The following is a 57,150-nucleotide window of genomic DNA, read 5'->3' as shown; positions in this document are numbered from 1 at the left end:
GGACATGGAGGCCAGACATGATCAGATGATGATGATGGAAGACGAACCGTGGGGAGCGGTAACCGGCCCTGGCGGCGGTGAGTTCGGGCGCGACTAGTATTCGGTGAGCAGGAGCGGACAGGCCCTTCCGCTCCTGCCTGCCGCTCCACGTCAGCCTCGCGCGCGTTTGCGAAGACTCTACGAGCTTACAATTCCGCTTCGAATGCGATGTGGACCGCCGTGGAGTTGTTGGCTTGCGCCTTGCCGGAAACCCCAGTCGTGAAGCCAGTGCCGCTAAAAGCGACCTCGCCGCCCATCGGCGTCAGGCGGTTTGCGAACACGCCCGACACGGTGTTGAGCGCGCTTTGCGTGAAGGAAAGGGCTCCCGAATAGGAAAATGCCGGAGTTGCAAGCATCTCGACCTGAAATGTGAATCCCACAGCCGCCTGTGTCGTCGAGCCTGCATACCCGAAGCCAAACGTCGCGTAGGCGCTGCTCGAGCTGTCCATTCGGAGATAGTGCCTGAAGCATCGGTGCAATTCCTCAACGCGCGGGCGCGGCACCCACGCCGTCGCCGCACTGCCGCGCTCGAGTTTCCAGCGCCAATCGAGGGTCACGGTCTGGGCCGCTGTCGCGCTGGTCCAGATCACGACGATCAGATTGTTGCAGGAGGACGAGATCGCGGCAGGGAGCGAGAAATCAGTCAGCACATTCGCACTGAGCGCAAGACTTCCGGTCGCCGCCACGGTGAGGTTCGATCCCAGGAAGAAATTGCCTGCCGTATAGGTGCCACTGGTCCAGGAGCTGACAACGTCGGACGTGACCGCATCCTCCGTGCCAGTCCACTCCAGGATGGCCCAGCGCACAGTTGCTGCGGACGATATCCGCACTTTACCCGACAAAGCCACGTTGCCGCCGCGATGGACCTTGCCGTCCCGCGCTTCGAGAATGGTGGCAGCCCCCACGCGCTGTGCCGTGGCATGGCTCTGCGTCAGGCGAAACAGATGTGGCACGCCGTCGGCAACATCCGTGAGCGTGGAAACCGTCACAGGATTGGTCTGCGTCAACACGTAGTGCCGATCCCAGGCGTAAGTGTCGTCGGCGATGCCCGTCGAGGCGGCTCGCTGATTGATCGCCCCATCTCCGTTCGCAATCAGGTTGGGATTGACGCTCCCGCTCGCGGGACTGACGAGCGGTTCACCCGTGGCCCTCTGATACGCAAGGCAGCGCCAGTTTCCCGACCCGTCGGAAGCGAAGATCGCCGTATCGGCGGCAGCCGTCACGATGTTCGTCGCAGCCGGGAGAACCAGAGACGTAGCGTTGTGCGTGAGCGTCAGTGCGCCCGCGAACACGACGAACCGCAGCTCGTCTGCGACGGTTCCAAGGCTCGTAATCGTCGTCGTACCCGTGATGCGCACACGCTGCGCCGTCGCCGCTCCGATGTTGCAGGTGGCCGCCGAAGCGACGTCGACCTGCGCCACCTTGGCACGCACGGCGCCACTCGATCTGCTAATCACGAGGGCTTCATGCCAGGCGCTTCCATCCGCACTCACCTTGACGTGAAAATCGTCGTCGCCCGCGAGTCCGAACTCCGCGCGGCCGGAAAATCCGGTTTGAAACACCACGCTCCCTGTATCGCCCGCAGCAGCCTTGTTGATCTTGAGCTGATGCCCAGCGCCTTCGTGATCGAACAGCGTAGCGGGGCTGGCAACCGACAGGCGGTTGGTCGCGTCGGCAACCGCGTTGACACCCACGAGCGAGACCGGATTGACGCTTCCGCCGCCGCCTCCACCGCCCGACGACACGGGAATCCAGCTCCCCCCGTTAAAAACGTAGAGGGCGTCTTCGGCGGCTACCCAGGCCCGCCATCCCGCGACGGGCTCGTAGAAGGCCCAAGCGCCGTCCTGATAGGCTGCAACATCTCGCGCATGCCCGGACCATCCCCCCGAAGGACTTGGCCCGACGATGTGCCGCGCCCCCTCGCTCGGAGAGCCGGGCGGCGTGTTTAGATCCATGTCCTGGACGGCAAGGTGAACCAGAGCATCGAGCGCTCTCAAGGCCTCATTGTGAGTGACATGCTTCTGGGACTGCGCAGCCAGAATGTAGGGCAGCTTCAAAAGATGTGTTTCGTCCATGGGTTCGGGTGCTCGCTCGCGGGATCTCAGCCCACTATCGCGGAGCATCCGCATGCGTGGATAAGTACGAACGCCCGGTGATTTCCGGCCGTCGAAACATGCGTGCCCTTGCTTTTGCCCGACGGAACCGTTACACCGCCAGCAAGCACAGCAGAAATACACAATAGATTTCAATGAGTTGATCTATTCGTGGATGAGATCAGCCGCACGCGAGGCCTCGCACCATGACCGCGCCATCGATTACCCTTCACAAGGGCGATCTCGCCCCGAACGTCGTCTTCAAGGGCAGCGTTGCCATCGATACGGAGACACAAGGGCTCAATCCGCAGCGGGATCGCCTCTGCCTCATTCAGCTCTCGAGCGGCGACGGCACCGCGCATCTCGTGCAACCCGATCCCAAGAGCTACGACGCACCGCGTCTCAAGGCGCTGCTGACTGACCCGAGCGTGCTGAAGATCTTCCACTTCGCGCGCTTCGACCTCGCGGTGATCGAAAAATACCTAGGGATTACAGTGTCCCCGGTCTACTGCACGAAAATCGCATCCAAGCTGGTGCGCACGTATACCGACCGCCACGGCTTGAAGGATATTACGGCCGAGCTGCTGGGTGTTGAGCTTTCGAAGCAGCAGCAAAGCTCGGATTGGGCCGCTTCCACGCTCACTCAGCAGCAGCTGGCCTACGCGGCCTCCGACGTTTTGTATCTGCACGCGCTGAAAGCCAAGCTCGATGCCATGCTGGAACGGGAGGGCCGTGGCCATTTCGCGAAGGCCGCCTTTGAATTCCTGCCGGTCAGGGCCAGATTGGATCTCGCGGGGTTCGGCGAGGACGACATCTTCGCTCACTGAGAGCGGAGCGCGGAAAATGTTCCGCCGTCTTATGCTTCTACAGTCCCAATCTCACCCCAATTCCCGGCGATTGTCCCTCCGCCTTCGCACGTGCAACACTGCCCCAAGCCCCCGGAGCCGAGCACGAATTTGCCGGCCTGCCGACGGCTTGGACCCTGATCGTTCGTCATACGGACGCTCGCTTCGAAAAACGATGACGCCGCCACGAGGGCGGGGACCCCGATGGTCATGACAGCTCACCCACACACCGATCCGTCTGCAGGTCGCAAGACCGGCGACGGCGTCGTGTTGGAGGTCGACCGTACGCGGGAGTTCCGCAAAGCCAATCGCCGTACCAAGATGGTGCGCACATTGCGCATCGCTTGCCCCGTCATGGCTGCCGCGCTTCTCGGCGCCTATGTGCTGATGATCGCGCGCACTGCCGGTCTGGTTTCACCCGAGACGTTGCCGGAGTTCGCTGTTCGGAAGATCATGCCGGAAGATCTGTCCATGAAGAATCCTCGGTACGAGGGCTTCAACAAGGATGGCGGCAGATACGTCTTCACGGCCAAGACCGCACAGCAGAACCTCACAACGCCGAACGTCATCAAGCTCAACGGCATCGTCGGCGAGATCTATCAGGCCGACAAAACGCGGACGGACGTCACCGCAGTCCGCGGCGTCTTTAACAATGAGAAGAACCTCCTCGACTTGTACGAGGAGATCAATGTCGACTCTCAGAGCGGCCTCAAGGCCCGCCTGACGCAGGCCACGATACAAACGAAGGAAGACCTGCTGACGTCCACCGAACCGGTGATCGTGGAATTCCCGAACGGTTCGGTTCGCTCCAACAAAATGACGCTGCGCCAGAAGGCGCGAGAAGCGACTTTTACGGAAGAAGTCGTCGTCCAACTGACGCCCCCGCCTGACGACAAACCGAAAGAGCCTGCGGCCGAAGAGGCTGCGCAGAAGAGTGCCGGCAGCGCGCTGTTCACTCCGTCCAATGGTCCGATCAACATCGACTCGAGCCGCCTCGACCTGAACGACGGCAGCAAGACCGCTCTCTTCACGGGAAGCGTGCGCGCGCGCCAGGGCGACCAGCATCTGACGACTCCCGAGCTTGAAGTCTTCTACGAGGGGGAAGGCATGATGGGCGGCTCGGGCGGAGCGGCGGAAAAAACCGCGGACTCCGGTGCCGCTGCCTCGTCGCCCTCCGGCAAGGTTCGGCGGATTGTGGCTAAGAAACCCGTCGTCATGAAGCGTGACAACGGCGATGTCGTCACCAGCGACACCGCAGATTTCGACGCACAGGCCCAGACCGGCGTCCTTCTGGGTGAGGTCATCATGACGTCCGGCACGGATCGCCGCGCCGCGAGCCAGCGCGTCGACATCGACGAAGCCAACGGAACGATTGTGCTGGCGGGCGATGTCGTCGTGACCCAAGGCGAAAACGAACTGCGCGGCGGTCGTCTCGCAATCGATCGCGACAGAGGCACCGCCCAGCTCACATCACCGCCGCATGCGGGCGGGGGTCCTGGACGCATCAACGCCCGCCTCACCCGTGGCGCCGATGCCAAGACGCCGGGTGCAAAGGAGAACAAACCCAACGCCCCGCAACAGGAAGGACTGGGCGGGCTCGCGTCGTTCAAGACGAACCCCAAGGCTCCCGTCGACGTGACGTCGGATTCCCTCGATGTCGATGACAAACGCAAAGTCGCAGTTTTCCGCGGCGACGTGGAAGCACAGCAGGACACCTTCAAGATCAGATGCGCCGAACTCTCCGCCTTCTATAAAGGCGAAGCGGGTCTGGCGGATGCCGCCAATCTCTCGGCCGCCCCCAAGACCGGCGAGAAAAAAACAACCGAGCTGACCCGTATCGAAGCCCGCAAGGACGTATACGTAACGTCCAAGGACGGCCAGACCGCCACAGGCGATTGGGCCGACTTCGACGCCAAGACGAACAAGGTCACGATGGGCGGAAACGTCGTGCTCGCCAAAAACAAGAATATGGTGCGCGGCACGCGCCTCCTGATCGACCTCACGACGGGCGAGAGCAAGATCGACACCGCGCCGCAGAACACCGCATCCAATCCGTCGGGAGGAGGCTGGGTGACGAAGACGCCTGCCGAACCGGCTCCTGAGAGCAAGGGCCGCGCAAGCGCCGTCTTCTTCCCCCAGGATATGAAACAGGACGGCGAGACGGGCGCACCTCAAGACAAAAACAAGCCCTCGAAACCCGCCAACGAAAGCGTCGATGGGTGGTCGGCAACGTCCTCACCCGACGGAGCTAGCAGTCCGGCGAATTGACATCGATGATCGAAAACGGCTCGAATGCCCCCTTGAGGCTGTCGAGCCCCCCTTGTTGTCCCCTGAACGGCAGATCGCCCGCATGAAGTTGTGGCCCATCAAATCAGCCCCCGCCGCGCAAGACGCAGACGACTACGGCTATGCGGACGGAGGCGTCTCCCCCGGCCATCAGGGCTGGCTCATCGCTGAGAACGTCCAGAAAAGCTACAAGAAGCGCATGGTGGTCCGCGGCGTGAGCCTGGCTGTTGGCCGCGGCGAATCCGTCGGTTTGCTCGGCCCGAACGGCGCCGGCAAAACCACGGTGTTCTACATGATCACCGGCCTCGTCCCATCCGATGCCGGGCGCATCACGATCGACGGGCAGGACGTCACCCGGCTGCCCATGTACCGGCGCGCGCGTCTCGGTATCGGCTACCTTCCCCAGGAAGCTTCCATCTTTCGCGGGCTCACCGTCGAGCAGAACATCATGGCCGTGCTCGAGCTGGTGGAGCCTGACCGCAAGAAACGCCGTGAGCAGCTCGATAGCTTGCTCGAAGAGTTCCACATCACGCGCCTTCGGAAGTCGCCCTCTATGGCGCTTTCGGGCGGCGAGCGCCGCCGGTGTGAAATTGCCCGCGCCCTGGCCTCGCGGCCCTCGTTTATTCTGCTCGACGAGCCCTTCGCCGGTATCGATCCCATCGCCGTCGGCGATATTCAGCAGCTCGTGCGCCATCTGACCGACCGGGGCATCGGGGTCCTCATCACCGACCACAATGTACGTGAAACACTGAGCCTGATCGATCGCGCCTACATCATCTACGATGGTCAGGTTTTGACACAAGGTAAGCCTGCAGAAATCATAGCCAACGAAGATGTCCGGCGCGTCTATCTGGGGGACATGTTCGTTAACACTCGTTGAGCTAGCCTGGGTGCCCCGATCCGTTTGGGACAACGAGCAATGATCCAGGACCGGCCCGTGGCCTTGCCCCCCGCACGGCCAAGATGCATGAGCATCCAAGGACGACCCTTCGCCGTTGCGACGCCTGACAAGGCGCCGGTGGACAAGGCGCGTCCGGGCCGCGAAAGTTAAGAGATGGCGCTAACCGCAAAGCTCGAGCTGAGACAGGGCCAGCAACTGGTGATGACACCCCAGTTGCAGCAGGCGATACGCTTGCTTCAGCTGTCGAATCTCGAGCTGAACCAGTTCGTCGAGACCGAGCTCGAGCGTAACCCGCTGCTCGAAATGGACGACGGCCCCGAACCGCCGACGAAGGCCGAGCACGAGGACCCCGTCGCCAGCGAACGCACCGAACAAGCGAGCGACGACGAGTGGCTGGATTTGGCCAAGCCCGTCGCCGAAGCCGACGGCGGTCTCGATGGGGACTACGATGGGAACTATTCGGACGGTCCGTCCGCGTCAGCCGGTCCTGATGGCGTCGACTCGGGCTGGGCAAGCCTGCGCCAGCGCACAAGCGTCAGTTCCGGCGACGAAATCAATCCCGAGGCCTATATTTCGAGCGAGCCGTCACTCAGAGACCACTTGAGCGAGCAGCTGCCGCTGGCTACGGCGGACCACGTGGAGCGCCTGATCGGTCAGCACCTGATCGACATGGTCGACGAAGCTGGCTACCTGCATGCCGACCTCGACCAGCTGGCGATGAAGCTCGGAGCGCCACTCGAGCTGGTCGAAAAAGTACTCGCCATTCTCCAGACCTTGGACCCGCCGGGTGTCTTTGCCCGCTCTCTCGCGGAATGCTTGGCCCTCCAGCTCAAGGATCAGAACCGCTACGATCCGCAGATCGCCGCTCTTCTCGACAATCTCGATCTCCTGGCCGCACACAACATGCCGGCCCTGCGCAAGGTCATCGGCGCGGATATGAGCGAGATCACCGACATGATCGACGAGATCAAGCGGCTCAACCCCAAGCCCGGCCTGAAGTTTGGCTCCGTACAGCTCCAGCCCGTGGTGCCCGACGTCCTCATCCGCGCCGCATCCCACGGAAGCTGGATCGTGGAGCTCAACAGCGACACGCTTCCGCGTGTGCTCGTCAATCGCACGTACTACGCGCACGTGAACAAGACGACGCGCACCGAGAAGGACCGCGGCTATCTCCTGGAATGCTTGCAGACCGCAAACTGGCTCGTGAAAAGCCTGGACCAGCGCGCGCGCACCATCCTGAAAGTTTCCGAAGAAATCATCCGGCAGCAGGACGCCTTCTTTACCCACGGTGTTCAGTACCTGCGTCCGCTAAACCTCAAGACCGTCGCCGACGCCATCTCGATGCATGAATCGACCGTCTCACGCGTGACGTCCAACAAATACATGGCGACTCCGCGCGGCATCTTCGAACTGAAGTACTTCTTCACCTCCGCGATCCAATCCGCGGGAGATGGCGAAGCTCACTCGTCGGAAGCCGTCCGTCATCGCATCCGGCAGATGATAGATGGCGAGAACGCAAGATCTATTCTCTCCGACGACAAGCTGGTCGAAAAGCTGAAGACCGAGGGCATCGACATCGCCCGGCGCACCGTCGCAAAGTACCGCGAGGCGATGCGCATTCCGTCCTCCGTCCAGCGCCGCCGCGAAAAACGTCTGGCCGAGCGCATAAACCGATAGCCAACCCGGACACCTCCATGGCGCGTTATGGGCTCTTGCCCTAGAGACCCTGCGGCTGGCTCCTTGGCTGCGGACGCACGACAAAGAACTGGAATAATTCAAAGAAATTCGGCTGGTACCGGAAGATGGGCGCCATGCAATGCCGCGCAATGGCTGAGGACACCCGGGATGGATGCCGAGACGACGGGTCCAAATCCTGGTATCGTGCCTACACCTCAGCGCTGGTACGGGACCTCAGGGTGGAAACCGTCTGGCGTCTCGATCGTTACAGAATTTGCCATTATTGGCATTTAGGAACCGCAGGTCACAACGACCTGAACATTCTTGTCAGTCCGGCTGCAAGCGGTTGGGCATGATTCGATGGGCGGGGAGATTGGGGTTGGCCTTCAACCAAAGGCCGCACAGCCTTTCAAGGCAAATCAAGTCGTTAGTCTTTGTTGCGAGTGATCTCGTGGCGGCGCGTCGTGCTGGACGGCACGTTTGCTGCATTACCTTAGGAATGAACCGAACGCCAATCGCAGGACGCACGACAATGCTTATTTGTAAGGCAGAACGTGCGGAACGCGGTTATGAGAAATGATGGATCGGCAGCCGAAAGGCCTCCGACCGCAGACCCGATGGGACCGGACACATGGATTTAGGCGACCTTCTGGCACCTGGTGGGATTTTTCCCGCGTTCGAAGCGGCGAACAAAAAACAGGCTCTGCTCGATCTCTCGACACATGCCGCGGAGATCACCAAGCTCGATCCCCGCATCATCTATGACGCGTTGTTGCAGCGCGAACGGCTCGGTTCAACCGGGCTCGGACGCGGCATTGCCGTGCCGCACGTCAAGATCGTCGGTCTTCCCGGCATCGTTTGCCTGTTTGCCAAGCTGGCCAAGCCGATCGATTTCGAAAGCCAGGATAGCGAGCCGGTCGACCTGATCTTCCTTTTGCTCGCTCCGGATCATGCTGGCGGCGATCATCTGAAGGCCCTGGCGCGCATCTCGCGCCTCGTGCGTGAGCCGGCCGCGCTTGAGCGGCTACGCTCCGCGACGGACATGACGGCACTGAAACGCGCGCTGACGCTGCCCATCACGTCGCACGCCGCCTGATCAACGAAATCGGCACCTATTCTCATGCCGGGCAGCCTCGCTGCCCGGCATTTTCGTTTAGCCCTGTGCCAGGAGAGCGGCAAGCCCGAGCAAGCCGACAGCGATCCGCCAGTAGGCGAATGGCGCAAAACCGTGCCGCCCGATGAAATCGAGGGCATATTTTACGACCGCAACCGCTGTGATGAACGCGACCACAAAGCCAACGCTGATCGGCAGAGCATCTGCTTCCTTCAGCAAGTGCCAGTTCAGATAAAGCTCGAGAGCGAACGCTCCCGCCATGGTTGGCATAGCCAGAAAGAACGAGAATTCCGCCGCCGTCCGTTTGTCGGCCCCCAGCAGAAGCCCGCCGACGATCGTCGAGCCAGACCGGGAAACGCCAGGAATAAGCGCAAGGCACTGAAAAAGCCCGATCCCCAAAGCCCGCGGCGGAGGAATGTCCGTCACATCATGATAGCGCGCTTCGAGGGGTGTCCGGTCGATGACGAGCAGGATGAGCCCGCCAACGATGAGCATCGCGCAAATCAGCATCGGCGTTTCAAACAACACGCCTTTGATGAAGCCGTGCAGCCCCGCACCGATGATTGCGGCAGGCAGGAAAGCGATGGCCAGCGCAAAGGCGAACCGCTGAATATGCGGATCGCTCGGAAGCGCACACACCATCGCCAGCAGGCGCCGGAAATAGACGACGACGATGGCGAGGATCGCGCCGAGCTGAATCAGCACCTCGAACGTTTTGCCGGGGCTGTCGAACCCTAGGAAATGTCCGGCGAGGAGGATATGTCCGGTCGACGAAACGGGCAAAAATTCCGTAAGTCCTTCCAAGAACCCGAGCAGAACGGCCTGCCAGATCGGCATATGAAGGGCTCTCCGGTTTTCAAAGGGGGATGACCTTGGAGGGGCGGGACTTAAGTCGCGCGCTCGGTAGCACGTTTGAGCGAACGGGGATACGGTTCACGAACAGCGGCCAGATGACGGCCGCCACCGGCAAACGGAAATGCCGCAGTTTGCTGACGCCAGACTGACAATACCTGGGGCCACCGCCCATTCCTTGGCACGGAACGAGAGATGCACACGCTGACGCAATTTCGGCTTTGCCCACGATCGCGCTCGATCCGCATTGCCCTCGCCGAAGTCGGCATTGAGGTCGAACTCGTCGAGGAACGCCCGTGGGAATGGCGGCCGGCATTCTTGGCGCTCAATCCTGCCGGCGAGTTGCCTGTGCTCACGCTTGATACAGGCCTCGTGCTCTGCGGCGCTTACGCAATCTCTGAGTATTTCGCCGGATTGCTCAGCGGCCACGAGAAGGAGGGACGCCCCGCTCCCCTGATCCACGGAAAGCTCGAAGAGCGCGCGGAGCAACGGCGGCTCGTGGACTGGTTCCACGGCAAATTCGACCGGGAAGTCACACGCGAACTGCTCTACGAGCGCATCTATGGCCACCTCATTCCCGACGCCCCCCATGCGCCGGATGCGGACGCCTTGCGCGCCATCCGCGCCAACATCCGCTATCACATTGCGTATGTGAACCATCTCGCCCACAATCGGCGCTGGCTCGCAGGAGATGAGATGAGCTTTGCCGATATGGCCGCTGCTGCCCATCTTTCCGCGGTAGACTACCTGGGTGAAATCCCGTGGGAGGAGCATACGGCCGCCAAGGCCTGGTACGCGCGCATGAAATCCCGCCCATCCTTCCGCTCGCTGTTGGCCGACCGCATGCCGGGCATCTCGCCGGCCCCGGTCTACGCCGATCTCGACTTCTGAACGGTCGCGGACATGAGCATCGAAACTTCAGAGCCCACAGGCGATACGCGCTCACGCGCCGCGATCAAAAACGCGCTTGGCGAGCAAGCCCGCGCGCTCGGTTTCCAGACCATGCGCATCACCCGCCCCGACACGATCCAAAAGGCCGGGGACCGGCTGCTGACGTTCCTCGCCGATGGTCGCCACGGCACGATGGAATGGATGGAAGCCAATGCCGACCGGCGCAGGGATCCGCGCCAACTTTGGTCCGAAGCCCGCTCTGTCGTCATGCTGGCCATGAGCTATGCGCCGGAAACCGATCCGATGGAGGCCCTCGCCCGGCCGCTGGAAGGCATCGTCTCCGCATATGCCAAGCGTGCCGACTACCACGACGTCATGAAGGTGAAGCTGAAGCAGCTCGCCACCGACCTCGAACGCGAGACCGGCGACCCCGTCAAGGTTTTCGTCGACACGGCCCCGCTGATGGAAAAGCCATTGGCTCAGGCCGCGGGTATCGGATGGCAAGGCAAGCACACCAACCTCGTCTCACGCGACGATGGCTCGTGGCTCTTCCTCGGCGCAATCCTGACCGCGACGGAACTCGACCCGGACCCGCCGGAGCGCGACCACTGCGGACGCTGCTCGCGCTGCCTCGATGCCTGCCCCACCAAGGCTTTTCCCGCCCCTTACCAGCTCGATGCCCGACGCTGCATTGCCTACCTGACGATCGAGCACAAAGGCCATATCGCTGAGGAATTTCGTGCCCCGATCGGCAACCGCATTTTTGGCTGCGACGATTGCCTAGCGGTCTGCCCGTGGAACAAGTTCGCACGCTCGGCCCACGAAACCCGCCTACATGTACGGGCGGAGCTGGACAACCCTCCGCTCGCCGATCTCCTGCCTCTCGACGACAGCGCCTTCCGCGCCCGCTTCCGAGGCACGCCCGTCAAGCGCACAGGGCGCGACCGGTTCGTGCGCAACTGCCTCATCGCGGCCGGAAATTCGGCTGACCGCGCCTTGCTTCCCTTCGTCGCCCCGCTCTTGAGCGATCCGTCCGCACTCGTTAGAGCGATGGCGGTCTGGGCTTTCCGCCGGCTGGCGGACCCGGACGCCATCGGAACTGCGCGCGCCGAGCACTACGGCTGCGAGCAGGACGAGGCCGTGAAAAAGGAATGGGACGCCGGAACCACGACATGAGCAAGCTCTTCTGCTTCGGCCTCGGCTACAGCGCCGAAGCACTCACACGCAAGCTCGCCCCCCGTGGCTGGCAGATTTCCGGCACGGCACGCACACCCGAGGGCGTCGCCCACATTGCCTCGCTCGGCTACGACGCCATCCATTTCGATGGCCATTCTCCCGGGGCGGCGATTTCAGACGCCCTCGCCACGACCACGCACGTGCTCGTCTCCGCCGGTCCGGACGAACAAGGCGATCCAACCCTCCGCCTGCACGGGCAGGACCTGGCGAGCGCCCCAAAAATTGAGTGGATCGGCTATCTGTCGACCATCGGCGTCTATGGGAACACAAACGGCCAATGGATTGACGAGACGGACGAGCCGCACCCGGGCTCCGAGCGCGCCAAGCGCCGGCTCGTCGCCGAAAGCGCGTGGCTCGATTTCGCACGCGCCCATGGCAAGCGGGTGCAGATTTTCCGCCTCGGTGGCATCTATGGACCGGGCCGCAGCGCGATCGAAGATATCCGCGAGGGCATCGCGCGCCGCATCATCAAGCCCGGCCAGGTCTTCAACCGCATCCATGTCGACGATATCGCGGGCGTGCTCGAAGCCGCCGCCCGCGGACGCGGATCAGAAGCGATCTACAACGTCACCGACAACGAGCCAGCCCCTCCCCAGGATGTCGTCGCCTACGCTGCCCATCTGATGGGATTGCCACCGCCGCCTGAAGTGCCCTTTGAAACGGCACCTCTGTCCCCAATGGGCCGCAGCTTTTATTCGGAGAACCGGCGCATCCGCAACCGCCGCCTTCACGACGACCTCGGCGTCACCCTCGCCTACCCCAGCTACCGCGAAGGCCTGGCCGCCATCCTGGCCGCATCACAAAACTGAACAGTCTGTCAGCATTCATCCTCTTTCCCGCCGAAATCGCGGAGGATGATGCCGAAGTTGGCGCATGAGGACGGGGCTGATCTCCGCCTCAGCCCTTCGGCATTCTTTTGATTCTTTTCGATGCAGGTCGATCCATGACAGTTCGAATATGCGCTCCGCTGCTGGCGGTGATCGTGGGCGTGTGTTTGACGGCATCCGGCACCGCACGGGCAAATGACGGCGCAGCGCACGCACTCGCAGAGAAGTTTGCGGGCGGCGCCGAAAAGGACGAGGCGGCAAAGCGCAAAGCAGATGAAGCCAAGCGCAAAGCGGCCGAGGGAAAGCGCCGCGCTGGCGAAGAAGCCGAAATGTTGGCACGCGCCCGCACCGAAGCAGCCGAGCGCAAGGCGGCAGCCGACAAAGCCCGCGCGGAAGAGGAAGCCGCAGAAGCCCAACGCGTAGCGGAGGAGCGCGCAGCCGCAGCCAAACGCGCGGAGGATGCGCGTCGCCTCGCCGAAGAGCAGCGGATTGCGCGCGAGAAGTTCATTGCCGAGCAGCTTCACGCAGAAGAGGAGCGCCAGCGGCTCGCTGCCGAGCAACGTATCGCGGACGAGAAGCGCTCTGAGGAAGAACGCCTCGCGGCAGAGAAGCGCGCGGAAGAAGAGCGCCACCTCGCCGAGGAACGCCGCGCAGCCGAAGAAAAACGCATCGCGGAAGAGAAGCGGGCCGAAGAGGACCGCCGCATTGCGGAGGAGAAGCGCCGAGCCGATGAAGAACGCCTAACCGCAGAGAAACGCGCCGAAGAAGAGCGTGTGGCTGCGGAACAGCGGGCTGAAACAGAACGGCGCATCGCCGAGGAAAAACGCCGTGCCGACGAAGAACGCATCGCCGCAGAACGGCGCGCCGATGAAGAACGTCGCCTCGCCGATGAGCGCCGCGCAGCCGAAGAGAAGCGCGTCGCCGAAGAAAAGCGCGTTGAGGATGAACGCCACCTCGCAGAGGAAAAACACGCCGAGGACGAAAAGCTCAAAGCGATGGCCGCCGAGCGCGAGGCAGAACATCGCCGCCTGACCGAGCGGCTGATGAAGCTCGACGAAAAGCGCAGTGCCGAAAAATCCGTCGCGCCGAACGGCCCCATGGCCCTCGGTGGACCGGCCACTACGGCCGCCCCCGCGATCGCCAAACCGCTCACCACGCGCGTGACCGTTCTTCTTGTCATGGAGAGCGGCACCAACGGTATCCGTCGTTACGGCAAGAAGACCGCCGATCCCGTGCTCTGCTCAGGCGCCACCTGCTGGATCAGCGCGGGCACCGAGCGCAGCGCGACGGCGCTCACGCGCGGCCAGGCGTTGGGACCGGCGAATACGTTGGGCCGGCGCGCCGCAGCTTGCAATCAGCACCTCGCCTGCGCGTTCCGCAACATCGACTTGAAAGATGCTGCAGCCATCGTCCAACCGATCGATCTTCGCATCATGCGCCATGACCGCCGTGAGCCTGTACGTATCGAAGCCGACGCCACGTGCCGGTTTTCGAACAGCCTACTCGCGTGCAGCAAGAGTTTCGCGTCCAGGTCCTGGCGCGCATGGGTGATTCCGGAAGACGTCGCCGCCGCGGCAGGCACGGAAGCCCTCGACGCGGCACTTGAAGGAGGACTGAAAGAGCGGCCCTCCGCAGTCCTGCATACGTCAGGGCTTTGACCTCGCATGTCCACCGCGGAACGCGCGGTAAAGCATTGCTAACCATCACCGCCAAGTTAAGCCCGAGGTCGCGCGGACTTGGCCCCGGATCATGCCCCCTTTTACGGGTTTGAGACGAACCTTGCCCATGGTTGATGCCACAGTTTTCGAGTGTGCGGCTGAGCCATGGCAATCCTTTCTCACGAATCTCCGGACGACGTTTCAATCAAGACCACGAGCGGGTCGGTGTTCTCTCGCGCGCTGGCCTTCGCTGGAAATTTCGTGGATCGCGCCTTCAGCGACAAGCGCCGCAGCATCTCGCGACCGAAACTCCTGTTCGCGACCTGCGCCTTAGATGCCATCGTTCTTATTGCAACCGGCGCCGTGGCCTATAGCCTTTTCGACCATGCGCACGCCACGTTGCCGGGCATCGCGGTCTGGACTTTTATGATCGCCATTGCGACCACACTGGAGCTCCGCCGCAACTGGTCGTACTCGACCCAGGCCCTGCGTCGTCCCGCGGAGCAATTCGGCAAAGTCGTAAAAAGCGCAGCGGCGGTCTTCTGCATCGCGGCTGGCGCAGGCTATTTGATTGGCATGCCGCCGTTCACACCCCTTGCCGGCATCGCGTGGTTCGCGTCTGCGGTTCTTCTGATCACCGCTGCTCGCTTTGGTCTCGCAAAGATCCTGGAGGATCTTACCGAGGCCGGGCGCCTCGTACGCCGGACAGTCATTGTCGGCGGCGGGCCCGACGCCGAGCACCTGATCAAGACCCTGGAGAGCGACAACCGCAAGGAGCTAGCCATCCTCGGCGTCTTCGACGATCGCTCGGATGAGCGTTCGGCCGACAGCGTCTCTGGCTATCCGAAACTCGGCAACTTCGAGCAGCTCCCTGCGTTCTCCCGCAACGCCGGCGTCGATCTCATCATCGTCACCGTACCGATGAGCGCCGAAAATCGTCTGATGCAGATCCTTCAGATCCTGTTCACGCTGCCGGTCGACATCCGCATCTCGGCGTTGAGCTCCAAGCTCCGCCTCAGCTCCGGCGCCTACTCCTACATCGGCCGCGTGCCGATGCTCGCCCTGATGGACCGGCCGCTCACCGACTGGGATCGCGTCATCAAGAACATCGAAGACCGCGTGCTCGGCACGCTGCTGTTCTTGCTTGCGGCCCCGGTCATGGCGCTCGTGGCACTCGCCATTCGCCTCGACAGCAAAGGTCCAATCCTCTTCAAGCAGCGCCGCTACGGCTTCAACAATGAGCTGATCGAGGTGCTGAAGTTCCGCTCCATGTACACCGACATGGCCGATGCGTCTGCGTCGAAGCTCGTGACGAAGGACGACCCGCGCGTCACTCCCGTTGGCCGCTTCATCCGCAAGACGAGTCTCGACGAACTACCGCAGCTCCTCAACGTCATCAAGGGCGAGATGTCTCTTGTCGGTCCGCGTCCGCACGCGACCGAGGCCAAGGCCAGCTCCGATCTCTATCAGACCGTCGTCGGCGAATATTTCGCCCGCCATCGCATGAAGCCTGGCGTGACCGGTTGGGCCCAGATCAATGGCTGGCGCGGCGAGACCGACACCCACGAGAAGATCCACCGTCGCGTCGAGGCTGATCTCTACTACATCGACAACTGGTCGCTGCTGTTTGACCTCTACATCATCGCAGCGACGCCGTTCGCCCTGCTGACCGGCAAGAACGCGTACTAAATCCGTGACAGCTCTGCTCACATCGCGACAGGCCTACCAGAACGAGCTCGGCGGCGCGCGCTGGATCGTGTCGGCAAGCCTTCTCGCGGCCATCGCCGTGGCGGCCGCGATGGGAACGAGCTCCATTGTCTTTTCCGAACCGGCCGTCGCGGACATACTGATGGCCGCGGTCATCGTCGGGGTCCCCTTGCTTGGGGTGACCCGCTTCGGACATATGTCGCTGTTCAATCTCGTAGCGTGGCTGATTTTCGTTTCGTTCGGGCTCGCCGGATGCTCGATGTCCACCAACTTCGGCACGGCGCTGACACATCAGGTCGTCACGCTGTTCCTCGCGCTCGGAGCCTTTGTCCTCGCCGGCTATGTCACGGCCGACCCTGAGCCCCGGTTTCGGCTGATTATGACCTTTTATGTCGTCGGCTGCTTGATCGCCACTGCGGCTGCATTCGTCGGCTACTTCCAGATCATTCCCTCGACCTACGACCTCTTCACGAACTACGGGCGCGCGCGCGGAACGTTCAAGGATCCCAACGTGCTGGGAGCGGCACTAGCTCCTGCCATTGTGTACGTCGCTTGGGTGACCTTGCGATCGCCACCTCGAAAGGCCCTCATCGCCGCCGCCGTCGCATTGCCGCTCTGCCTTGCCCTTCTGCTCACGTTTTCGCGCGGCGCCTGGGCTTCCGCGGCCTTCTCTCTCCTGATCGCCGGATGGCTCGCCCTGGTCACCACGCGCCGGGCGGAGGACTTTCGCCGCCTCGTTGTTGTGGCCGCTCTCGGAACGGTGGCGCTCGTCGCCACCCTCGGGGCCGCGCTCGAGACGGATGCCATCGGCGATCTTTTCGAGCAACGCGCGAGCCTCGATCAATCCTACGACGAAGGTCCGGACGGACGCTTTGGCGGTCAAGCAAAGGCGGTCCGATACATCCTCGACAATCCATTCGGAGTCGGCACGCACACGTTCCGCGACTCGCTGCATCCCGAGGAAGCGCACAACGTCTATCTCAGCCAATTCCTGAACGCGGGATGGATCGGCGGCACGTTCTACCTGATATCGGTCTTCGGCACACTTGCAGCCGGCGTCTACGCCATCCGCGCACGAACGGCGCTTCAGGGACCGCTGATCGTCGCCACCGCATCGTTCGCCGGTCTCGTCTTCGAAGGGTTCGTCATCGACACCGATCACTGGCGCCACTTCTTCGTCTTGATGGCTCTCATCTGGGGGCTTGTCGACGCCACCCGTCCCGAACCGGATCCGCGGAGGCGCGCCTATGATTGAAGCCCGCAGTGAGCCTTTGAATCCGATGAGCAGCTTGATGGAGCGTCTGCGCAACAGCCGCACGACGCACGCCGAGAGCTGGTCCGCCATGGGCGTGTTCGCCATTCGCGCGGTCAGCGCAGGACTGATCTTCCTGACGCAGGTCGTCCTTGCGCGCTGGATGGGCGCCGCCCAGTACGGCATTTTCGTCTCGGCCTGGACCTGCGTGCTCGTCCTCGGCGGACTGTGCAGTCTCGGCTTCACCACGGCGATGATGCGGCTCGCACCTCAGTACGATGCCAACCGCGACTATGCCTCGTTCCGCGGTCTGCTCCGCGGCGGGCGCGTGGTCGGCGTGCTGTCATCGCTCGTCATCGCAGCAATCGGGTTCGCCGTGCTGTCCCTGCGGGGAGAATGGGGAACACCGTACGCGGTGCCGATGGCGCTCGCATTGCTCTGTCTCCCGATTTTCGCCGTCTCGGACGTACAGGACGGACTCGGGCGCGGTCAGGGCTGGACGCTTGAAGCGATCACGGCAGCCTACATCGTCCGGCCCCTCGCGCTCGTCCTCCTTGTTCTCGTCGCGTGGATGACCGGAATATCCGCCGATGCAGTGACCGGCATGGTGATCGCGCTCGTAACGCTCTTCATGGCGGCAGTGCTGCAGACGCACTGGATCGGGCAACGCATCAGAACATCGATTCCGCAGAGCGAGCCAGCGTACCATTTCTCGAACTGGTTCAAGATCTCGCTCCCGCTCCTTGCCGGAAGCCTCTGCGATCTCGCGATCCTCAACGCCGATGTTCTACTACTCGCCACCTTCCGTCCCTCTGCGGAAACCGGGCTTTACTACGCGGCCTCGAAGACAGCCGCGCTGGCCTTGTTCATCCACTACGCGGTGGGGACGGCGTACGCCGGCAAGATCGCCGCTGCGCATTCACTTGGGGATAGCAAACAGGTCAAAGCACTAGTGAGCAACGCCGTCCGCTGGACGTTCATTCCATCGGCGGCCGTCACCCTCGGTATCCTCGCCGTCGGGTATCCCGTCCTCGCGACATTCGGCGAAGGCTTCACCGAAGCCTATCCGCTGATGTTCATTCTTGCCGTCGGCATCCTGGCCAAGGCAGCGACCGGACCAGCCGACACAATCCTCAACATGCTCGGACACCAGCGCGCCAGCGCCGTCTCGATTGGACTAGCGGCAATCATCTGCGTGACGCTGAACTTGATCCTGATCCCTCTCTGGGGCGCCACAGGCGCCGCAATCGGCACGTCGACAGCCATCGTCGCCGCTTCCGTCTTCAACTGGATCGCCGCACAGCGCCTCGAAGGCCTGAACCTTTTCGTCGGCGCCAATCTCAGAAGCGTGCCGGATCAGGCGGACCGCGTACCCACCAGCTGATCGATCAATCCGTAGAGAAGCTTGAGATCCTGCGGCCGTGACATGCGGTGCTCGCCGTCCGGCACTTCCGTGATGCGCACCCAATCGCCAGCCAGCACCGATTTGAGGTCGCGCGCATGCGCGATCGGTACATCGCGATCCTGCGCACCCTGCAGGACGAGCACGGGCCGGCCGGGGTTGAACGCGGTTCCCTTGAACAAGTGGTTGCGTCCATCCTCGATGAACCGCCGCGTGATGACATAGCCGTTGGGATCGTAATCCGAGGGACGGACCCAGCGCCCGGCCTCGACAATGTCGCGCCGTGCGCTCTCCGGGAACTGGCTCCACATCAGCTCCGTGAGGTCCCAGGCCGGTGCAATCAGAACGAGGCCGCGAATCCTCTCAGCCTGCTCCGGCGCGTCCTGCATCAGCCGGCGCAGCAGCAGGAGCGCAAGATGAGCGCCCGTGCTCGAGCCGACAAGAATTTGCGGCCCCTGTGTCAATCGCTCGAACACGGCCACGCTCTCGTCAAGCCAGTCGCTGAGGATCGCGTCTTCGAAGCGCCCCTCGGACCGCCCGTGCCCCGAATAGTCGAACCGGGTGAGCCCCAGACCGTGCTCAGCCGTCCAGGCGGCAAGCGCTTCGGCCTTGGTGGAGACCATGTCGGACTTGAGCCCGATCAACCACAGAATGCCCGGTTTGCCCGCATTGAAGGGCTGCGCGAGATACGCAATCTTGCGCGCCGACGACCCGCTGCCGACGGTGATGAATTGCGGATCGCGCTCGCCCATCCTATGAAGCCTCCCAGGCTTTGAAACTAAAGTGATCGGAGGCCGCGTTGGCCCAGAAGCGCCCCACCATACTTCAGATCATTCCAGAGCTCGACACTGGGGGCGCCGAACTGTCCACGGTCGAAATTGCGAGCGCCATCGTCCGCGCCGGAGGCCGCGCGCTGGTCCTCTCGGAAGGGGGGCGCCTGGCCCCACGCCTCGCGGCAGCGGGCGCGGAGTTCGTTCCCTTCGCCGCGGCCACAAAGAACCCATTCCACATTCTCTGGAATGCCCGGTTGATCCGCCGCATGATCGAGGACGAAGGCGTGGATCTCGTGCACGCCCGCAGCCGCGCCCCGGCCTGGAGCGCGATGCTCGCCGCGCGCCAGGCGGGCAAGCCGTTCGTCACCACCTATCACGGCGCCTATAACGAGAAGACCCGGATCAAGAAGGCGTACAACGCCATCATGGCGAAGGGCGACACGGTGATCGCCAATTCCAACTACACGAAACGCCTTATCGAAGAGCGCTACGGCACGCCGTCCGACGTTATCCGCGTCATCTACCGCGGCGTGGATGGATCGAAATTCGATCCCGCCGCTATTTCCGCCGACAGAAAGGTAGCGTTGGCAAAGGCGTGGCAGATCCCTCCCGGAGCGCGGATCGTGCTCCAGCCCGCACGTCTCACGGCATGGAAAGGTCAGAGCACGGTCATTGAAGCCGCCCGTGTGCTGGAAGCCCAAGGCCGGCTCGGCAACACCCTCATCGTGCTGGCGGGCGACGCACAAGGCCGCGACGCTTATCGCGAACGCCTCGAAAGCGAGATTGCGGCCGCGGGCCTCGGAGGCAAAGTCATTCTGCCCGGCCACGTCGATGACGTCCCCGCTGCCCTGGCCATTTCGGATCTTGCGATCGTCGCCTCCATCGAGCCCGAGGCCTTCGGACGTGTGGCCACGGAAGCGCAGGTCATGGGTTGCCCGGTGATCGCCACCGATATTGGTGCCCCGCCCGAAACAGTCGCCGCGCCGCCCAAGGTAGAGGCCACCCAAGCAACCGGATGGCTCGTCCCCCCAGGAGATGCCCCCCGCCTAGCCGCGGCCATGGCCGAAGCCTTGAGCCTGGCTCCGGCTGACCTCTCAGCCCTCCGGGAGCGGTCTCGGAACCGCGTTCTGGCTCACTTCAGCCTCGACGCCATGCGCCGGGAAACACTCGACGTGTATGACCGACATTTGGGCACAAAGCTCAAGGCGTCCTATGACGGAATTCCTTAACTCATCCCCATGGCTCTGCGGCGGATTGGCCCGACCCGGCTTGACTCGGACCGGGTTCTTCTGAATTCTCCGCCCCAATAGTAAGCAGCCCACTGCAATTCGGCGCGCTTTCTGGGTAAAACGTTGTTTTTCGCCGAAAGCTGACTTAGCTATGGCGAATTGACTGAAACGACTAAAGGAGATGGAACATCCGCAAACCTATGCGTGGCGCCCCCGAGCGCGAGTCGACCGGCCCGAAAATCAACGACGCGATCCGGGCGCGCGAAGTACGGCTCATTGATGAAACCGGGCAGAACGTTGGCGTCGTCAGCAAGTTCGATGCTATCGCCCGGGCTGAAGAGGCAGGACTTGATCTGGTCGAGGTTTCTCCCGACGCCGAGCCTCCCGTCTGTAAGATTCTCGACTTCGGCAAATACAAATACCAAGAGCAGAAGAAAGCCGCCGAAGCGCGCAAGCATCAGAAGATCGTCGAAATCAAAGAGATCAAGATGCGTCCGGGCATCGATGATCACGATTACGACGTAAAGATGCGCGCCATCAAACGCTTCTTCGAAGAAGGCGACAAGGTGAAGGTCACCCTTCGCTTCCGTGGCCGCGAAATGGCCCATCAGCAGCTGGGCATGGCTGTGCTGGTGCGCGTCAAGAACGACGTCGAGCCGATCGCGAAGGTCGAGTCCGAGCCGCGCTTCGAAGGCCGCCAGATGGTGATGGTACTGGCGCCCAAGTGAGCATTCTCTCGTCTGGTCGAGGTAGAACGGCGGTGAGTTTCACCGCCGTTTTTGTTTGCGGTATGCAGTCCCGGGGGCCCAAGCATCCGCTTCTGACCCCAAGCGGACATCGCGGCGCAGTCAACGAAACTTCTCAAAAAAAGGCGGAGCGAGACACCCCGCTCCGCCCACACGCCCAATCTCACTAGATTAATATGCCTGCTGCACCTTCGACTTGTGTTGGTCCTGGCGCATCATCTTGCGCGTCTTCTCCCAGCTCTCGCCGTCCAGGTTCTCGGCCGCTTCGCGGCTCTTGGCTTCGAGCTTGTCGAGCGCTGAGATCGATGCCGACGGGGCCGCCATGGCACCCGCGCCGAGCGCGCTCTTCTGCTTGTTCAAATAGAGGGCGTTCTCTTCGAGAACCTTGCGCGCGGCCGTGAGGTCGCCCTTATCGCGCAGATCCACAGCGCGCTCGCTGTTCTCGGTGGCAACCTGCTCCGTGACCTGGCTCATCACGCCCTTGTTGACGCTGCCTTCGGCTTCTTTCGTATCATCGGTAAAGCGCGCCATGACCAGCGTCTCCCCGTCCGACCGCAGGCCGTCGTCGAGCCTAAGGTACGAAACGCCGACCTTGGCGATCTCCGCTTCGGCGCCGCTGACGCCCTCGACCGGCGGCTCCAACTCCACCACGACGTAGCGCTCGTTGTCGTTCTGAAGCTGCGCGAGCTTGAGCGTCACCTTGCTCCCCGAGATGTCGGCATCGCGGCCCAGAACGCGCGTCGGCTTGAACCCTGCCTTGCACTCGATGGTGATCGTCACGTCCCTCACCGCAACCGAAAGCGCGTCGCCGAACTCGCGATCGAAGATCTCCGCGAGATCGCTTGGCCGCTCGACGAAAGCGTGGTTGCCGTCGCTGGAAGCAGCAAGCCTCTGCATCAGATCCTCGTTGTACTCGAGGCCGAGACCGATCGTGGAAACGGAAATACCTTTGCCCGCAAGCTCGCGGCCAAGCTCGGCGAGCTCACCCGGCGTGCTCGGACCGACGTTGGCTAGCCCGTCCGAGAGCAGCACCACACGGTTGACCTTCACGTCCGAGCGGAAGGCCTTGACCTGCTCTCCGCCTTCCTTGACGCCCGCATAGAGCGCGGTCGTGCCGGTTGCGTCGATCTTGCCAATCGCGCGCATCAGAGCGTCACGCTGCGCGCCGAACCGGCCCGCGGGGCGAACCACGTCGACTTCATGGTTGTACGTGACGAGCGAAAAAATGTCGTCGGAGCCAAGGCGTTCGAGCGCTGCTTCCGCACCCTTCTTGGCGGCCGCGAGCCGTTCGCCGCTCATGGAACCCGAGCGGTCGATGACGAGCGCCACGTTAATCGGCGTGCGCTTCTCGCGTTTTTCCGCCGCGAGTGCCTTGAGCGACAGCCGCAGATAGATCCGATCCCGGCTCTTGCGCTCGATGACCGCGTGGCCAAGGTCGGCACCGAGCTCGATCTCGGCGGCGCGCGCTTGAGGCTGCGGAAGAAGAACGCCGCACATCGCCGCCAGCCCCGTGAGAGAGGAAAGTCCGAAGAGAGAAGAAAACGTCCGCACGACTAACATAAGCAATCTCCTCAAAAATAAATGAGCACGCAGAATAATTGCGTCAGCAGGCGGAATAGAGCGGAACCGATGGCCGAACAGCGCAGCGCTGATGGCGGAAAAAAGAAAAGCCCGCGTGAGGCAAAGCCGCCACGCAGGCTTCCATCGTTCGGAGTTGGAGAGCCGTCAGTTCAGCGTGCGCTTTGCATCCGCACGTGCAATGTCCTGCGGAGGGACGCGGCCCAACTGGTGGAACAGAACTTCGAGGCGCATCCAGTCCTTGTCGGTGCGGCGCTCGTTCTGACCAAGCTCCTGCAGGATGCGCTGTGCGGTCGCGAGCAAAGCCTGATCGTCACTCCGCAACATGCCCGATCCGTTGTCCGGCTCGAGCTGCTCGACCAGGGACTGCAACCCACGCTCATAGGGGCCGCGGGGCAGCAGGCTCACGATGATCCAATTCTGTTCGATGTCCTCGGACGCACTGTTGAGCACCTGACGTTTCCAGCCATCGTTGGGCTGCAGCGCGTTTTCCTCACGCGCGAGGGCATTGTCGAGAATGCCACGCACCTGCTCGTCGCGACCGGCCAGCTCCTGCTCGAGCCCGCGATTGCTGCCGCGGAGAACCAGAAGGGCTTCCGCAGCGGCAGCCGCCGCGGAGTAGGCCGTGCCTTCCAGATCCAGAAACGCATCGGCGTTGACGCCAAGCGGTTCGATGAGTGCTGCGACGGCTCGCGCCCGCTCCTCGTCCTCGGACGGCTTCGGGTGCTTCTGCTCCCGCGTGTGGTCCGCGAGCGCCGGCCGCTGCTGAGTGAGCGACCCGCCGAAGCTCTCCTTGCTGCCGCCAAGCTGGCGCGGCGACCGATCGTCGAGGCGCGCAACGCGCGCGTCGCGGCCGACCTCACGGGCACGGATGCGCGCCAGCGTCTTGTAGAGATCCTTGTGAACGAAATAGCTCTCGGTGTTCTTGATCCGCTGTACGCGCGCGAACGTTGCGCCGGTATTCAGCACATTGAGCATGACCGGACGGATATCCTCGTCGATGTCCTCAAGCGCAACCTGAGACGTAAACCCGCGATCATCGTCCATCGGCACCAGCTCGCCGAGTACGGCCTCCGAGTTGGCACCCACCTCCGGACGCAGCGCGACAACAAGCTGATCTTCCATCTGGTCCATCATCATGCCGGCCTCGGCCTGATCCTTGTTGGTCTCCAGCTCGCGCTTGATCACCGTATTGAGAAATTCCAACAATTCCGAGCGCACGAGGTAGTGCCCGGGATTATCGCCCCGCCGTACTGCGCCGATTATCGCTCCCGCGTTCAGCACATCGCGCACCTGCACCGCCGTTTCAGGATCGAGTTCGTAGAGCTTCACTTCATTCGAATAGCCCTCGACGTTCTCGATGGGGTGCATGGCTTGACACACAAGACGAGCCTTGCGGAACGTATCAGGCAGCAGCGCCGTCTCGATCATCGCGTTCAGCTCTTGCGAGTTGCGGGCCTTCATGCTCGGCACATCCGACAGCGGCGAGCGCACGGCGTTGGCGCCGAACAGGCCTGTCATGAAGATCAGGCTGTCGATGCCGATGGCGATCGCCAGCGCCAGATAGGCGAGCCGGTTTCCGTCCTGGAACGCATTGAGCGAGACGACGAAGTTGTGGGCCTTGTCGTCGCGATTGAGATCGATCGCGGACAGGCGCTCGCCCATCGCATTGGAATCGACGCTCGGCAAGCCCGAATCCCGCAGGCACTTGCGCCCGAAACCGAGAAGCGGGTCGACGCCGCCCGTGGTCGGCACCTTGTCGCCACCCGCGCAGTTCGCTTCGAACGCCTTCAGGCCAGTGTTGAGCGCGAAGATCGCGGCCGCGGCTTCGACCGCCTGCTTGGGATCGCAGTCGATATTCCGCACGCGCTCCTTCGTGGCATCAGTGCTGATCATTGCATCATAGAGCTGCGTGCAATACTGATGCAGCGCGCCGAGCCGTTCGGCATCGGGTTGCTGACGGAAATCCGCGCGTGCTTTCTCAAACGCTGCCCGCACGCGTGCCGGATCGGTCTTCTGACCTTCCTGCCCGAGCTGAGAGGTTTCGGCCGCCGTGATGCGCTGCTCGGCCGTGACAGCCTCGCCCTTGAGCTTCGCCAATTCGCCATCTACGCCTGCAAGCTCGCGCTCGATCTGCGCAATTCGCGTGTCGACGGCATCCAGACGCTTCTGCGTATCGCGAACGCGTTCCTCGCCGATCTTGTAGTAGTCCTTGAGCTTGCCCATCTCGGCCATTCGCTCGCGATAGATGGGCCCCTTGCCGGCCTTGAGCGTTCCTTCGACGCCCTTGTCCTCCGCCATGGCTTCGACGCGCTTGGCGTCGATTTCCTTGGCCCGGTTGTCGAGCTCGGTTTTCTTGCCGGAGAGATCGGCGGCCAAACCGGGCCGGTCTGCCTTGAGGCGAGACAGCTCGTCGGTCAACGTTGTCTTCTTGCTGGCAAGCCCCGCCTGCCCGCTCGTCGCCGTGGCGATGCGTTCCTGCTGTTCCGCAATGGCCGAGCGATGCGCTTCCATCTGGCGCGTGAAATGCGCCTCGATCGCGGCTTCTGCGCCCTCGGACGCCTTGGAGAGATTGGCGAGTTGAGTTTCGTAGGCGTGCCAGCCGTCGCTCTGGAACAGCTTCTCGGCCTCCGACATGCGGCGGGTCGAAATCGTCTCGCCGATATCGGCAACCACGCCCGCAACCTGATTCTTGGTGCGGATCTCGGCCGCGCGCTCACGTTGATCCTTCGGGAAAATGACGTTGAAGCGGCTGTCGAACGAGAAGAACACGCTTGTTGCCATGCACGCGAGGAACATCACCCACAGCATGGCATTCTTGGCGATGATTCGAACCCCCTGCGCATAGGGCTGAACGATGTCGCTCTTCGAAAACATCATGATGGCGGAAACGGCGAGGAGAACCGCGCCGGCTGCCGCGAAGCTGTAGAGCAATTGATCGTTCGAAACGCCGGCGTGGATGATCGCAACGACCAGCGCGGCCAGCAGCAGCCCGCCGCCGAGAACCGACAAAGCAACCATGGGGGCGCTGACACTGCGCCCGCTCTTGCCGCGCACCTGGTTCATACCGGTGGCGAAGCTCTCACCGATCAGCCACGCCACGATCAGCATGACGCCGTGAATGCCGAACGTGAACATCGCCGAGAGCGCGGACTCGCCCGTGAAGTTCCGCATACCGTCCCAGGTGGTCCAGGCCCCCGCGAGCGAGAGCACGAGTGCCGAACCGCCGATCAACGCCAGGCGCCAGTTCGTCAGCATCGTTTGTTCTATGGCAGCCCAAAGCTTTGGCAGCAGCCGGACCAACACGCTGGCTACGGCCAACACGGCGAGACCAACCATGATCCACTTGGCGGCCTGCGGAAGCGACAATCCCTCGGAAATATTCGGAAGTGCTGGAAGTGATTGAACGACACCGTCTGCCGTTGCCTTGACGTCCCAGCCCATGATCCCAAGCCCTCCAACGCTCAGCGTGAGCGTGGGCGGCGCGACGTGCTCCGCCCCTTATGCACAATTCCTGCTATTCCCAGGCTTCATCACGGCGTTTGTACGGCGAGTGAAGCACATGAAGGCGATTTAATGTCGTGTTGCGCGGCACATGATCGCGAACTCATTTCGCGACAATGACGGCGAGAGCCGATTAGATCCGTCGCTGACGTATACAAATGGGCTAGCGCACCGCTTCGAACAAGGCCGCAAGGCCAAGCCCGCCGATTGCGCCAAGCGTTGCAACGCCGTAGCGGCCTTTTGCGTCCGGCGTACGCACGAGCGCTGAAAACAAACGCACGACAAGCACCGCACCCGACGCACCGAGCGGATGACCGCGCGCGATGGCGCCACCATCGGGATTGATCTTCGCCGGATCGATGTCCAAAAGCTCAGCCAGCGCAATCTCTTGTGCTGCAGAACTTTCACTGAGCTCGAACACGCCGATCTCATCGCGCTTGAACCCGTTGAGCCGGCCGTAGAGCTTGCGCACCGCTTCGATCGGCGCTTCGCCATCTTTCTCCGGCGCAACACCGAGCGATGCCGCCGACACCAGCCGCAGTGCCGGCGGCTTCCCACGCGCCTTCCAAACCTTCTCGCTGACGACGACAACAAACGCCGCGCCGTCGTGCAGGCTGCTTGTGTTGCCCGGCGTCAAGGTTCCATCAGGCGGCGCGAACGGCACCATGTCCTCGAGATCGTCGAGGTCCGGTTCCACCGCGCTCTGGTCTCGCGCTTCGTCGGCGTTGGCACGGATCGGCACGATCTCACCAACGAACCGGCGCGCCGACCGCGCCGCCTCGGCCTTGAGGTGCGAGCGCATGGCGATCGCGTCCTGCCGTGCGCGGCTGATCTTGAGACGACGCGGCAGAAGCTCGGACGCCTCGAATTGCGCCGGATCGTCGGCCGTGTCCACACCTGCTGGCTCAACACGCATAAAGTGCGGAATTTGATAGAGGCTCCTGGGCTTCGCAATGCGCCACGGCGCCGTCGAGATTGAATCTGCCCCGCCCGCCACCACGACGTCAGCGTCGCCTGCGGAAACGGCCCGGATTGCCGCAATGATGGCATCGAGGCCGGACGCGCACTGCCGGTCGATCGAGTAGGACGCGGCATTTTCCGGCAGCCCTGCAGCGAGCGAAATCAGACGAGCCGGGTTCCCCCCTTCGGAGGCATTGCCGACGATCAGTTCGTCGACCTCCGCCGGGCTGACGCCGGCGTCAGCGAGGGCAGCCAAAACGACCGGCGCGGAAAGCTCGGCGATACGCCGGTTGCGATGCAGCCCGCCGATGCGGCCGAGTGCCGTGCGTCGGGCAGCGATGATGTAGGAGGTGGAGAAAGTCATAGCCTCAAAAGCGGGTGGTTATGCGAAAGAGTACTCGCCCTACCCCCTTCGGGCTCGAAGGCCGGCCAGTAACACCAGAAAAATGGCAAAATGCGGGTGCCAAAATACTGGCGCAATACACGCCGGACCTGGAAATCCGGCCTCCCTTTACACATTTGATCACAATCAATTCAGCGAGCGGGAAAGCCTCCCGTGCGATTCCTCTAGGCAGCGGAATACGTCATGATATTCTGTTGCGAAATGAAGCCAAAATTATAGGCCGCCATGTCTGACGTAGCACGAGTGACGTTCCCCCCGCCTGACAAGAACAATGGGAAGCGCTTGGCCAAGGCCGTCGAGCGCGCCAGCGAAGAGTTCGCCGCCAAGAACCTGCGTTTCACCAAGCTGCGCCAGATGGTCTACGAGGAGATCGCGGCCACCTACGCTTCGATCGGCGCTTACGAAATCCTGGCCCGCCTCGCCGACAAGGGCACCCGCGTGGCCCCCATCTCGATCTACCGCGCCATCGATGCGTTGCTTGAAGCGGGCGTTATCCACCGCCTCGAAAGCAAGAACGCCTTCTTCGCCTGCCGGCGGATGGACCACCGCACCGGCCGCCGCCCGCTGTTTCTCTCGTGCGAGAAGTGCGGCGCCGTGGGCGAAGTCGACGGCCAGCACATCTTCGACCTGATCGGCGAGGCCGCGAATGGCGCGAAGTTCGTGCCCCGTGTAAAGTTCGTCGAGGTTCAGGGCCTCTGTCCCCGTTGCGCGGCGGACGAGAAAGAATAAGGCGCATCTCGCATGACTGAGCGTTCCGGGAGTGTCGGCGCTTCTCCGGAGGCGGCGCAGGGCGCGTATCTCCATGCCCATGACCATACCGGTGCCTGCTGCGGCGGGCATGGCCCAGCGACCGCGCGCGCACCGGATCCGAAAGCCCTCATCAGCGCGCGCGGCCTCAAGATCGTCCGGTCGGGCCGCACGATCCTCTCCGATATCGACCTCGACATTCACCCGCGTGAGATCCTGACGCTGATCGGACCCAACGGCGCCGGTAAGACGACGCTGGTCCGCACGCTGCTGGGCCTTGAGCGCCCGGACAGCGGCACCGTCACCCGCCGCCCCGGCCTTAAGATCGGTTACGTTCCCCAGCGCTTCGACATCGACCGCGCGCTCCCGATGACGGTCGAGCGCTTCCTGATGCTGGGCGACGGAGCCCGAAAGAACCGTATCAAGAGCGTGCTTGAGGAGGTCGGCGCGGCCCGCGTCGCCAATCAACAGCTCGCCGAGCTGTCCGGCGGCGAGTTGCAGCGCGTCGTGCTCGCCCGCGCGCTCCTCAATGATCCACAGCTCCTCGTGCTCGACGAGCCGGTGCGCGGCGTCGACTACGTCGGCGAAGCTGAGCTTTACGCCTTGATCGGCCGCCTGCGTGACAGCCGAGGTCTCGGCGTCATCCTCATTTCACACGACCTGCACGTCGTCATGGCCCAGAGCAATCGCGTGATCTGCCTCAACCGCCACGTCTGCTGCTCGGGCGTGCCGGAGACGGTGGCGCAGCATCCGGAGTACATGCGCCTCTTTGGACCCGAGCAGGCCCGCAACTTCGCCGTCTACCAGCATCACCACGATCACCGGCACAATCTCGCCGGCGAGCCGGCGCCGGTGCCCGCCAAGTCCCCGCCCGCTGGAGGCGGCTCGTGATCGATCTCGAACCGTTTCTCCTGCGCGCGCTGGCCGCCTCCCTCGCGCTCGCCATCGTGGCCGCGCCCTTGGGCTCGCTCGTCATCTGGAACCGCATGTCGTACTTCGGCGAGACGGTCTCCCAGGCGAGCCTCATCGGCATCGCGCTCGGTCTCTTTCTCGGCATCGACATCACGGCGCCCGTCATCCTCGTGACGCTGGTCATCGCGGGCCTTCTCATTCTGCTGTCACGCCAGAAGATCGTGCCGCTCGATGCCATCCTCGGCCTCATGCATCACGGCGCCCTCGCGCTCGGCGTCATTCTCACGCTCGGCCTGCGCGGCCCGGCCGTCGACCTCATGGGTTATCTCTTTGGCGACATCTACGCGGTGACCGCAACCGACCTCTACTGGATCTATGGCGGCGGCGCGTTGGTGCTGGTCGTTCTGGCTTGGCTCTGGCAGCCGATGCTGCGCATCGCCGTTCACGAGGAATTGGCATCCGCCGAGGGCGTCAACCGCGATGCCGTGAAGGCGATCTTCATCGTGCTGCTGTCGCTGACCATCGCCATCGCCATCAAGATCGTCGGCGCACTGCTCGTGATCGCCTTCCTGATCGTTCCTGCCGTTGCCGCTCGGCCCCTCTCGGCGACGCCCGAGCGCATGGCGATCCTGGCCGCCGCCATTGCCGCCGTGAGCGTCCTCCTCGGCATCGCCCTGTCCCTCAACTATGATGTCCCCGGCGGTCCGGCCATCGTCCTGTTCATGGCGGTGATTGCAGGGCTGTCGGTCACTCAGGCTGCGGTCGGACGCCGCTCCTGAAGCCGCCCTGCTTGTGTGATGATCGAGAAATTCGCCTTATTTGGCCGCCAGGTATCGAGCGAATTTCTCGATCTGAATAACACTAGCAAATCCTATGCTTGCTAGTGTCCCTTTGATTCCGAAGTTCGCTCGGTGCCTCGCAGCGAACTCTGGCGAACTTCGGAATCGGGACACTGGCCCAATGGTCCAACCTCGACTAAATGATTGGCGAAGCCGCCGGATGATGACCCAATGACGGACGCCTCAGATACCCAGATCTCTCCCCGCCGCTGGTCCGTGCCGGTCGACGTGGGCGGCGTGATCGTCGGCGGCTCGGCACCTGTCGTCGTCCAGTCGATGACCAACACCGACACCGCCGACATCGCCGCCACCGTCGCGCAAGTAGCCGCCCTCGCCCGCACCGGCAGCGAGCTGGTGCGCATCACCGTCGATCGCGACGAAGCGGCCAAGGCCGTCCCGCATATCCGCGATCAGCTTCTGAAACGCGGCGTACGCGTGCCCCTCGTTGGCGACTTCCACTACATCGGCCACAAACTGCTCGCCGAGAATCCCGCGTGCGCCGAAGCGCTCGACAAATATCGCATCAACCCCGGCAACGTCGGCTTCAAGGACAAGAAGGACCGCCAGTTCGCCGACATCATCGAAATCGCGCTGAAGCACGACAAGCCCGTGCGCATCGGCGTGAACTGGGGCTCTCTCGATCAGGAGCTGCTGACGCGACTGATGGACGAGAACGCGACTGCCGCGAAGCCCAAGTCCGCGCGCCAGGTCATGCACGAGGCCATCGTGCAGTCCGCGCTGCTCTCGGCCGAGCTCGCCGAAAAGATCGGCATGGGCTCCGACAAGATCATCCTCTCGGCCAAGGTGTCGGCCGTTCAGGATCTGATCGCCGTCTACCGCATGCTCGCCGAGCGCTGCCGCTACGCGCTCCACCTCGGTCTCACCGAAGCCGGCATGGGTTCGAAGGGCATCGTTGCCTCGACGGCCGCGCTCGGCATCGTGCTGCAGGAAGGCATCGGCGATACCATCCGAATTTCTCTCACGCCCGAGCCTGGCGGCGATCGCACGCTCGAGGTGAAGGTCGGACAGGAAATCCTGCAAACGATGGGGCTCAGGACATTCGTGCCCGTCGTCGCCGCTTGCCCCGGCTGCGGACGCACGACATCGACCGTGTTCCAGGAGCTCGCGCGCGACGTGGAGGACATGATCCGCGACCGCATGCCGGACTGGAAGATGCGCTATCCGGGCGTCGAGACACTGAGCTTCGCCGTCATGGGCTGCATCGTCAATGGCCCCGGTGAATCGAAACACGCCGACATCGGCATCTCACTGCCGGGCACCGGCGAAAGCCCGGCCGCACCCGTCTTCATCGACGGCAAGAAGGCGATGACGCTGCGCGGCCCCACCATCGCCGCCGATTTCAAGGCCATCGTCGAGGACTACATCGAGCGCCGCTTCGGCGCCGGTGCCAAGCGCGAAGCTGTATAGATTGAGCTAGCGATCCCGCCGCACGACAAACCGCGCCGCGTCCGCAAGCACCGCACCCCGTGCGCCAAACGGAGCCAGCGCATCCAACGCCGCCTGCTCGGCGCGTTTCAGTTCGGCACGCGCCTCCTCGAGACCCATCAGCGAGACGAGCGTGGCCTTTCCGGCCGCTGCATCTTTACTCACCGCCTTGCCGACAGTCGCTGCATCGCCCTCGGCATCCAACAGATCGTCAGCAATTTGAAACGCGCGTCCCAGCGCCAAGCCATACGTACGCAATGCGGCCCTCTCTTCGGCCGAACCACGGCCGAGGATGACTCCAGCCTCGCAGGCAAATCGGATCAGCGCCCCGGTCTTGAGACTCTGCAAATGCAGGATCTCCGCCGCTGAAAGCACGCGCCCTCCATTGAGTCGCTCCGCATCGAGGTCGAGGGCCTGACCGCCGACCATGCCCGCAGATCCTGCCGCTTTGGCCAGCCCGGCAATCAGCTCGACACGAACATCAGGTTGCTCATGCACGCTCGGCGAAGAGAGAATCTCGAACGCCAGCGTCAGCAACGCGTCGCCGGCCAGGATCGCCGTCCATTCATCGAACGCTTTCCAGACGGTTGGCTGTCCGCGCCGGGTTTGGTCGTTATCCATAGCGGGCAGATCGTCGTGAACGAGCGAATAGCAGTGGACGCATTCCAGAGCGGCCGCTGTATCCAACGCGTCTCGCTCGGAAAGTCCGAAAAGGGCCGCACTCTCCACCACAAGGAAAGGCCGGAACCTTTTTCCGCCCCCAAGCGTCGCATGACGAATGGCACCGAGAAGCCGCGGAGGGACTTCGTTGTCACGGCATTCAGACTGCTCGGATTTCCGTCCGACGAGCAGCCCCAAGCGAGCTTCTGTTAGCCCTGCGATCCGATCAAGCCTTTGCGCGAACGTCATAGACGAAGTACCTAGGATGTCTGAGGGAAACGATGAGTGGCGCGGGATATAGCATCCGTGGCGGATAAGGACACCCGTGACGATTTGGAGTTGCGCGGCGAACCGCTGCCGCTGCCCGACGGGCCCCGCTCCGAAGGAGGCCCCGCCACTGCACCTCCGGACGCAGAAATCGCAGAAGAGTCCGCCGCCGCACTCGAGTCACCGGATCACCCCTCCGCCAAGACCATAGAAGCTCCGGATGGAGAGACCTGCGCGACGTTAACGGTACCGGCCGAAACCGGCGAAACGTGGCATGCGGCGATTGCTGACGCGCTGTCACCGCCCTCCGGTGAACTCCATCCAGATGAAGCTGCAGCGCCGTCCGCTCCGGAACCCGTTGCCAAACTACCGGATCACGGACAGGCCGGGACAGCGCCGACACCTTCGGACGTCCAGCCGATCACCGAAGAGCCGGCACATTTGCCTGAGGCTCCATCCACGGCGGAAAGTGCTCCGGCAGCGCAAGCCGAGCCGCCATCGTTCACCGATGCCGCGCAGGATCTGTTTCGCCCTTCGGCAGGCGGGGGCCCAGAAGATCCGCACCTCATCACCATTGGCCGCCGGCTTGACCCATCGCTTCGCGTTCCGCGTCCGACGCCACCGGTCATCGCGCCGCGATATGAGCCGGACCCGGAACTCGCACCTCCCACTTGGAAAACGGGGTCTTGGACCGATCGCCTTCGCATCGTGGCGCGTTACGCCGCCTATGCAGCGGGTGGCTATCTGGCGTTGGTTCTCGTGCTGATTCTGCTGTTCCGCTTCATTAATCCGCCCGGGTCGATGCTGATGCTGACCAAGCTCCTCACCGGAAACGCGGTCCATCGCACGTGGGCACCCATCGAATCCATCTCGCCCGCGCTGATCCGGGCCGTCGTCGTGTCGGAAGACGACCGCTTTTGCGAGCACAGCGGCATTGACACAGCGGCCATGAAGGAAGCCATCGAACGTGCGTCCCGGGGAACGCCGCGCGGAGCAAGCACGATTTCGATGCAGGTGACCAAGAACCTGTTCCTGTGGAATGCCAAAAGCTACATCCGCAAGATCATCGAGATTCCGCTGACCCTCGTCATGGAAGTGGTCTGGCCGAAGCAGCGCATCCTCGAGGTCTATCTCAACATTGCCGAATGGGGACCGGGCATCTTCGGTGCCGAGGCGGCAGCACGGCACCATTTCCGCAAGTCCGCAGCCCAACTGAATGACCGCGAAGCCGCCCTCCTCGCCGCCGTGCTGCCGAACCCGGTCGCCCGTGACGCGGGCTCTCCGGGCCCGGGAACGTCGGCCAAGGCCCGCGTGATCCAGTCTCGCGTCAGGGCCTACGGCGCCGTAGCATCCTGCGTAGTGTCGTCTTCGGCCCCGCCGCCAGCCCCTGCTGTCGCCAAACCGACCCAGCGCAAGACGCCGCTCCGGACACCCCAAAAGAAAAAGCCCAAGGCCGACGACTGGGCACCGACCCTCAATTTCGGCCCTCAATAAGGGCCACGATCCAAGAGATTGGTCCCAAATGGGCCCGCACCCCGTGTTAACATCGTTTTCCGCCGCCGGAGGGCGCGACCCCGAAGCCGGAAAATGATCTGGCGCCCATCGGGGTTTGTGGGTATAAGGCCGCGATCTTTGGTTTTGGAGCCTGCGGCGCCCGATCGAGCGGTTGGACGTCGCGGTTTGTTTTGGCGCTACCGGTTACGAGCCGCCGAAACATTCCGCAAGACGGCATCCGCCAATTCGCATTCTGCAAGAACCCAAGCGGCGCCCGTCCAAGGCGCGCCATCTGACCGGAGTTTAACCCATGGCTGTTCCTAGGAAAAAGACCTCGCCCATGAAGAAGGGCCAGCGTCAATCCCACGATGCGCTCTCTGCGCCGACCTACGTCGAGGACAAGGAGAGCGGCGAGCGCCGCCGTCCGCACCACATCGATCTCAAGACCGGCAAGTATCGCGGTCGCCAGATCCTTCCGGCGAAGTCCGACGCCTGATCATCGGCACAATAGGTTTCAATGAAACGGCGGCATCCCTCGCGGGAGCCGCCGTTTTTCGTAAGGTCCATCGAAATCTCCCGGAGGATAGGGTACAAGGCTGGCGTCTTGGCCTCTAGGAGGGAAACATGTCGCTGAGAGCTATCCCGCTAACGTTCCTCGTTTTCGTTCTCTACAACGTCATCGTTCTTTTCTCCGGGTCTCCGGCGGCCGAGACGACCGACGGCGCAGCCGCCGCGCGCGAACTTCTCGGCACCGAGCTGTTCAGCCTTCCGATGATCAGCGGCGCGCGCTGGACCTTCACCTGGGGCGACCTGATCCTCATTGCTTCGCTCATCGTCCTGTTCATCGAGATCCTGAAGGCCACGTACACGTCGACGTCGTCGCTGGTCGATCATGGCCTCTCGATGCTGGTCTTCATCGCCGCACTGGTCGAGTTCATCGTCGTCCCGCAGGCCGCAACCTCGGTCTTCTTCCTTCTGCTGGTCGCCTTCTTGATCGATGTGATCGCCGGTTTCACGATCGGTATTCGCGTCGCCAAGCGCGACATTGGCTTCGGCAGCAGCGACCAGTAGAGTGTTACCAACAGACGGTCTTTGACGGGCGGCCAGATCGCCCATCATCACGATATGGCTCGCGAGAACAACGCAGACGGAGAGAACGCTTCAAGCGCGGTGATCGCCGCGCTTGAAGAAGATCGTCTATCGCTTGTCTTGCAGCCGATCGTAGACGCCGTGAGCGGAGCGACCGCCTTCTACGAAGGTCTGCTCCGCTTGCGGCGCAACGACGGATCGCTCGTTTCCGCTGGCGACCTGATCCTGCAGGCGGAAAAGCTCGGACTGGCTTCTCTCCTCGACAGGCGCTCGCTCGAGCTCGCGGGCACCCTCCTCACGCGGCATCCCAAGCTCCGCATGTCGCTCAACGCATCGAGCCTGACTGCGCACGACGACAACTGGATCGCAGCGTTGCGCAAGCTGACCGCTGACACACCCGGGCTCGCCGACCGCCTCACCGTGGAAATCACCGAAACGGCGATGATCCATGATTTCGAGCGCGTCGCCGCCTTCGTCGATGCGATACGCGCGCTTGGATGCAAGGCAGCTATCGATGATTTCGGCGCCGGCTATACGTCGTTTCGACACCTGAAGACGCTGAAGATCGACATGCTGAAGATCGATGGCGCCTTCATCACGGACTTGCCGAACGATCACCAGAGCCGCGTCATCGCCAAGACGATGCTGGAGATGGCACGCGCATTGGGCCTAGAGACGGTGGCCGAGTGGGTGGGCGACGAAGAGGCCGCGGTGTTCCTTCGCAAGGCTGGAGCGAACTACCTGCAAGGCTATCTCTACGGCGAACCAGCGCTCGCCGAAGAACACGAACGCAAAGGGCGTCTCTGAACGACGCCGCTATTCGCGATCTTTGGCCAGTTTCTCGATCCGCTGCTGCATGGCGGTGAGTTGTGCCTTGAGCTCGTCAATCTCACCCTTGGGCTCACCGGTTGCGGCCGCAGTCGGCTGCTCGCTCGCTTGCCCTTCGCTTCTCTTCACCTGCGGATTGGCCGCCCCGCCAAAGGACGTCCACATCGCCATGGCCTGCTCGAACATCGCCATGTTCTTGCGCGCCTGGTCCTGATAGGCCTCGAAGGCTGCGGCAGGGTTGGCGAAAGCGCTCGCGAACATCGACCGGAACTTCTCCTGCTCCTTGACGAGATTCTCGAGGCTGAACTGGAGATAGCTCGGCACCATGGTACCGATATTGTCGTCGTAGAAACGAATAAGCTGGCGCAGGAAGGGGATCGGCAGAAGCGTCTGCCCGCCCTCCCGGCTCTCCTGCTCAACGATGATCTGCGTCAGCACCGCATGGGTCAGGTCGTCACCGGACTTGGCGTCGTAGACGACAAAATCCTTGTCGTTGCGCACCATCTGAGCCAAGTCGTCGAGCGTAACGTACGTGCTCGTCTCGGTATTGTAGAGACGCCGGTTCGCATACTTCTTGATGACGACCGCCTCTTTTTTCTCGGGGCTTACGTCGGATTTGTTGAGCATGGGCTGAGCCATCAAACCTACACCTGTTTGCGCTGCGGCATCGTAGCACAGCCAGGAGACGAGCTACCAGACCTAACTGCATACCTGCCAAGCAAAGTATCGACACAAAGACCTAATTGCGGGCAGCGTTACGCTACTGCTATCGTACCGCTGACGACCGTCATTTGATGCATGTCAAAGGCGGTTCGTCACCCCAAGGCCAAGAAACGCCCCAGATTTCCCCTCGAGGAGGAAGAAATAAAATGAGTGCGGATAGCACAACTATTGTTATCGCCGGCGCTGCCAGAACGCCTGTCGGAGCATTCAACGGCTCGCTCTCCAGCCTTCAGGCACATGAACTCGGCAAGGTCGCCATCAGCGCAGCCCTCGAACGCGCAAAGACCCAGCCCGGCGACGTTTCCGAAGTCATTCTCGGACAGATTTTGACGGCAGGCCACGGCCAGAACCCGGCGCGGCAGGCAGCCATCGCAGCCGGCATTCCGGTCGATGCACCGGCTTGGGGCATGAACCAGATCTGCGGCTCGGGCCTTCGCGCCGTCGCCCTCGGTCTGCAGCAGATCCAGACCGGCTCCTCGTCCATCGTCGTCGCGGGCGGCCAGGAAAGCATGAGCCAGTCCAAGCACGCCGCGCATATGCGCGAAGGAACCAAGATGGGCGACGTGAAGTTCGTCGACACCATGGTCAAGGACGGCCTGTGGGACGCCTTCAACAACTACCACATGGGCACGACGGCCGAGAACGTCGCCAAGCAGTGGCAAATCACGCGCGAAGAGCAGGACAAGTTCGCCGTGGCTTCGCAGAACAAGGCTGAGGCGGCGCGCAAGGCCGGCAAGTTCAAGGACGAGATTGCCCCCGTCACCATCAAGGGCAAGAAGGGCGACACCGTCGTTGATACTGACGAGTACATCAAGGACGGCGTGACGCTCGACAGCATCGCGAAGCTGCGCCCCGCATTCGACCCGAAGGAAGGCTCCGTCACCGCGGCCAACGCATCTGGCATCAACGACGGCGCCGCCGCTGTTGTTCTCATGACGGCTGAAGAAGCGAAGAAGCGTGGCGTGAAGCCGCTCGCCCGTATCGTTTCGTGGGCGCACGCCGGCGTCGACCCGTCGATCATGGGCACCGGCCCCATTCCTGCTTCGAAAAAGGCGCTCGAAAAGGCCGGCTGGACCGTCAAGGATCTTGACCTCATCGAGGCCAACGAAGCCTTCGCGGCGCAGGCGATCAGCGTCAACAAGGGCCTCGCCTGGGACACCGACAAAGTAAACGTCAACGGCGGCGCGATCGCCATTGGCCATCCGATCGGTGCCTCAGGCGCGCGCATCCTCGTTACGCTGCTCTATGAAATGCAGCGCCGCGACGCGAAGAAGGGCCTCGCCACGCTCTGCATCGGTGGCGGCATGGGCGTCGCCATGTGCCTCGAGCGCGATTGACGAAACAGAATGCGGCCTTTCCCTACCCATAGGGAGAGGCCGCCTCCTATCCTGCTTCATTTTGGTGACTTCCCGCATCAAAGTCGGGAAGGCTAATCAGCCCCACCCGCAATCAATCAGAAATCTGCTCTAGGGAGATCTTCACTCATGACGCGCGTCGCTGTCGTAACCGGAGGCACGCGTGGCATTGGCCACGCCATCTCGATCGCACTCAAGAACAAGGGCTATCGCGTCGCCGCGAACTACGCCGGCAATGATGCCGCTGCTCAGCAGTTCCAGGTCGAAACCGGCATTCCCGTCTACAAGTGGAACGTCGGCAGCTACGACGAGTGCGCCAAGGGTATTGCCGAGATCACCAAGGCCCTCGGCCCCATCGACGTTGTCGTCAACAACGCAGGCATCACGCGCGATGCCATGCTGCACAAGATGACGCCCGAGCAGTGGCGCGAGGTCATCAACGTCGACCTCGACTCGGTCTTCAACATGAGCCGCCTCGTGATCGACTCCATGCGTTCGCGCAACTTCGGCCGCATCATCAACATCTCGTCGATCAACGGTCGCAAGGGCCAGATGGGCCAGACGAACTACTCCGCCGCCAAGGCCGGCATGCACGGCTTCACCAAGGCTCTCGCCTTCGAAGGCGCCACCAAGGGCATCACCGTCAACACCATCGCTCCAGGCTACATCAACACCGAGATGGTCGCCGCCGTGCCGAAGGAAGTCCTTGAAAGCAAGATTCTGCCGCAGATCCCCGTGGGCCGCCTCGGCACTGTCGAGGAAATTGCCCGTGCGGTGACGTTCCTCGCCGCCGACGACGCCGGCTTCATCACCGGCGCCTGCTTGGACGTCAACGGCGGCCACTACATCGCCGTCTGATCTCGCGAGTCAGTACCGAAATTGAAGGGCCGCGGAGATCTCTCTCCGCGGCCCTTTTGTTTCGAGTGCCGGCGGGATCCAGACACGCATGAAATGAAAAAGCCGACGGCATCTTTTCGACGCCGCCGGCCCAAACATCAAATTGCAACGTGTCGAACCTACCCGCGCAGGCGAGAACGCACGATGCGCGGGAATTCCTCCTCGGCCTCCCCGAACGGGGCCGGAGCCTGCGGAGCCGCACGGTTGTCCGGCACCTGCCAGCGATCACCGCCCTGCTGCGGAGCCGGTGCGCTGGTGTAACCCTGCGGTGCCGGAGGGGCTGTACGCGCCGGAGCCTGCGGAGCCGAAGTCGCTGCCCGCTGCGAAGCCGGAGCCCCACCGAACCACGCGTCAATGAGGTCGATCTCGTCGGCCGACAGGTTGAGCCCCTGCGAACGGCAGCGCGCAACGACGAAATTGCGGAAGCGGCTTGCAAACAGATTCGCCGATGCACCCTGCTCGAACCACGGATCGGCCTCGCTTACGACCTCGAGCACGAAACGCACGTCGTCGCGTCGCACTTCGAGACCCATCTCGCGAGCCCGCTGCACGATATTGATCAGCGTTTGCTGGCCAGAGAGATTGTTGGCTGTGATCTCTTCCGCCATCACCTCGAACAGCACGCGGTACTCGGGCGGCGACAATGGCGGCGCCTGGCAGGCCTCATGGATGCGCGCGATCGACTGCTGAATTTGCGACGCCTGATCGACGGACCGCTGGGGCTGCGCCGGTTGCACCGGCGGAGAAGCCGGACGCTGTGCGCCGAGCGCCTCCGGGCTCGGCGGGGCCGGGCGGGCACCGTAGCTTCCGCTCGACGGCTGCACAGCAGCCTCCTGTTGCGGCGCACGCGGCGGCGACGCGCCAAAGCTCTGCTGCGCGTAGCCAGTCTGCTGCCCATAGGCCGGCGGCTGGCCGTAGCTCGACTGCGGCTCGCTGCGGCTCTGTGGAACGCGCTCTTGACGCGCAATCTCGCGCGAAGGATCTGCAAACTCGCTGCGCGCCTCGCGCGGAAGCTGGTAGCGCGGCTCGTCGTAACGCGCGGGCAATCGCTCGGCGCGCTGATCGGCTTGCGGACGCTCCGAACGCTGAGGCTCGAAACGAACTTCCGGTTGGCTGTCACGTTCGTAGTCCGCACGTGTCTCAACACGCCGCGAGGGGGGCGTATCGAGACGCGGCTCTGGGCGAGCCTCTCCCATGTCCGCCCTGCGCGGAGCCGGCAGCTCTGTCCGCACATCGATCTCACGCGAAATCTGCCGCGTGGGTTCGTAGGCAAAATAGGGAGCCTGATCCGTGAGTTTGATGTCTTTCGGCAGAGCCTTGGCCAAAAGCTCGCGGAAACCACCCGCTCCACCCCAAGCCGAACCAACCGTCTTCTCGTGCCCAAGCACGCGGACGGCACGATCCGCCAGCGCTTCGAGCGGCACCGGCTGTCCAGCCGAACGGACAGCGCCCGCCACCTCGGCAACGATCGTCTTACGGATTGTCTCGAGCTCCGCCGCCGTTGGCTCGCGCAGCGCGCCACCAGACTTCGGCTCAGCATCGATGCGGCCATCGAGAAGCAGCGAAATGAGATCCGCCTCGCGAACCTCGCCGTCGCTGATCGCGGTATAGGGTTGAGCCGTATGGTCGTTCGCGAACACCACCGTGCGGCGCGCGTGAGCCCTCAAGCGGTGCAGCACCGGAGTGAAGTCCGCATCGCCCGACAGCAGGATGAATTCGTCGAAGCGCGTATCGTGATGCAGGACGTCGCGAACGTCCATCACCATGCGAATATCGGCGGAGTTCTTGAGCTGAGCCGTAAGCGGTGGGCAATCGACGACCTCGAAACCTGCGCGCAGGAAATGATGCCGCACAAAAGGGAACGAGTTCATATCCGTCGAGTTGTCGTGCGCATTCCGGCGCGGCACCGGATTGCCGTAGCAGCGGCTCATGACGATGCGGCGCGGCGCAGTCGTGAAATTGACGCCATTGGTCGGCGTAATCAGCCGTCCGCTTTCGATCTCACGAAGCCACAGCGAAGCATCCTTGGCGAACCGCTTGGCTGCCTCTTCGTTCTTTCGCTTCAGCGACAGGTAGATGTTGTCGTAGTCGACGAATACCGTACTTAGAACAGTCCCGGTGGACTCCACTTTCATTTTTTGCAACCCCCGCTGCGCGCACGCAATTCCGCGTTTGATTCGCACTCTTCACGAGTCGTATTGGAGCGGCAAGCGTAGGCCGGACGCGGTCCCCAGGAATTGCTTGAAGGCCAAAGAAAACAGCGAGATACGCCCAGCTAGCTCATACATTGAATGGTGGAAAACTTCCCTATTGGCGGCGGACGAGCCATTTTCAGTCTGCAGCAGTCTTGGCACTTGGCGTGAACCCTGGCGGCGCAAGCTCGAACCCCGCGAACTCGAACCCCGGCGCAACGGTGCATCCGACGAGCGTCCAGTCTCCGAGAGACCACGCCTGCTGCCAGTGCCCCGTCGCGACAATGCCCTGAGACCGTTCCCCATCGAGCACCGCCGGCCCAAGACATACCATCTGGACGTCTCCGTCCGGCGGAGCCGTGGCCAGCATCAGCGGTGCGCCAGCGTACCAGTGCCAGACTTCCACCGCGTCGACCCGATGCCAGCGCGAAACCTCTCCGGCCTTGAGCAGGAAATAGATGGCCGTGGAATGCGCGCGGCGCCCGTCGGATGCAGCGTCCCGGAACGTCTCGCGAAAATGTCCACCCTCCGGGTGAGGCACAAGGCCCAACTCGGCGATGATCCTGCCTGCGTCCATGGTCATGGCTTCAGAACCGGTTCTTGCGTTCGCGCAGATCGGCGAAGACCTTCCAGGCCGGAGCAGCGGGCAGTCCCACACGGTCTCGAAGGGCGCGTGTGTCGGCCCGCAGAAACACGTTGGTTTCGAGCTCCAAATCGACGCGCGTGGGCAGTGTCGCTTCGCCTTGCGCGCGCACTGTCTCGGCATCCAAGAGCCGCTCTTGAAGCCGCCCGTTCTCGGGCTCGATGGAAACACCGAACTTGCCGTTCGCGACCGTATACTCGTGCCCGCAATAGAGAAGTGTATCGCGCGGCAGATCGGCGATCTTGCGAAGGGACGTCCACATCATTTCCGCCGTTCCCTCGAGGATGCGCCCGCATCCCATCGCGAACAGCGTATCGCCGACAAACGCGACCTTGGCCCCGTCGAGCCAGTACGTGACATGCCCTATGGTATGTCCCGGCGTATCGAGTACCTTCACGGTGAGTGTACCGAGAGAAAGCGTATCGGGCTCGCCAACCGCTTGGTCCAGCCCGGGAATACGGGCCGCCTCATCGCGCGGACCAATCACTAGGCAGTGCGTTTCGGCCTTGAGCGCGGGAATCCCCGCCGTATGATCGGCATGATGATGGGTTGCGAGAATATGCGTCAGTCGCCAACCGCGTTCCTCGAGCGCTCGCTTGACGGCAGCGGCGTCCGGCGCGTCGATAGACAGCGTAACGTCCCCTTCCGCGTCGTGGACGAGAACGCCATAGTTGTCCTTGAGACAAGGGAATTGGTGGATTTCGGGTTGAGCCATCTGGGTCGTGACGCGGGTGTTCTGACCCGTTTCGAGCGAACGCTCACCGGATCCTGTAAAAAGCTAATCGCATGACCTTGCCATTGCAATGCCGGTCAGGCGAAAAGTGGTCGCAAATTCGGATCTGCGGAAACGCATGCATTTGGATGTCGTAACGCTAAGAGACTTCTATGCGACGCCGCTCGGCCAGATCGCACGGCGAATCCTTGCGCGCCGCATCCGTTCGCATTGGGGCCCCGCACCGGGCGAGGTTATCGCCAGCTTGGGCTTCGGCACCCCCTTCATCAACGCCTATCGCGGCGAGACTCGCAGCGTGAGTGCATTGATGCCCGCGAGCCAAGGCGCTCTGATCTGGCCGCCATCGTCTCCCATTCTCTCTGCCCTGGTCGACGAGGGGTCCCTTCCCTTGCGCGACAATTCCGTCGATCGCCTGCTTGTCATCCATTGCCTGGAGGTCGCCGAACAGGTGACGCCGCTCTTGCGTGAACTCTGGCGGGTGCTGAGACCGGAAGGACGCCTCATGGCCATCGTTCCGAACAGGCGCGGTCTCTGGACCCACGTCGACACGACTCCCTTCGGCTTCGGCAGGCCCTACAGCCGCTCGCAGCTGGACAGCCTGCTGCATCAATCCTTGTTCACGCCGCAGGCCTGGGACACGGCCCTGCACTTCCCGCCGTTCGACCGCGGCATCCTCGTGCGCTCGGCAACAGCCTGGGAGCGCGTCGGCGCGAGAGTGTCGCCCGCGCTCGGCGGTGTCCTGATGGTGGAAGCGCGCAAGGAGACGATGGCGCCCATCAAGGGCAAGCCGGTGCGCGCGAAGGCATTGCGCGACCTTGTCACCATCCGTTGAAGCGACAACGCACTAGAGTGCTTCCGGAAAAGTGGAAACCGGTTTTCCGATAAGAAGCATGACAAAACAAAGAACGAGGGTCGGTCCGCGATTCAACCAAAACCGGAGCGACCCTAGGCGCGCCGCTTGAGCCTGAACACGGCCTTCTCACCCAGCAGGTTCTGCAGCGACAGAGAATTCTTGATCGGCAGACGCTGACCCTTCGCGTTGAACGCCACCGCCGCCTCGACCTCTGCGTTGACGATCTCGACGAGGTCGACGAAATCCTTGATCGTGCAAAGGTGAGCGTCGGCCGTCGTGTACCAAGGCTCCGGCAGATTGGGCGTCATCGGCATCCGCCCCGAGAACAGAAGCTGGGCGCGAATGCGCCAGTGCCCGAAATTCGGGAACGAAACGATCGCGCGCCGCCCAATACGGAGCAGATTGGCCAGCACGGTTTTCGGATCGCGCGTCGCCTGAATAGTGAGCGAGAGGATCGCATAGTCGAACGACTGATCGGGATAGTCGGCGAGATCGCGGTCTGCGTCGCCCTGGATCACCGAAAGACCGCTCTTCACGCAAAGATTGACCTTCTCGCGCGACAGCTCGACGCCACGGCCGTCGACACCCTTGGTGTCGGCGAGGAGCTTGAGCAGCGCACCATCGCCGCAGCCCACGTCGAGCACACGCGATCCGGGCGCAACCATTTCGGCAATCAGAAGGTGGTCGGCGCGTTGCTGACCGGTGAAAGGAACGGCTTTCTGCATCAGATCGCCTCCACGTGCGGCAGGAGCCCGCGTTTGCCAGCCGCCGCGGTCAAGAAACCGCGCACGGTCGCATGAAATTCAGGCTCTTCCAGAAGGAAGGCGTCATGGCCCTTGTCGCTCTCGATCTCGACGAAGGACACGTTCGCGGCGACCGCATTGAGCGCCTTCACGATCGCCTTGCTATCGCGCGTGGGATAGAGCCAGTCGCTTGTGAAGGACACCACGCAGAATTGCGTGTTGGTGCCTGCAAAGGCATTCGCGAGCTTTCCGCCGTTGGCGCCCTCCAGATCGAAGTAGTCCATGGCCCGCGTGATGTAGAGATAGCTGTTGGCATCAAAGCGATCGACGAATGTCGAGCCCTGATGGCGCAGATAGCTCTCGATCTTGAAGTCGGCATCGAACGAGAACGAGCGCGCGGCGCGATCCTGCAGATTGCGGCCGAACTTGCCCTGCAACGCCTTCTCGGAAAGGTACGTGATGTGCGCCGCCATGCGCGCCACGGAAAGCCCATTCTTGGGCACAACGCCATGCTCATAGTAGTTGCCGCCGCGCCAGTCGGGATCAGCCATGACCGCTTGCCGGCCAACCTCGTGAAACGCGATGTTCTGCGCTGTGTGCCAAGGTGCGGTCGCGATCGGAATGGCCGTCGCAACGCGACCCTTCTGCCGCGCAGCCCATTCGAGCACCTGCATGCCGCCCATGGACCCACCGATCACGGAGAACAGTTCTCCGATCCCGAGGTGATCGACAAGGCGCACTTGCGCGTCGACGATGTCGCCGATGGTGATCACGGGAAAATCGAGACCGTAGGGCTTGCCGGTCTTCGGGTTCAGGGACGCAGGACCGGTCGAGCCCATGCATCCGCCGAGAATGTTCGGGCAAACCACGAAGAAATGGTTGGTGTCGACCGGCTTGCCCGGCCCCACCAGCAGATCCCACCAGCCAGGCTTGCCGGTGACAGGGTGGACGTTCGCCACATGCTGGTCGCCGGTGAGCGCGTGACAGATGAGGATGGCGTTCGACTTGTCGGCGTTGAGGGTGCCGTAGGTCTGATAGGCGATCGAGAGCGGCCCCAGAAGCTGGCCGGACTCGAGCCGCAGAGGCGCCTCCTCCGGAAACACGATGATCTGGCTGGAGGGACTGTGAACCTCCGGCAGCCTGTGATCAGCCATCGGATCGGCTTTGCGATCCGCACCTTCGGACAACGCGGACGACGTGCCCATGCGCTCGTGCTCCCGGCCCGCCTGTGCGGGCGTTCGAAACCGGCCCTCAAGCCGGCCCATCCGTATATGTTCGGGTGCGCGACGGCCCATTTAGCGAGTTGTTTAACGTGGCTGCAAGCCGGCCGGCCAAATCACCACGGTCGAAATCAAGCCCTCAATATCGGAGCTTATTGGCCGGGGTCAAGGCCCTGGTCCTCCAACAGCTGTGACATCAAATATTCATTAACGGGCCCTCAAGATATGTTCGGCGATGATCGGGGAACTGGGCCCCCTTAACGGGGGTTCTACTGAGGTTCAGAAAGCCACACCGGGCCACCGAAATCGTCCCCCCACATCGACATGCACCCCCAACCTGGGTTAGGTTCGCGCCATGAAAAAACTCGGTCTCTTCAAAATCATGGCAGCCCTTGCGCTGCTCGCGTTGCCGGTCGGCCCCGACGTGGCTTTCGCCCAGAAGCCCAGCGTTAAGGAAAAGCCGTTGCGCGGCGTCGTGCGTCCCGCACCGCGGCGCGGCGGGTATTCCTATAAATACCTCCAGGGCACCAATACGCGGAGGTTCGTCGACCCGACTGTGACGAACCAGACGATTGCAGGACCCTTCGACAGCGGCTTCTTCTTCTCGTCGCCCAACGCACCGCACGGCGGCGACGCGCCTTATATGCAGTAGGCGCGGAGACTATTTCCGGATTTCGAACCGCGTTCCGGCCTCCGGGACGCGGTTTTTGTTTGCCTCAACTCTTCAGCTAACCGGTCGCGGCGCTTAAACCTTTGCGCTTTTGCGGCACCCTCGGTATCACGGGGACCGCCCGCCCAACCGGCAGGCTTTTCATCCCCTACTGGAAACTGAGCCGATCCATGGCCCCTCTCGCCCCGAAACCCCGTCCCGGTGTCCTCGATATCGAGGCCTACGTCCCGGGCGAAAGCCAGGTGCCGGGCGGTTTGAAACCGGTCAAGCTCTCGTCGAACGAAACCCCGCTCGGGCCGAGCCCCAAGGCAATCGAAGCCTTTACCGCGGCAGGGAGCGCCCTCGAACGTTATCCGGACGGCCAAGCCTCGGCGCTCCGTCAAGCCATCGCGCGCCGTTTCGGCCTCAATCCGGATCGCATCGTCTGCGGCGCGGGCTCGGACGAGTTGATCAGCCTGATCGCACACGCCTACCTCGGCCCCGGCGACGAAGGCCTCTACACAGAGCACGGCTTCCTGCTCTACCGCATCGTGATCCTGGCCGCAGGCGCGACGCCGGTCGTCGCACCGGAAACCAACCTCAGGACCGACGTGGATGCGATCCTCGCGCGCGTGACCCCGCGCACGCGTATCGTCTTCCTTGCGAACCCGAACAATCCAACGGGCACGTACCTCGCCATCGACGAAGTGCGGCGCCTCCGCGCCAGCCTGCCCGCCGACGTGCTGCTCGTGCTCGATGCCGCTTACGCCGAATACGTCCGCCGCAACGACTACGAAGCGGGTCTCGAGCTGGTCGCGACCACCGAGAACACGGTGATGACGCGCACGTTCTCCAAGATCTTCGGCCTCGCGGGCCTACGCATCGGCTGGGCCTACTGCCCGGCAGCCGTGGCCGATGCACTCAACCGCATCCGCGGCCCGTTCAACCTCTCCGCGCCGTCCATTGCCGCCGGCGCTGCCGCCATGGACGACTGGTCACACATCGAAACGGCCGTCCGCCACAACGAGCAATGGCTGCCGTGGCTCACGGCTGAAATCGAAAAGCTCGGCTTCAGCGTGACGCCGAGCGTGGCGAACTTCATCCTCGTACATTTCTCGACCAGCCCCGGCCGCGATGCGGTTGCCTGCGACACGTTCCTGAAGCAGCGCGGCATCATCGTACGCCGCGTTGCCGGCTATGGGCTTCCCAATGCGCTGCGCATCACCATCGGAACCGAAGCCGAGAACCGCAAGGTGGTTGAAGCGCTCACCGCTTTCGCAGGAGCGCGCGCATGAGCGGGCCTCAGAAGGAGCCGATGTTCGAGCGCATTGCTCTGATCGGCATCGGCCTCATCGGCTCTTCCATCAGCCACGCATCCCGCCGCTCCAATCTCGCGCGCGAGATCGTCGGCTCCGCCCGCACCCCGGCGACCGTTGAAACGGCCATGAAGCTTGGCCTCATCGACGAAGGCTATGTCACCGCCGCCGAGGCTGTGGAAGGCGCCGACCTTGTCATTCTCTGCACACCGGTCGGACTTTGCGGCCCCATCGCCAAGGAGATCTCGCGCAGCCTGAAACCCGGCGCCATCCTCACCGACGTCGGCTCCGTCAAGGCATCGATCGTGCGTGACGTCAGCCCACACGTGCCGGAGGGCGTGCATTTCGTTCCGGGCCATCCGATAGCGGGAACGGAGCAATCCGGCCCTGAATCCGGCTTTGCCGAGCTGTTCGATAGCCGCTGGTGCATTCTGACGCCCGAACCCCATACCGATGGCAAGGCTGTCGAGAAGCTGCGCAGCTTCTGGGAAGCGCTCGGCTCGAAAGTCGAGATCATGACGCCCGAGCACCATGACCTCGTGCTCGCCATCACCAGTCACGTGCCGCATCTCATCGCCTACAACATCGTCAACACGGCCGAGCACCTGGAACGCGTAACCGACAGCGAGGTGATCAAATTCTCCGCCGGCGGTTTCCGCGATTTCACGCGCATCGCGGCCTCCGATCCGACCATGTGGCGCGACGTCTTCCTCAACAACAAGGAGGCCGTGCTCGACATGCTCGGCCGCTTCACGGAAGACCTGACCATGCTGCAGCGGGCCATCCGCTTCGGCGATGGCGAGACGCTCCATCGCCTCTTCACCGACGCTCGCGCCGTTCGCCGGAGCATCATTCAGGCCGGTCAGGACACCGCAGCACCGGACTTCGGCCGCACACACGGACAGACCACCCCTTCCTCCTCGGCACCCGCCAAGAAGCGTTGAGCTGAGGAGGCCCCCGCGTATGGCCGCCGAACCCGCCGACACCTGGATCTTCGGTTACGGGTCGCTGATGTGGAACCCGGGGTTCGCCTTCGTGGAAGCACGCCCGGCCCGTCTCACCGGCTACCATCGGGCCTTTTGCGTCTATTCGATCCATTATCGCGGAACGGAACGCCAGCCGGGTTTAGTGCTCGGGCTCGACCGGGGCGGAGTTTGCGACGGGATAGCTTTTCGGATTGCAGCGAACGCTCGCGAGGAAACGCTGGCCTACTTGCGCCAGCGCGAATTGATCTACGGCGTCTATCGCGAGGCCCTCGTGCCGTTGGACCTTGCCCATGTTGGCAATGAGCCGGCGCGCATCGTGTGGGCCGTCACCTACATCGCCGAACGGGCTCATCCCGCCTATGCAGGCCGCCTGCCTCTGGCGTGGGAAGCCGAGTTGATCCGTCGCTCGGCCGGGCGCAGCGGCACCAATCTCGACTATTTCCTGAGCACCCGCCGGCACCTCACGGAGCTCGGGATCCGCGAACCTCGCTTGGATCGCCTTCTAACATTGACCGGCGCCATTGCCGGGCGCGGCGCGACATCCAGCGGGGGCGCGAACACCAAGGCCCTGGCACGCGCCTGGGCAACCCGAACCACATGGGCGCCCCGCACGGTCCGCGACAATCGGTTCGGTTATCGCGCAAAACGCAGCTAGGCGAGAGGCTTGCGCAACGCGCCCATAGGTCGGCCACCTTGCAAATCCGTCCGCCTTCGCGCAGATTGGATGTGTGGGATGGGAATGGAGTCTCCCGACAACCGCCGAAAGGCTGATGGCTCCTACCGGGCGCTTTTGCGCGGGTAGGAGCTTGCGTCGCTGCTCCGCGCGAACGCGCCCTAAAGAGGCAATTGCGGAGACGAAGATGCAAGCATCCATCGCCATCTTTTTCGGAGCAGGGCTCGGCGGCCTGCTGCGTCACGCCTTCAACACCTGGATCACGGCGCTGATCGGCAGCGGGTATCCCTACGGCATCCTCGCCATCAACGTGATCGGCTCGACCGTCATGGGCATTGTGGCCGGCTGGTTCGCCTTCAAGGGCGAAGCGCCCCAGGAGCTGAAGCTCTTTTTGACCACGGGCATCTTGGGCGGCTTCACCACCTTTTCCGCCTTCTCCCTCGACACCGCACTGCTGATCGAGCGAGGCGAAAGCTGGCTTGCTGCGACCTACGTCATTGCCAGTGTTGTGCTGTCGATCTTCGGCCTCTTTGCCGGACTGTGGGCGATGCGCGCCCTGCTCTAATCCAGCGGACAAGCACGCAAACGAAAATCGCGCCAACATGGAGTTGGCGCGATCGGAATCTCTCAGCGGCAATCGCGTCTAAGTTCAGTGGCGCGTGGCGGTGATGAGGTCGCCGTCACCATGATCAATCTGACCGGCGCGCAGGTCGAGCTCGACGATGCGACGCTGCTGAGCCGTAGGCGCCAGCAGATGCACATGAACCTCGTTGGCACCAAGGCGGGCGCCGCGATACCGGATCTCTGCGAGATTGAGCGAAGTAGCCGAGTGTGTCAGGTGGCCGATGGCCAGCACAGAGCGGCGGCCTGTCTCGTCGCGATGCACAAGCAGAAAATTGGCGGCCGGAACCTCAGGGCAATCGACGAGGTCGTAGACCGAGTGGACGTAGCGCCGTCCAGAGGCGCCACTCCAGAAATGGAAACGATCGTTGAGCTCAGACGTGCTGTCCAGCGTAGCGATTTCGGGCTTTGGAGCAGAGCGGCGGGCTCTGACTTCTGCGAGTTGAATGACACGCGCTCCCATAACCAGGTTCCTTTGCCGTGTACGCGGCTCTTGACGCTACCTTACTGACCCGCAGGATGCTGAGCTTTTCCAGCTGAAATATGGCTTGATCTCAGTCATTTTTGGGCAACTGCTCTGCGGGTAACCCTACCGCCTTGCTGCCGGCCGAAGCTGTTACGCAGGGAACGCGCTTGAAATTTCACGCGGTTAACCACGATCACCGTGGATTTGCTGCAGCAAGACGGAAATCGTCCGCCTCAGCTTGGCCACGATTAGTCACAGCGGGAGAAACCGCACGCCCGGCAGGTCCAGCACCCGCTCTCTTTGACGAAGGCCTGTGCTGCACACCGGGGGCAGCTCCGCCCGAGGCCCGCCGGACGATCCACAGACCCAGGCCCGGAAGCGCGAATCCCGGCCGCTCCCTCACTGTTCGACAACGACACCGGCTCGACGAACGTCGGCGCCTCGATCGCCTCTTCGGACGTCAGGAATCCGATCCGCCGCATATGCGTTTCGATCACGTCTCCGATCGCCGCGAGCAGGCTCGGCACATAGCGGCCACCCATCCAGCGGCCGCCCTGCGGATCGAACACGGCCTTCAGCTCTTCGGCGACGAATGACACATCACCGCCGCGCCGGAACACGGCGCTGATCATGCGCGTCAGCGCGACCGTCCACGCATAATGTTCGAGGTTGCGCGTGTTGATGAAAATCTCAAACGGACGCCGCCGCCCACCCGCCTCGATATCGTTGATGGTGACGTAGATCGCGTGATCGCTCTCAGGCCACTTGAGCTTATAGGTATACCCCGCCAGCACGGGATCGCGGTCGAGCGGCTGGGCCATATAGACCACATCCCCGTGACGTCGCGGGACTTCCCGGTCCGGGACGGCAACCTGCACTGAGGCGGGTTTGCTGATCGCCGCTGCAGATTCCGCCTGGGTATCCCCAGCCGTCGCACGTGTGAGAATGGCGCCCGTGACAGGATTGGGCCGATACACCGTGCAGCCTTTGAGACCGAGATCGAACGCATCAAGATAAATCGACTTGAAAGCCTCGAAGGAAATGTCCTCGGGACAATTGATGGTCTTCGAGATCGAGCTGTCGACATGCTTCTGCAGCGCGGCCTGCATGACGAGATGCTCGCGCGGCGAAAGCTCAGCCGCGGTGACGAAAGCAGCGCTGAGCGGAGCCTCCGCCCCGAACCGGCGCCGGAACTGCGCATGCGCCAGATCCTCGACCTCCTCGACGCGCGCGCCTCCATCCGGACCGAGCACTCGCCGCGAATAGCGAAAATCAAAGACCGGCTCGACACCTGAAGAGACGTTGCCGGCGAACAGAGAAATCGTTCCGGTTGGCGCAATCGACGTGAGACACCCGTTGCGAATGCCATGCCGTGCGATCGCCTCACGGACCTCCGGTGCAAGCCGGACCACATTCGGAGAGGCAAGAAAACGCTCGGCATCATAGAGAGGGAAAGCGCCCTTCTCGGCCGCAAGCTCCGCGCTCGCGAGATACGCGGCCTGCTCGATCGTTCTCATCCACGATTGCGCAAGCTGGGCCGCTTCCGAGGTTCCGTACCGCACGCCCATGGCGATCAGCGCGTCAGCAAGTCCGGTGACGCCAAGGCCGATGCGCCGCTTGGCCATGGCCTCGCGGCGCTGCGCCTCGAGCGGATAACCCGACACATCGATGACGTTGTCGAGAAAGCGCACGGCGATCCGCACCCGCTCCGCGAGCTTCTTTGCATCGATCGCCGCATGATCGGAAAACGGCGCCGACACCAGCGCGGCCAGATTGATGGACCCAAGAAGACACGCGCCATAAGGCGGCAACGGCTGCTCGCCGCACGGATTTGTGGCGCTGATCTCCTCGCAGAAAGCGAGGTTGTTGAGGGCATTGACGCGGTCGATGAAAATCACGCCCGGCTCGGCATAGTCGTACGCCGCGCGCACGATGCGATCCCAAAGATCACGCGCACGGACCGTCTTGTAGACTTTGCCCTCGAACACGAGGTCCCAGGGACTGTCCGCTCGCACGGCCGCGACGAATGCATCCGTGACCAGCACGGAAAGATTGAAGTTGCGCAGCTTGGCCGGGTCGGCCTTCGCGTCGATGAACGTCTCGATGTCGGGATGATCGCAGCGGAGCGTACCCATCATGGCGCCGCGCCGCGCGCCCGCCGACATGATCGTGCGGCACATCGCATCCCACACGTCCATGAAGCTCACCGGACCCGACGCATCCGCGCCGATGCTTTTGACCAGTGCACCCTTGGGCCTCAGAGTCGAGAAATCGTGCCCGATGCCGCCGCCCTGCTGCATCGTGAGGGCGGCTTCCTTGACGTTCTCGAAGATGGCGCCGAGATCGTCCCCGATCCGGCCCATGACGAAGCAGTTGAAAAGCGTGACGGCCCGACCCGTGCCTGCACCTGCCAAGATGCGCCCGGCCGGCACGAAGCCGAAGTCTGCCATGCTGTCGTAGAACTGCGAGGCCCAGCGCTGCCGTACGCGCTTCCCGCCCTTTTCGACGGAGGCGGCTGCGTCCGCGACGCGCCGGAACGTATCCGTCAGCGTCTCGTCACGTGCTGTCTCGCCTTCGAAGCGATACTTACGCCGCCAAATCTCCTCGGAAATCGGGGCCAGGAACGTGGGGGCGTTCGTCATTTGCGCCTCGGGCCATCCAGTATGGCTCTGAAATATAAGCGCTCACCCCCAAATCGTCAAACAAATGTTCTCTTTTAGTTCTTATTCGTTCTCGTCCAGGTTCCGCTGCCCTTCCAGCACTAGCTTCTGGGCCGCCGCCTCGAGACGCGCCTCGAGCAACTCCCGAAACTCTTTTCGCGGCAGGCCAGCCGGAATCGGATCGAGAAACTCGACCACGATCGTGCCCGGGTAGCGCAGGAACTGACGGCGCGGCCAGAAGAGCCCGGAATTGAGCGCAAGCGGCACGCACGGGAGCTCAAGGGCTTCGTAGAGGGCGACATAGCCCGGTTTGTAGTCAGGGGGCGCACCCGGGGCCTGGCGGGTTCCCTCGGGGAAAATCACGATCTCCCGGCCCTGAGCCTTGCGGATCTGGGCATCCGCGATCATCGCCTTGAGCGCCTTCGCGGCCCTGTCGCGTTTGACGAGGATGTGCTCGAACTTCACGCAAAACCAGCCGTAGAACGGGATCCACTTGAGCTCGTCTTTGAGCACGATGGCAGGGTCACGAAACAGCGGCACAAGCCCAAAAGTATCCCAAGCCGATTGATGCTTGGACACGACGAGACAGGCCCCCTTCGGAAGCTGGTCATGCCCGCGCACTTCGAGCTTCGTCCCGGCGATGACGCGCAGCAACCACACGCACACGATGGCGTGTGTGCGCAGACCGGCCATCGCCCAGCTTCTCGGCGCGAAAAGCAGCCACGAACCGAGCACCAGGAACAGGGCCGTGGTCACGTAGAAGGCGATGGCAAAAAGGATCGAACGAAGGGTCAGAAGCATGGGGTGCGGCGAGATGAAAGACAGGCGCCCGGTGCGCCGGATCCCTATCAATCCGACCACCAATTCAATGTCCAGCCTTATTGCTCGAGAGTGCTTCCGGAAAAGTGGGAACCGGTTTTCCGAAAAGAAGCACGACAAAACTAAGAACTAGGGTCGGTCCTCGATCAACTAAAACCGGAACGACCCTAGGATTTCTGGGGCGTACCCGAAGAGGCCGTCAATGACGTGGCCTGCCAGGGCGAGAGGCCGCGTTCCGCCACCAGCCGCGCCGCAGCCGGCAAGAACTTGATGTACTCGGACGCAAGCAGACGCGTCGTGGCGGCATCGAGCCACCAGACCTTGCGCCTGAGACCATCGGGCGCAACCGGATGCGGCACCAGCTGGATGTTCGGCATCACACGCGCAAGTTCCGCGAGGCTGCGCGGCATGTGGTAGCTCGCGGTCACGACGATCAGGCGATCATAGCCGAGTGCTTCCGCCCAGCGCCGCGTTTCCTCGGCATTGCCGACGGTATTCAGCGCCGCATATCCGAGATCGACGCAACACTGGAAAATCTTCTCGTCGAGACCGGAGATCTTGAGCAGCGAAGGCCGCCCGGTCTTCTGGTTCACGCCCGAGATGAGGAGACGCTGTCCGCGACCGTCCTGCAGCAGCTTCGCCGCCTCCGTGATGCGCGTCTGCCCGCCGGTCAGCACGACGATCCCATCAGCATGCACGTTCTGCACTTCGGGATCGCGCATCACGGCATTTGCGAATAGGACGAATCCGAACGCGAACAGCGCTGCCGCTGCTCCAGCGAAACCAATCAGAAATCGTCTCGGACTCATACCTGCCCACCCGGCCTCATGTGCGGACCGCCTCTGTCCGGCAGCAGCCTCCCCCGTGCGAAGTCCGCTCCCGAAGGAGAATAGCCGATTTTGGCCTCTCGTGTGACAGTCCTTGAGCCGGCGTACGTTGATACTTAACCGGCGCCGGAGCTTGTCCTCAATCAATGCTTGCTGTTGAGAATGCGAAACACACCAAAGCGGGAAGTAAGCATACAGAGCGCCGCGATCACGACGACGACGATCCCCATCAGCACGAAGCCCGCCATATCGAGCGCCCCGGATCCCACCAGCCGGTGCAGCTCGGTGAGCGTCATCGACCCGCCGCCCATGATTTGAACGATGGTCGGCATCAGCAGGAAGACGCAGAGCGCCAGGGCCGCTCCTACGAGCCCCGCCCTGACGCCGAGTCTCAGGAAGTGCTTCTCGAACTCACGCGCGATGAACCGGTCGGTTGCGCCGACGAAGTGCAGCACCTCGACGATTTCCCGGTTTGAAGCCATCGAGCTCTTGGTGGCCGAAACGATAATGGCCGTGGTCGCCATGGCAACGAGCGCCAGGATCGCCATGCCGCCGAGCGCGAAACTGTTGGTGATCGTCATGATCTGCAGCTGCCAGCGGCGATGGTCGTCGAGCGTGACCCCTTGAAACTGACCGGAGAGGCCGGAGCGGACCGTATCGAGGTTCGGCGGCACGGCCCGGTCCAGCTCAAGCGCGATGAGGCGCGGAAGAGGCAGGGCGTTGAGATCGTCGATGGGCCCAAGCCAGGGCTCAAGCAGTCCAGCCGACTCCGCAGCGGACAGGACCGTTACCTTGCTGATACCGCTTTGCTGGCCAAGGTAGGTGGCGACCTGTTGCGTCAGCTTGTCGGCGTCCGTGCCGTCCTTGGCCTGCACCTGGACGGTCACCTCGCTCGCGATATCGCGGAGCCAAGCGTTGGCGGACTGGCGGATCATGTAGACGGTGCCCACCGTGAGGCAGGCCAGAAAACACATGATGGTGATGACGAGCGTGAGCGAGCGGCCGGTCACCGAACCCGCCGGCACGATCGGCGCAGTCATCGATTGCGCTTTGCGCGGCTCGCGCATCGGCGCGTAAACATCCGGGCCGGAATGGCGTTCGTAATCGGTCCTGAGGGCGCTTTCCCCCACCGTGATGGCGTCGGTGTCGTAGGTTCGATCGTGGTCCGTACGCTCGCGCGCTTGGGTCGACACGCGTCCGCCCTGCGTCACGACGGAGCCGTCGTCATACGGGTCGTACTCGGGTGCACGATTGGGATCGAGCCCGCGCAACGCTGGTCGGTCGGGGCGATCATACGATCCGGACATGGCCGTCGTGCAACTCCAGTCGAGGGGCTTTGAACTGTCGCATCAGCTGATGATCGTGGGTCGCGATCAGAACTGATGTCCCAAGCCGGTTGAGCTCAATGAACAGGCGCAGGAGACGCCGGGCCATTTGCGGGTCGACGTTACCGGTCGGCTCGTCGGCAAGCAGCAGCTCGGGTTTTCCGATCACCGCGCGCGCGATCGCAGCGCGTTGCTTCTCGCCGCCCGAGAGAACCGAGGGGTAGCCGTGCATGCGGTCACCGAGCCCGACCCACTGCAGGAGGTCCGTCACGTCTTCCTTGTAATCGTCGACGCGTTTGCCGATCACGCGCAGCGGCAGTGCCACGTTTTCCCAGGTTGTCAGATGTTCGAGCAGCCGGAAATCCTGGAACACAATGCCGATCCGGCGCCTCAGGGGGGCACGCTTGCTTGTCGTGATACGGCTCACATCCTGGCCAAAAAGCTGGATCTGGCCGCGCGTCGGATGAAGCGACATGAAGAGCAACCGCAAGAGCGACGTCTTGCCGGCACCCGATGGCCCGGTCAGGAAGTGGAATGAGCCAGGCCGGAGGTGAAAGTTGACCTCCGAAAGGATCTCAGGGCCTCGATCGTATTTGAGGCCGACATTCGTCAATCGTATCACGAACGACTCGCTCCGGGATTGAGCTTGTAGAGTTACGCCTTATGCTCGCGCGCCTATATGCGGGAAGGCGAGCGGAGTATCAATCGGTTACGAATATGGCGGCGGCATGTACAAACATCTCTGCCTCCCCGTTGCGCTCAGGTACGGAGCACTTGATACCTTGAGCGTGACTGTACAGGATGCTTCCGTAAAACCCCGGGCTAGCCGGGCCCCGCGGCCTAAAGGCATGATTTCGGGGGTTTTTCAGATTTTGGGCCCGTAACCAGGCAATCGCGCACGAAAGGACCGGCAAGGAACCGACATGACGGAAGAAAGAGCTGCCGCATCTGAAGTCGAGGTCATCTACTCCGCGGACAACATCGCCGCCCGCTTGGAGGAGCTCGCCCGGGAGATCTCAGGCCGAAAGCTCGAGCGACTTCTCGTCGTCGCCGTCCTCAAAGGCAGCTTCGTCTTTGCTGCCGATCTTATTCGCGCCCTCCACCGCACGGGTCTCGAGCCCGAGGTGGATTTCCTGACGCTCTCCAGCTACCGCAAAAGCAAGACATCCTCCGGCAAGGTCGAGATCCTGCGCG

The 57,150-nt window shown here is 62.8% G+C and carries 51 protein-coding genes and 2 riboswitches (2 of these 53 only partly in view); of the genes, 32 read left to right on the top strand and 19 right to left on the bottom strand.

Annotation, left to right across the window (positions count from 1 at the left end; translation table 11 throughout):
- Positions 1-97, top strand: the 3' end of a protein-coding gene (locus VHO05_RS09495) for a Spy/CpxP family protein refolding chaperone (RefSeq protein WP_329646346.1). It extends 440 nt beyond the left edge of the window; 97 of the gene's 537 nt are visible here — the last part of the coding sequence; the start codon falls outside the window, past its left edge; the stop codon is at positions 95-97.
- A gap of 88 nt (positions 98-185) precedes the next feature.
- Here the strand turns inward: VHO05_RS09495 and VHO05_RS09490 are convergent, their stop codons facing one another.
- Positions 186-2,114, bottom strand: coding sequence for a DUF2793 domain-containing protein (locus VHO05_RS09490; RefSeq protein ID WP_329646345.1), 1,929 nt, complete (start codon positions 2,112-2,114; stop codon positions 186-188).
- A 224-nt stretch (positions 2,115-2,338) separates the two neighbouring features.
- Between VHO05_RS09490 and VHO05_RS09485 the strand changes: the two genes are divergently transcribed.
- The 5 genes from VHO05_RS09485 (at position 2,339) to VHO05_RS09465 (ending at position 8,937) form a co-directional block, all read left to right on the top strand.
- Entirely contained in the window at positions 2,339-2,959 is a 621-nt protein-coding gene (locus VHO05_RS09485) for a ribonuclease D (RefSeq protein ID WP_329646344.1), read from the top strand.
- 228 nt (positions 2,960-3,187) lie between these two features.
- Positions 3,188-5,245, top strand: a complete 2,058-nt coding sequence (lptC, locus tag VHO05_RS09480; protein ID WP_329646343.1) for an LPS export ABC transporter periplasmic protein LptC — start codon at positions 3,188-3,190, stop codon at positions 5,243-5,245.
- An 82-nt stretch (positions 5,246-5,327) separates the two neighbouring features.
- Positions 5,328-6,143 carry an LPS export ABC transporter ATP-binding protein gene (gene lptB, locus VHO05_RS09475; RefSeq protein ID WP_329646342.1) on the top strand — a complete coding sequence of 272 codons (816 nt, stop codon included), beginning with the start codon at positions 5,328-5,330 and terminating at the stop codon, positions 6,141-6,143.
- Positions 6,144-6,317: 174 nt separating this feature from the next.
- The gene (gene rpoN / locus VHO05_RS09470) at positions 6,318-7,841 is read left to right on the top strand and encodes an RNA polymerase factor sigma-54 (protein WP_329646341.1); all 1,524 of its coding nucleotides are present in this window, start codon (positions 6,318-6,320) and stop codon (positions 7,839-7,841) included.
- A 631-nt stretch (positions 7,842-8,472) separates the two neighbouring features.
- Complete coding sequence (locus VHO05_RS09465) at positions 8,473-8,937, top strand: PTS sugar transporter subunit IIA (protein ID WP_329646340.1); 465 nt, start codon at positions 8,473-8,475, stop codon at positions 8,935-8,937.
- 57 nt (positions 8,938-8,994) lie between these two features.
- Here the strand turns inward: VHO05_RS09465 and VHO05_RS09460 are convergent, their stop codons facing one another.
- Positions 8,995-9,792: an undecaprenyl-diphosphate phosphatase gene (locus VHO05_RS09460; protein WP_329646339.1), complete on the bottom strand. Its 798-nt coding sequence runs from the start codon at positions 9,790-9,792 to the stop codon at positions 8,995-8,997.
- A 210-nt stretch (positions 9,793-10,002) separates the two neighbouring features.
- Between VHO05_RS09460 and VHO05_RS09455 the strand changes: the two genes are divergently transcribed.
- The 7 genes from VHO05_RS09455 to VHO05_RS09425 all read left to right on the top strand — a co-directional run bounded on the left by VHO05_RS09455 (position 10,003) and on the right by VHO05_RS09425 (position 18,762).
- Positions 10,003-10,698: a glutathione S-transferase family protein gene (locus tag VHO05_RS09455; RefSeq protein ID WP_329646338.1), complete on the top strand. Its 696-nt coding sequence runs from the start codon at positions 10,003-10,005 to the stop codon at positions 10,696-10,698.
- A gap of 12 nt (positions 10,699-10,710) precedes the next feature.
- Complete coding sequence (gene queG / locus VHO05_RS09450; protein WP_329646337.1) at positions 10,711-11,874, top strand: tRNA epoxyqueuosine(34) reductase QueG; 1,164 nt, start codon at positions 10,711-10,713, stop codon at positions 11,872-11,874.
- Positions 11,871-12,743, top strand: coding sequence for an SDR family oxidoreductase (locus tag VHO05_RS09445; protein ID WP_329646336.1), 873 nt, complete (start codon positions 11,871-11,873; stop codon positions 12,741-12,743). Before queG ends, VHO05_RS09445 begins: the two co-directional genes overlap by 4 nt.
- Before the next feature lie 134 nt (positions 12,744-12,877).
- Positions 12,878-14,419 carry a hypothetical protein gene (locus tag VHO05_RS09440; RefSeq protein WP_329646335.1) on the top strand — a complete coding sequence of 514 codons (1,542 nt, stop codon included), beginning with the start codon at positions 12,878-12,880 and terminating at the stop codon, positions 14,417-14,419.
- A gap of 165 nt (positions 14,420-14,584) precedes the next feature.
- Entirely contained in the window at positions 14,585-16,108 is a 1,524-nt protein-coding gene (locus tag VHO05_RS09435) for an undecaprenyl-phosphate glucose phosphotransferase (RefSeq protein WP_329646334.1), read from the top strand.
- Between the two features lie 4 nt (positions 16,109-16,112).
- On the top strand, positions 16,113-17,381 hold the full coding sequence (locus tag VHO05_RS09430; protein ID WP_329646333.1) for an O-antigen ligase family protein: 1,269 nt from the start codon (positions 16,113-16,115) through the stop codon (positions 17,379-17,381).
- Positions 17,374-18,762 carry a lipopolysaccharide biosynthesis protein gene (locus VHO05_RS09425; RefSeq protein WP_329646332.1) on the top strand — a complete coding sequence of 463 codons (1,389 nt, stop codon included), beginning with the start codon at positions 17,374-17,376 and terminating at the stop codon, positions 18,760-18,762. Before VHO05_RS09430 ends, VHO05_RS09425 begins: the two co-directional genes overlap by 8 nt.
- Here VHO05_RS09425 and VHO05_RS09420 read toward each other — a convergent pair.
- Complete coding sequence (locus VHO05_RS09420; RefSeq protein WP_329646331.1) at positions 18,735-19,532, bottom strand: alpha/beta hydrolase; 798 nt, start codon at positions 19,530-19,532, stop codon at positions 18,735-18,737. The two genes, VHO05_RS09425 and VHO05_RS09420, sit on opposite strands and share 28 nt — an antisense overlap.
- 47 nt (positions 19,533-19,579) lie before the next feature.
- Between VHO05_RS09420 and VHO05_RS09415 the strand changes: the two genes are divergently transcribed.
- Complete coding sequence (locus tag VHO05_RS09415) at positions 19,580-20,782, top strand: glycosyltransferase family 4 protein (RefSeq protein WP_329646330.1); 1,203 nt, start codon at positions 19,580-19,582, stop codon at positions 20,780-20,782.
- Positions 20,783-20,982: 200 nt separating this feature from the next.
- The gene (gene infC / locus VHO05_RS09410; RefSeq protein WP_329646329.1) at positions 20,983-21,510 is read left to right on the top strand and encodes a translation initiation factor IF-3; all 528 of its coding nucleotides are present in this window, start codon (positions 20,983-20,985) and stop codon (positions 21,508-21,510) included.
- A gap of 189 nt (positions 21,511-21,699) precedes the next feature.
- Here the strand turns inward: infC and VHO05_RS09405 are convergent, their stop codons facing one another.
- The 3 genes from VHO05_RS09405 to VHO05_RS09395 all read right to left on the bottom strand — a co-directional run bounded on the left by VHO05_RS09405 (position 21,700) and on the right by VHO05_RS09395 (position 27,934).
- Positions 21,700-23,088: a vWA domain-containing protein gene (locus VHO05_RS09405; protein WP_329646328.1), complete on the bottom strand. Its 1,389-nt coding sequence runs from the start codon at positions 23,086-23,088 to the stop codon at positions 21,700-21,702.
- Between the two features lie 165 nt (positions 23,089-23,253).
- A complete protein-coding gene (locus VHO05_RS09400; RefSeq protein ID WP_329646327.1) occupies positions 23,254-26,550 on the bottom strand; it encodes a hypothetical protein in 3,297 nt (1,098 codons plus the stop codon).
- Positions 26,551-26,773: 223 nt separating this feature from the next.
- A complete protein-coding gene (locus VHO05_RS09395) occupies positions 26,774-27,934 on the bottom strand; it encodes a thiolase family protein (protein WP_329646326.1) in 1,161 nt (386 codons plus the stop codon).
- 321 nt (positions 27,935-28,255) lie between these two features.
- On the opposite strand from VHO05_RS09395, the gene VHO05_RS09390 reads away from it, so the two are divergent.
- The 4 genes from VHO05_RS09390 (at position 28,256) to ispG (ending at position 31,899) form a co-directional block, all read left to right on the top strand.
- Positions 28,256-28,702: a Fur family transcriptional regulator gene (locus tag VHO05_RS09390; RefSeq protein ID WP_329646325.1), complete on the top strand. Its 447-nt coding sequence runs from the start codon at positions 28,256-28,258 to the stop codon at positions 28,700-28,702.
- Positions 28,703-28,714: 12 nt separating this feature from the next.
- Complete coding sequence (locus tag VHO05_RS09385; RefSeq protein ID WP_329646324.1) at positions 28,715-29,611, top strand: metal ABC transporter ATP-binding protein; 897 nt, start codon at positions 28,715-28,717, stop codon at positions 29,609-29,611.
- Positions 29,608-30,411 (top strand): metal ABC transporter permease, encoded by an 804-nt coding sequence (locus VHO05_RS09380; protein ID WP_329646323.1) that lies wholly within the window; start codon positions 29,608-29,610, stop codon positions 30,409-30,411. Before VHO05_RS09385 ends, VHO05_RS09380 begins: the two co-directional genes overlap by 4 nt.
- Before the next feature lie 231 nt (positions 30,412-30,642).
- On the top strand, positions 30,643-31,899 hold the full coding sequence (ispG, locus tag VHO05_RS09375) for a flavodoxin-dependent (E)-4-hydroxy-3-methylbut-2-enyl-diphosphate synthase (RefSeq protein WP_329646322.1): 1,257 nt from the start codon (positions 30,643-30,645) through the stop codon (positions 31,897-31,899).
- A 6-nt stretch (positions 31,900-31,905) separates the two neighbouring features.
- Here the strand turns inward: ispG and VHO05_RS09370 are convergent, their stop codons facing one another.
- Positions 31,906-32,826 (bottom strand): farnesyl diphosphate synthase, encoded by a 921-nt coding sequence (locus VHO05_RS09370; RefSeq protein ID WP_329646321.1) that lies wholly within the window; start codon positions 32,824-32,826, stop codon positions 31,906-31,908.
- A gap of 57 nt (positions 32,827-32,883) precedes the next feature.
- Here VHO05_RS09370 and mtgA point away from each other — a divergent pair, with 57 nt between their 5' ends.
- The 4 genes from mtgA to VHO05_RS09350 all read left to right on the top strand — a co-directional run bounded on the left by mtgA (position 32,884) and on the right by VHO05_RS09350 (position 36,234).
- Complete coding sequence (gene mtgA, locus VHO05_RS09365) at positions 32,884-34,338, top strand: monofunctional biosynthetic peptidoglycan transglycosylase (protein ID WP_329646320.1); 1,455 nt, start codon at positions 32,884-32,886, stop codon at positions 34,336-34,338.
- Positions 34,339-34,648: 310 nt separating this feature from the next.
- A complete protein-coding gene (rpmF, locus tag VHO05_RS09360) occupies positions 34,649-34,834 on the top strand; it encodes a 50S ribosomal protein L32 (RefSeq protein WP_329646319.1) in 186 nt (61 codons plus the stop codon).
- A gap of 128 nt (positions 34,835-34,962) precedes the next feature.
- The gene (locus VHO05_RS09355) at positions 34,963-35,409 is read left to right on the top strand and encodes a hypothetical protein (RefSeq protein WP_329646318.1); all 447 of its coding nucleotides are present in this window, start codon (positions 34,963-34,965) and stop codon (positions 35,407-35,409) included.
- Between the two features lie 21 nt (positions 35,410-35,430).
- The gene (locus tag VHO05_RS09350) at positions 35,431-36,234 is read left to right on the top strand and encodes an EAL domain-containing protein (protein ID WP_329646317.1); all 804 of its coding nucleotides are present in this window, start codon (positions 35,431-35,433) and stop codon (positions 36,232-36,234) included.
- Positions 36,235-36,243: 9 nt separating this feature from the next.
- Here VHO05_RS09350 and phaR read toward each other — a convergent pair whose 3' ends face one another.
- Complete coding sequence (gene phaR, locus VHO05_RS09345) at positions 36,244-36,894, bottom strand: polyhydroxyalkanoate synthesis repressor PhaR (protein ID WP_329646316.1); 651 nt, start codon at positions 36,892-36,894, stop codon at positions 36,244-36,246.
- 230 nt (positions 36,895-37,124) lie between these two features.
- Here phaR and VHO05_RS09340 point away from each other — a divergent pair, with 230 nt between their 5' ends.
- Positions 37,125-38,315: an acetyl-CoA C-acetyltransferase gene (locus VHO05_RS09340; protein ID WP_329646315.1), complete on the top strand. Its 1,191-nt coding sequence runs from the start codon at positions 37,125-37,127 to the stop codon at positions 38,313-38,315.
- A gap of 147 nt (positions 38,316-38,462) precedes the next feature.
- Positions 38,463-39,191, top strand: coding sequence for an acetoacetyl-CoA reductase (phbB, locus tag VHO05_RS09335; RefSeq protein ID WP_329646314.1), 729 nt, complete (start codon positions 38,463-38,465; stop codon positions 39,189-39,191).
- Positions 39,192-39,349: 158 nt separating this feature from the next.
- Here phbB and VHO05_RS09330 read toward each other — a convergent pair whose 3' ends face one another.
- The 3 genes from VHO05_RS09330 to gloB form a co-directional block, all read right to left on the bottom strand.
- Positions 39,350-41,365, bottom strand: a complete 2,016-nt coding sequence (locus VHO05_RS09330; protein ID WP_329646313.1) for an NYN domain-containing protein — start codon at positions 41,363-41,365, stop codon at positions 39,350-39,352.
- Between the two features lie 196 nt (positions 41,366-41,561).
- The gene (locus tag VHO05_RS09325; protein ID WP_329647501.1) at positions 41,562-41,999 is read right to left on the bottom strand and encodes a cupin domain-containing protein; all 438 of its coding nucleotides are present in this window, start codon (positions 41,997-41,999) and stop codon (positions 41,562-41,564) included.
- A 10-nt stretch (positions 42,000-42,009) separates the two neighbouring features.
- A complete protein-coding gene (gloB, locus tag VHO05_RS09320; protein ID WP_329646312.1) occupies positions 42,010-42,780 on the bottom strand; it encodes a hydroxyacylglutathione hydrolase in 771 nt (256 codons plus the stop codon).
- Positions 42,781-42,916: 136 nt separating this feature from the next.
- Here gloB and VHO05_RS09315 point away from each other — a divergent pair, with 136 nt between their 5' ends.
- Positions 42,917-43,630, top strand: a complete 714-nt coding sequence (locus VHO05_RS09315; protein ID WP_329646311.1) for a methyltransferase domain-containing protein — start codon at positions 42,917-42,919, stop codon at positions 43,628-43,630.
- A gap of 113 nt (positions 43,631-43,743) precedes the next feature.
- Here the strand turns inward: VHO05_RS09315 and metW are convergent, their stop codons facing one another.
- Both metW and metX read right to left on the bottom strand, forming a co-directional pair.
- Positions 43,744-44,376 carry a methionine biosynthesis protein MetW gene (metW, locus tag VHO05_RS09310; protein WP_329646310.1) on the bottom strand — a complete coding sequence of 211 codons (633 nt, stop codon included), beginning with the start codon at positions 44,374-44,376 and terminating at the stop codon, positions 43,744-43,746.
- Positions 44,376-45,548, bottom strand: coding sequence for a homoserine O-acetyltransferase MetX (gene metX / locus VHO05_RS09305; protein WP_329647500.1), 1,173 nt, complete (start codon positions 45,546-45,548; stop codon positions 44,376-44,378). The genes metW and metX overlap by 1 nt, the downstream gene beginning before the upstream one ends.
- A gap of 120 nt (positions 45,549-45,668) precedes the next feature.
- Positions 45,669-45,747: riboswitch (SAM riboswitch) on the bottom strand.
- Between the two features lie 222 nt (positions 45,748-45,969).
- Between metX and VHO05_RS09300 the strand changes: the two genes are divergently transcribed.
- The 5 genes from VHO05_RS09300 (at position 45,970) to crcB (ending at position 49,803) form a co-directional block, all read left to right on the top strand.
- The gene (locus tag VHO05_RS09300) at positions 45,970-46,266 is read left to right on the top strand and encodes a hypothetical protein (protein ID WP_329646309.1); all 297 of its coding nucleotides are present in this window, start codon (positions 45,970-45,972) and stop codon (positions 46,264-46,266) included.
- 188 nt (positions 46,267-46,454) lie between these two features.
- The gene (gene hisC / locus VHO05_RS09295) at positions 46,455-47,558 is read left to right on the top strand and encodes a histidinol-phosphate transaminase (RefSeq protein WP_329646308.1); all 1,104 of its coding nucleotides are present in this window, start codon (positions 46,455-46,457) and stop codon (positions 47,556-47,558) included.
- Positions 47,555-48,523: a prephenate/arogenate dehydrogenase family protein gene (locus VHO05_RS09290; protein ID WP_329646307.1), complete on the top strand. Its 969-nt coding sequence runs from the start codon at positions 47,555-47,557 to the stop codon at positions 48,521-48,523. Before hisC ends, VHO05_RS09290 begins: the two co-directional genes overlap by 4 nt.
- A gap of 19 nt (positions 48,524-48,542) precedes the next feature.
- Complete coding sequence (locus VHO05_RS09285; protein WP_329646306.1) at positions 48,543-49,220, top strand: gamma-glutamylcyclotransferase; 678 nt, start codon at positions 48,543-48,545, stop codon at positions 49,218-49,220.
- A gap of 71 nt (positions 49,221-49,291) precedes the next feature.
- Positions 49,292-49,352, top strand: a riboswitch (Fluoride riboswitch).
- A gap of 73 nt (positions 49,353-49,425) precedes the next feature.
- Positions 49,426-49,803 carry a fluoride efflux transporter CrcB gene (gene crcB / locus VHO05_RS09280; RefSeq protein WP_329646305.1) on the top strand — a complete coding sequence of 126 codons (378 nt, stop codon included), beginning with the start codon at positions 49,426-49,428 and terminating at the stop codon, positions 49,801-49,803.
- A gap of 84 nt (positions 49,804-49,887) precedes the next feature.
- On the opposite strand, the gene VHO05_RS09275 is transcribed toward crcB, so the two are convergent.
- The 6 genes from VHO05_RS09275 to ftsE form a co-directional block, all read right to left on the bottom strand.
- Positions 49,888-50,322 carry a hypothetical protein gene (locus tag VHO05_RS09275; protein ID WP_329646304.1) on the bottom strand — a complete coding sequence of 145 codons (435 nt, stop codon included), beginning with the start codon at positions 50,320-50,322 and terminating at the stop codon, positions 49,888-49,890.
- A gap of 251 nt (positions 50,323-50,573) precedes the next feature.
- A complete protein-coding gene (locus VHO05_RS09270; protein WP_329646303.1) occupies positions 50,574-52,967 on the bottom strand; it encodes an adenosylcobalamin-dependent ribonucleoside-diphosphate reductase in 2,394 nt (797 codons plus the stop codon).
- Between the two features lie 81 nt (positions 52,968-53,048).
- A complete protein-coding gene (locus VHO05_RS09265; RefSeq protein ID WP_329646302.1) occupies positions 53,049-53,846 on the bottom strand; it encodes a 1-acyl-sn-glycerol-3-phosphate acyltransferase in 798 nt (265 codons plus the stop codon).
- A gap of 125 nt (positions 53,847-53,971) precedes the next feature.
- Positions 53,972-54,613 carry a YdcF family protein gene (locus VHO05_RS09260; protein WP_329646301.1) on the bottom strand — a complete coding sequence of 214 codons (642 nt, stop codon included), beginning with the start codon at positions 54,611-54,613 and terminating at the stop codon, positions 53,972-53,974.
- Between the two features lie 161 nt (positions 54,614-54,774).
- Complete coding sequence (locus VHO05_RS09255; RefSeq protein WP_329646300.1) at positions 54,775-55,938, bottom strand: ABC transporter permease; 1,164 nt, start codon at positions 55,936-55,938, stop codon at positions 54,775-54,777.
- On the bottom strand, positions 55,922-56,578 hold the full coding sequence (gene ftsE, locus VHO05_RS09250) for a cell division ATP-binding protein FtsE (protein WP_329646299.1): 657 nt from the start codon (positions 56,576-56,578) through the stop codon (positions 55,922-55,924). The genes VHO05_RS09255 and ftsE overlap by 17 nt, the downstream gene beginning before the upstream one ends.
- A gap of 301 nt (positions 56,579-56,879) precedes the next feature.
- Here ftsE and hpt point away from each other — a divergent pair, with 301 nt between their 5' ends.
- Positions 56,880-57,150 carry the 5' portion of a hypoxanthine phosphoribosyltransferase gene (gene hpt / locus VHO05_RS09245; protein WP_329646298.1) on the top strand. It continues 278 nt past the right edge of the window, so the window shows 271 of its 549 coding nt (coding positions 1-271); its start codon is at positions 56,880-56,882; the stop codon falls past the right edge of the window.

Source organism: Hyphomicrobium sp. (assembly GCF_036262015.1).
Classification (GTDB): Bacteria; Pseudomonadota; Alphaproteobacteria; order Rhizobiales; family Hyphomicrobiaceae; genus Hyphomicrobium_C.
The sequence above is the reverse complement of the archived record's forward strand: the minus strand, read 5'-3'. Positions and strand labels throughout refer to the sequence as shown.

Excerpts from the sequence above, each read along its gene's own strand:
- VHO05_RS09490 (WP_329646345.1), bottom strand. The coding sequence starts at position 2,114 with ATGGACGAAACACATCTTTTGAAGCTGCCCTACATTCTGGCTGCGCAG.
- VHO05_RS09485 (WP_329646344.1), top strand. The coding sequence starts at position 2,339 with ATGACCGCGCCATCGATTACCCTTCACAAGGGCGATCTCGCCCCGAAC.
- lptC (WP_329646343.1), top strand. The coding sequence starts at position 3,188 with ATGACAGCTCACCCACACACCGATCCGTCTGCAGGTCGCAAGACCGGC.
- lptB (WP_329646342.1), top strand. The coding sequence starts at position 5,328 with ATGAAGTTGTGGCCCATCAAATCAGCCCCCGCCGCGCAAGACGCAGAC.
- rpoN (WP_329646341.1), top strand. The coding sequence starts at position 6,318 with ATGGCGCTAACCGCAAAGCTCGAGCTGAGACAGGGCCAGCAACTGGTG.
- VHO05_RS09465 (WP_329646340.1), top strand. The coding sequence starts at position 8,473 with ATGGATTTAGGCGACCTTCTGGCACCTGGTGGGATTTTTCCCGCGTTC.
- VHO05_RS09460 (WP_329646339.1), bottom strand. The coding sequence starts at position 9,792 with ATGCCGATCTGGCAGGCCGTTCTGCTCGGGTTCTTGGAAGGACTTACG.
- VHO05_RS09455 (WP_329646338.1), top strand. The coding sequence starts at position 10,003 with ATGCACACGCTGACGCAATTTCGGCTTTGCCCACGATCGCGCTCGATC.
- queG (WP_329646337.1), top strand. The coding sequence starts at position 10,711 with ATGAGCATCGAAACTTCAGAGCCCACAGGCGATACGCGCTCACGCGCC.
- VHO05_RS09445 (WP_329646336.1), top strand. The coding sequence starts at position 11,871 with ATGAGCAAGCTCTTCTGCTTCGGCCTCGGCTACAGCGCCGAAGCACTC.
- VHO05_RS09440 (WP_329646335.1), top strand. The coding sequence starts at position 12,878 with ATGACAGTTCGAATATGCGCTCCGCTGCTGGCGGTGATCGTGGGCGTG.
- VHO05_RS09435 (WP_329646334.1), top strand. The coding sequence starts at position 14,585 with ATGGCAATCCTTTCTCACGAATCTCCGGACGACGTTTCAATCAAGACC.
- VHO05_RS09425 (WP_329646332.1), top strand. The coding sequence starts at position 17,374 with ATGATTGAAGCCCGCAGTGAGCCTTTGAATCCGATGAGCAGCTTGATG.
- VHO05_RS09420 (WP_329646331.1), bottom strand. The coding sequence starts at position 19,532 with ATGGGCGAGCGCGATCCGCAATTCATCACCGTCGGCAGCGGGTCGTCG.
- infC (WP_329646329.1), top strand. The coding sequence starts at position 20,983 with ATGCGTGGCGCCCCCGAGCGCGAGTCGACCGGCCCGAAAATCAACGAC.
- VHO05_RS09405 (WP_329646328.1), bottom strand. The coding sequence starts at position 23,088 with ATGTTAGTCGTGCGGACGTTTTCTTCTCTCTTCGGACTTTCCTCTCTC.
- VHO05_RS09400 (WP_329646327.1), bottom strand. The coding sequence starts at position 26,550 with ATGGGCTGGGACGTCAAGGCAACGGCAGACGGTGTCGTTCAATCACTT.
- VHO05_RS09395 (WP_329646326.1), bottom strand. The coding sequence starts at position 27,934 with ATGACTTTCTCCACCTCCTACATCATCGCTGCCCGACGCACGGCACTC.
- VHO05_RS09385 (WP_329646324.1), top strand. The coding sequence starts at position 28,715 with ATGACTGAGCGTTCCGGGAGTGTCGGCGCTTCTCCGGAGGCGGCGCAG.
- ispG (WP_329646322.1), top strand. The coding sequence starts at position 30,643 with ATGACGGACGCCTCAGATACCCAGATCTCTCCCCGCCGCTGGTCCGTG.
- VHO05_RS09370 (WP_329646321.1), bottom strand. The coding sequence starts at position 32,826 with ATGACGTTCGCGCAAAGGCTTGATCGGATCGCAGGGCTAACAGAAGCT.
- rpmF (WP_329646319.1), top strand. The coding sequence starts at position 34,649 with ATGGCTGTTCCTAGGAAAAAGACCTCGCCCATGAAGAAGGGCCAGCGT.
- VHO05_RS09355 (WP_329646318.1), top strand. The coding sequence starts at position 34,963 with ATGTCGCTGAGAGCTATCCCGCTAACGTTCCTCGTTTTCGTTCTCTAC.
- phaR (WP_329646316.1), bottom strand. The coding sequence starts at position 36,894 with ATGGCTCAGCCCATGCTCAACAAATCCGACGTAAGCCCCGAGAAAAAA.
- VHO05_RS09340 (WP_329646315.1), top strand. The coding sequence starts at position 37,125 with ATGAGTGCGGATAGCACAACTATTGTTATCGCCGGCGCTGCCAGAACG.
- phbB (WP_329646314.1), top strand. The coding sequence starts at position 38,463 with ATGACGCGCGTCGCTGTCGTAACCGGAGGCACGCGTGGCATTGGCCAC.
- VHO05_RS09330 (WP_329646313.1), bottom strand. The coding sequence starts at position 41,365 with ATGAAAGTGGAGTCCACCGGGACTGTTCTAAGTACGGTATTCGTCGAC.
- VHO05_RS09325 (WP_329647501.1), bottom strand. The coding sequence starts at position 41,999 with ATGGACGCAGGCAGGATCATCGCCGAGTTGGGCCTTGTGCCTCACCCG.
- gloB (WP_329646312.1), bottom strand. The coding sequence starts at position 42,780 with ATGGCTCAACCCGAAATCCACCAATTCCCTTGTCTCAAGGACAACTAT.
- VHO05_RS09315 (WP_329646311.1), top strand. The coding sequence starts at position 42,917 with ATGCATTTGGATGTCGTAACGCTAAGAGACTTCTATGCGACGCCGCTC.
- metW (WP_329646310.1), bottom strand. The coding sequence starts at position 44,376 with ATGCAGAAAGCCGTTCCTTTCACCGGTCAGCAACGCGCCGACCACCTT.
- metX (WP_329647500.1), bottom strand. The coding sequence starts at position 45,548 with ATGGCTGATCACAGGCTGCCGGAGGTTCACAGTCCCTCCAGCCAGATC.
- VHO05_RS09300 (WP_329646309.1), top strand. The coding sequence starts at position 45,970 with ATGAAAAAACTCGGTCTCTTCAAAATCATGGCAGCCCTTGCGCTGCTC.
- hisC (WP_329646308.1), top strand. The coding sequence starts at position 46,455 with ATGGCCCCTCTCGCCCCGAAACCCCGTCCCGGTGTCCTCGATATCGAG.
- VHO05_RS09290 (WP_329646307.1), top strand. The coding sequence starts at position 47,555 with ATGAGCGGGCCTCAGAAGGAGCCGATGTTCGAGCGCATTGCTCTGATC.
- VHO05_RS09285 (WP_329646306.1), top strand. The coding sequence starts at position 48,543 with ATGGCCGCCGAACCCGCCGACACCTGGATCTTCGGTTACGGGTCGCTG.
- crcB (WP_329646305.1), top strand. The coding sequence starts at position 49,426 with ATGCAAGCATCCATCGCCATCTTTTTCGGAGCAGGGCTCGGCGGCCTG.
- VHO05_RS09275 (WP_329646304.1), bottom strand. The coding sequence starts at position 50,322 with ATGGGAGCGCGTGTCATTCAACTCGCAGAAGTCAGAGCCCGCCGCTCT.
- VHO05_RS09270 (WP_329646303.1), bottom strand. The coding sequence starts at position 52,967 with ATGACGAACGCCCCCACGTTCCTGGCCCCGATTTCCGAGGAGATTTGG.
- VHO05_RS09260 (WP_329646301.1), bottom strand. The coding sequence starts at position 54,613 with ATGAGTCCGAGACGATTTCTGATTGGTTTCGCTGGAGCAGCGGCAGCG.
- VHO05_RS09255 (WP_329646300.1), bottom strand. The coding sequence starts at position 55,938 with ATGTCCGGATCGTATGATCGCCCCGACCGACCAGCGTTGCGCGGGCTC.